Source organism: Paenibacillus sp. J22R3, assembly GCF_056269305.1.
In genome coordinates this window covers 1-57,671 of sequence record NZ_JBWDNS010000015.1, presented here as the reverse complement: position 1 = coordinate 57,671, position 57,671 = coordinate 1, and the positions used below count along the sequence as shown (strand labels likewise).

Genomic DNA, 57,671 nt, shown 5'->3' with positions numbered 1-57,671 from the left:
GGTAAAGAAGGACATGCCTCGTTTGAACGCCGTCATGCCATACAGCATGGAGCTCCAATCGATCACCGTTACCTTCTCCGGATACCAGCGCTCTGCTCCTTCAAGATGCCACCAGGAGAAACGATGCACCCCGTATTTGTAGGCAGCTTTGAATTTGGCCTCATCTACCGGGTCTTGTGGATTTGTATACACGTCATATGGAATATGCAACTGATACATCGCATACATATCGTGAATGCCCGCAGGGTACACCGGCAAGAAGCCGGCTACGATATAAGCGGAAGCGACATTTCCCGGCGAATCATTGATTTTATCGGCGTGATACGTGTTATAGAGGCCGTCATTGGCTCCCGCTCCATACCCCCACACGTAGGAAGGCACATCGCTAAGCTCTTTCCACTTCAACCGGTCTGCCAGACAAGCATTCTCATAGAACTTATTGTAGGTTTCGCTCTTCGCATAGTCCGGCACTAAATAGTAAGGGAACTGATGCACGAATGAAGACAGAAACGCCAGATGGTTGTCGGTTGTGTTCGTGTCGGTGATGACCGGAATATCCCGGTAAAGCTTCTGCGGATAATGGTTGATTTTATCAACCGCAAACGTGTTATCCCATAGCTCGGCGATATCGGGGTGATCCGGCTCGGCGAGCTTGGCCAAATAAGCAACCATTACATATTCGTTAAAAGCGGGCAGCGGTGCGATTCCTTTACCGTCTTTGACAATCATGTTGATGATGCCTTTATCCTTATCGGCGATGACGACACTCCAATCGATCTGATCCAGCAAATCATGGGCCATCACGTCGATCTCCGGCGCATTTTCTTTAAAATGCTGTCCAGCGAAGAGCGCTCCGGTTACGAGCAACGTCGTATCAATCGTCGATATTTCAGAACCCACGTCGTTATTGCCCGAGTCCATATCTATGAAATGCGCGAAGAAGCCGGTCGATTCATCTCTAGTAGGACGGCAGCCATCTACGTTGCCCAGTGCGGCGTTTAAAGTAAGCTTCACCTTCTCCGCCGCTTGATCATCCCAACCTTCATGATCCGCGACACATAGGCTGATTAAGCCGACTCCGGTAGCAGCCACAGAGCACATTTGCTCTGGATTACTACCAAAGCTGAAATAGGCGTCGCCATACAGACCGGTACGCGGATTGCGGCAAGCGTCAATCAAGCGGTACGAATCCATATGCTGGCGATCAGCGAACGCTTTGACCTTCTCCGAAAGCTGTTCGTATACTTCCATCGTTTGCTTCATAACACTCTCTCCTTCACTACCAAATTCTATTGAAACGTTTCAATACACAATCCATCATAATTTGGAAACTAAAGCGCGTCAAATATTAATGTAATCGCTATCATTAATTCACGATATTAATAGCAACAACCCACATCCTCATACGGATGTGGGTTTGTACCGTTCTTCCTATCAGTTCTACTCCTTCACGGCGCCGAGCATAATACCGGATACGAAGTATCTTTGCAGGAAAGGGTATACGATTAGCATCGGCACCATGGCGATAAACACCTTTGCCGAGTTCAGCGTCCGGTTAGACAGCTCCGAAAGCTTCTTATATTGTTCCGGCGTCAGGCTGGTGCCAACCGGAATGTTGACGACCAACTGCTGGATATAAGTTTGAAGCGGATATTTCGCAGCCGTATTCATCAGCACCAAGCCGTTAAAGAACTCGTTCCAATGATAAACGGCAAGGAACAACGCAACCGCAGCAAGCACAGGAATCGAGCATGGGATATATACCCGAAACAGAACGGACCACGGACCGGCTCCGTCGACTACGGCTGCCTCATTCAGCTCCTTCGGCAGATTCTTGAAGAAGTTCATGATCAGAATGACGTCGAAGACCGGCACACCTCCGCCCAACACCAACGCCCAGATCGTATCGATCATGTGATAGTTTTGAATCGTGAGATACCAGGGGATTAATCCTCCGTTAAACAGCATACAGAAGACAAGGACCCACATGAAAGTATTGCGCATTTTAAAATCTCTCTTAGGCCGAGCCAGCGGGTATGCCATTAATACGGTCATCAGCAAGGAGAACGATGTACCTAGCACGGTGCGCTGGATGGAAATCCAGAACGCGTTAAAGAACAGGCTGTCGTTGATAATTTCCTTATACGGGGCCAAGGAGAAGCCGATCGGATAAATGGTAACCAAGCCTGCATTAGCGGCCGACTTGATGGAGATGGATACACAGAACGTATACCACAGCGGGTATACGCAGCTAATAAGCAGAATACCGAGGACGATAATATTGGCAATTTCAAACGTCCGCGAGCCTAACGTTGTATTTCTGACCAATGCAGCGTCCTCCTTCAGAATACCGTGTAATCGGCATAGCGATACGCCAGACGATAGGATATGAAAATCAGTACAAAGCTAATGACCGACTTGAACAACCCGGCAGCCGTCGCCAGCGAGAACTGAAGATTTTGCAAGCCCAGCCGGTATACCCATGTGTCCAAAATATCTCCGGTTGAAAATACAAGCGGGTTATACAGGTTATACACTTGATCGAAGCCGGCGTTCAGTACGTTACCTAAACTTAAGACGCCCAGCAGAACAACCGTGGTCGTCAGCGCGGGAAGCGTGACATGCCGGATCATCTGCCAGCGATTAGCGCCGTCAATAGCAGCCGCCTCGTACAGATTGAGATTAATGCCTGTCAGTGCCGCAAGATAGATAATCGCGTTATAGCCGAACTCTTTCCACACATCACTTCCAATGACGATCTGCCGGAAAATGCCCGCATCCGCCATAAACAGTTTTGGATCATGGCCAAACATGCCGATAACCGTATTGATAACGCCATAATAGCCGAAAATCCCAATGACAATCGTGGACATGATCACCCATGACAGAAAGTGCGGCAGGTAAACAAAGGTCTGAACCAGCTTCTTGTAACGCAAGCTGCGAAGCTCATTTAGCAGAATGGCGAAGATAAGCGGCACAATCAGATTAAGCACGATTTTGCCGACAGCGATGATTAAGGTATTGACGATAACCGTCTTGCTGTCATTAAGCTGAAACATATACTTGAAGTTCTCCAGCCCGACCCACTCGGATTTGAACAGTCCCGCTCCCGGATTATAATTCTGAAATGCCATCAGAATGCCGAACATCGGCACAATGCTGAACATCACAAGCCAGACCATACCCGGCAGCAGCATCAAATAATAGTGCTTCTGATGGCCCAATTTTCTCATTCCGTCTAACCTCCCTCTCCCTTTCCCTATTCTTATTCCTATCCCTGTCTCTCGCCGGATAGTAAAGCTTGCGAGAGGCACCCGAACCGGCAGTGCCTTCCGCAAGCTTCTGCATCATTACTTCTTCAAGAGTTGTGCAACTTCCGCCGTGATCTCATCTCCGCCTTGAGACTTCCAATCACTCACAAACTTGTCGAAGGAGTCGATGGACGCTTGGCCCAGGATGATTTTCATAACCGTCTCATCTTCCATCTTCTTCAGATTCGCCCATTTGGTTTCCATGGTTAGCGTCTGGTTGTAGGTTACGCTGAAGACCTTCTTATCAATTGGAACCGTTGTGAACGGACGATCGCCAATCAAGAGGGAATACAAACGCTGGAAGTCGCCGAAGTTCGCCGTGCTGAAGTTGCTGACATTGAGATCATCGTATGGAGGCTTAACGACGTCCTTGACCTTCTTGGCATCCGCATACATCAGTTTGTACAAGCTGTTAGGCTTGTTGTAATCCTCAGCGTTCGTCTCGCCCTTCAGTACTTTCAGCAGCTCGGTATACTCGTATTCCGTCTCGTTGGCCGCAGCCATAACGTTGCGGAGCGGATACCAGCCCACATTAACCGATAAATCGAAGGTCGATTCATCGCGCACAAGTGCGTTATTCATGATCATGATGGCTTTAACGACATCCGGCTTGGCGTTCTTACTGATAACGGTGTACGTGCTGCCGGTCGTCTTCATATGTGTATTCCACTTGTTGTCGTCTGTATAAACCGGATAGGCCTGCCAGTTCGCAGTCGGATCGTTCTTGAAGGAGTCCCCGTTGCCATAGCCGCCATTCCACCAAGGACCGAAGAAAATCCCCGTCTGATTGGCATTGATCGGATCGCCCACGTTGTCACGTGTGCCCACCTCGGGATCAATAAGCCCTTTTTTGTACCAGTCAGCCAGCAAAGCCAACGTTTTCTTCGTATTGTCGGAAGTCGTTCCGTACGATACCGATCCGTCGCCATTGTCGAGCCAGTAGCCCGGATAAGCATCATTCGCACCAAAAATCGGATCGAAGCCGCCCATGTTATTGGAGGAAACGAGGAAGGTTGAATAAGGGAACGAGTTTTTGGAAGGACCGGCGATACCGATCGTTTTGTCCCCGCCAAGCTTGTTATCAATAAACGCTTTCGCCGTTTTCTCGATATCAGACAAAGTCTTCGGCACCGGCAGACTCAGCTTATCCAGCCAATCCTTGCGAATCCAGAGAACGTGAACGCCATCGGTATCCACCGTGATGTTCGGAAGCGCTACCATTTTACCGTCATAGCTGGCATTCTCGAGTGCACGGCCCTCGGTGCTCGCCATGATTTCCTTCACCTGCGAAGATTGATATTGATTGAAAATATCGGTGATATTATACAGCAATCCTGAGCTGGCTGCTTTGGTCATAAAGGAACGGTCGTCGACAACCATACCGTCGGGCAACTTACCCGAAGCGATAGTCAAGCTGACCTTCTGCTTAAAGTCGTTACCGGTAGCCGCGGTCCAATCGACAATAATGTTGATGTTGTACTTGTCCTTCAGATAACGTGTGTACGGGTTGTTGCTTACACTGTCGCCTTCCGGCAGCGTCTTGTCCGTCGGATCCACCACCATGCCGATGTGAACATCAACAGGCTTCGGGAATTTAGAGAAAGCCAGATCATCTCCCGTTAATGCCGGGGTTGCGGAGTTCGAGTCTGAATTTGAAGACGCTTTCAAATCATTGTTCGATGAATCATTGGAACTACATGCCGTCACAGTTAAACCAAGTAATGCAGTGGAAAGCAACAATGCCATTTTCCTTTTCATCTTAACCCTCCCCTTTGTTTCTTGCCTTTTCATTGTACATGGGAAGCGAAGAAAAAAAGTCAGACGGATGTGCCGCGTTTTGCGGCGAATACAGGACTGAGGTGGATATTTGTTCGATCGATTGCAATCAATCGTCCCCCTTGTGGAATTGCGCTCGAAATTCGGAGGGCAATAGACGCGTCTGCTCATAGAAGAGCTGAGAGAAATACTTGGAATCATTGTAGCCTACGGCATGAGCCACCCATGCGATGGACTGATTGGTTTCGCACAGCAGCCGCTCGGCAGCTCTCATCCGCTCTTGCCTTAAGTAATCATTGAACGTCGAACCCGTCAGCTTCTTAAAGCATTGGCTAAAATAACTCCGGCTCATATGCACATGATCCGCGACTTCCTCGGCATGCAGCGTGTTGGAAGCCTGCTCGCGAATGAACCATACCGCCTTGAGAATACTGGTCGTCGTGTTCGCAAAGTCCGCTGAGGCCCTAACCTGTGCGTACACACGTTTCCTGTAATCGCGCAGCCATTCAACCGCCGAGCGAACGTCATTGGCCTCCGAGCGGAGTTCGATATCCAGTGCCGTAATCGTCTCGAGTTGGGAAAGGACACGCATGAACAGGCCTTCTACTCGGCGAAAAGAAACCTTGGCTTCAATTGTCTGCTTGCATAAGCGCTGAAAAACCGATTCATTATACAGCCAGTAGTGTGAGCGCCACTCTTGCTCCAGCGCGGACCAAACTTCTTCCTCTTGTGAGCGAATGTTGGACTCTGGGTCAGGAGAAGCAAGCGATATCGCAGGCGACTTAGCTTCGGTCTGACGCGACTTTTCGCCGGTCATTTGCTGCTGGATTCGTTTCAATATTTGCTCGTCGTCCTCGGATTCCAATCGGACCTTCGATAGGTAATCGAGTGCCCCCATGCGATAAGCCGTTTGCACATTCTCGAACTCTTCGTGGAAGGATAAGATCACGGAGCGCAGCCCCGGGAATCGTTGCTTTGTCACCTGAAGCAGCTCCATGCCCGACATGACAGGCATCGAGAGATCCACGAACATGAGATCCACCTCATGCCTTTCCATAAACTCCAGCGCCTTCGCGCCGTTGGCCGCTTCCCCGACAACAACCATATCGTGACTTGACCAAGGCATGATCGAAATCAATCCTTTGCGCGCCAGTTTGTCATCATCAACGACTAATACTCGGATCAAATCGCTTTCTCCTCTCTATGCTGAAGATAAGGTAGATCTAACGTTACCGTTGTGCCTTGGTTCGGCGTGCTCTCTATACCCATACGAGCGTTATGGCCATAAAATGATTCCAGCATGGATCGCACATAACGAAGCCCGATCCCCCATCCCGTCTGCTGCTGATCCGGCGTATCGCGCTGCAGCAGTGCCAGCGTCTCATGACTTAACCCTTTGCCATCATCGCGGATGATAATGTGCACCATCTGCGCCGTTTCATCAGGAGAGATGGAGATTTCCAGCATGCCGTGATCATCAAGGCCGTGACAGACGGCATTCTCTACGATGGGCTGCAAGATAAACCTAGCTACGGGGCTATCCAGATAGCTCCCTTCCTCGATCTCCAGCTTTACTTCAAAATCATGCCGCATCTGCTGAAGCGCCAGGTAAGTTCGCATGACCTCTGTTTCCGATCGGAAGGTCGCGGTTTCCTTTGATTTACCTAAGTTATAATTCAACAGATTAATTAGCGAAGAAACAAATTTCTCAATCTTCGCCTGCTTATGCATCACTGCCAGCCAGCGCACCGAATTGAGCGTATTCATCAGAAAATGGGGATTAATCTGGTAAGCCAGCTTCTCGATCTCCAGCTGATGCCGCCGTTTCTCCTTCTGCTCCACGTCTATAATGAGCTGCTGAATTTGCCGTTTCATAATATTGAACTGATCGAATATCCGGTCAAATTCATCGATCCCCGTACGATACTGGCTGGTCCCCATGTAGCCCTTGCCAAACGTCCTCATTTCCCTCTCAATGAGTTGAAACGGACCGTTAATGAGCCGCCGCAACAGCAGCGTAAGCAGAAACATCATCAGCAGGGCAATAGCGAGAATCCAATACATATGATTCTTCCATGTATAGAGCTCATGATTGTAATAAGAGACGGGAAGAAGCAGCGTAATGCCGTAGCCGTAATCGCCAGTCATTCGGTTCCATACATAACCGTCTGTTGAACCCGATTGTCCCGTTAGCATGAGCCGTTGGCCGGCCGCAAAAGCCGTTGAATCGCTGCTATTATAGGTCACCAAACCCGCAGAATCCGTGAATACAAGCGAATAGGGCATGTTTACGCTTTCTGAAAGCGAATTCATATCTGTCGAAATGTCGGTCTTGGCTTCTACATAAACGACTAACTGCGTTCCGTCTGAGAATTTCACTTCCCGTGTGACGGACACCACCTGATCATCGCTGAATCGACACAACGATTTATGCGGGGACTGGTATTTCAGCTGCCCCATACCAGAGACATCAGGTAAGGATTGCAGCGTAAAGTCTCCCCGCAGAGGCAAATTCGATAAAGTAGGCTGTCCGGTTTCGGTATGAAAATACATCACCAGCTCCATGGCCGGATTAGAAAATGTGATTAATCCAATATTGTAGGAGATATCACGAGAGAGAATACGCTGACTATAAGAGTCCTTGGCAGAGAGATAAGACTCCATCAGATTGCCCACCGTGCCTTCCGGCGTCATCTGCTGCGTAACCTGAAGCAAGTTATTGTACATTTGGTTCAGCTTCGTTGTTTGCTGGTATAGATCGAAAGCCATGGAGGTCTTGATTTTATCGTGCTGCATGGTATAGATCGCATTGTAAGAGACCAGTGCCATTAAGCTGGCGAAGCCGACTAAGCCAACAGTCAGCAAGATCATAATTCGTTTGCGCAGCGAGGAGAAACCAAACCGATTAAGCAGCACATGCAAGAAACTTATTTTCCTGGGAATCGTTCTGGTCGTCTTTATCGAGCGAATGCCCCGCACCTCCGCCACCTCACTTTAAGTATGGAACAATATTCGCCGTTTGGGTGGTTTATCCTTCTTGCAGCAAAACTGACCATTCTCTTGTCATCTTAATTGGCAGGATTCGACTTTGCCTCTCTAAGAAGCCGGCCCGCTCCACTTGATACAGATCATAGACTTGCTGCGTCGAATTGATCGATTCATAGAGCTGCGGGTTGCGATCATTCGCGAGCTGAACATACGGCAGCTTCTCTACCGCCTTTTTGGAACGAATATTGTGGCTGCGAATCTTCAAATACACCGTCTCGATGCGATGTTCAAGAAACAGCTCTGTCATGAAGCGTTCTTTTGCCCGCGCATTGTACCCTTGTCCAAAATAAGGAGCTCCTATCCATGTCGCCAAAAAGCCTGTTCTATTCCCAATATCGTATAACTGAATCGTACCAATCGGATGTCCAAGCTCATTCATAATCGTTCTCGAAATCAAGGTTCCCTGTGATTCCTGTGCGATCCACTGTTTAGTGGTGAACAAATATTCTTCATAGGACCGGCACTTATTACGGACGTAAGGAAAAACGGCAGGATCGACCATCAAATGATGCAGCGAATGGCATTCATGCAAATCATGTTTTTTTAGTATTGTGAACGACCACCCTACTCCTTCTGATTCGTCTCTTGGACCATTCCAGTTTATATAAGGAGGTAGGGGTTTATATGAATTCCAGTTATAGGTTTTGTAAACTTCTGCTTCGCGTTGAAGGCACCAGCTGGCTGTAGACAATGGATTAAGTGCCTTCCGCGAGTCCGCTTCTTACCTTCAATTTCTTATGCAAGTACGACAGAACCATCCATGTGAGCAAGGCCGGAACTACCGCAAAAATGACCAATATCAGCGCATCCTGCCGCACAAGCGCGTAGTCGCCTGTTGAAAGCAGTGCGCGGAATCCTTCCACCGAATACGTCATCGGTAATCCCCCGTGAAGCGCCTGCATAATGCCCGGCGTCAACTCCGCAGGGAACACGCCTCCGGTAGCCGTCAGTTGCAGGACGAGAACGATAATGCCCAGCAGCTTCCCGAAATCGTCAAACGCCGTAATCAGCACTTGAACGACGGACATATATACAAGGCTGGATAAAAAGGCGAAAGCGAAAAATTCGAACGGGAAAGACGGACTTAAGCCGACCCCGGGGATCAGAATTAAGCTGGCGACGGCGCTCTGAACGAACGCGATGAGGGCGAGCACGCCGAATTTCGAGAAGAACCATAACAATCCCGACGGGGGAGGCGCACTCGTCGCTCGGAAGGCAAAGACGTTGCCAAATAAGAGCGCACCGATATAAAGACTGAGCGAAACGAAAAACGGCGCGACCCCCGTTCCGTAGTTTGGCAATGGATGAAGGGCCTGCTCCTTCAAATGGACGGGATTGGCGAGCATCGCGAATAAATGATCCGACGCGTGAATATTTGCCGCTTTCGCCGCCCCTTCCGATAACCCCCGGCTCAGCTCTGCGCCTCCTTGCGCGAGCGCTTGCTGGCCGTCCGACAATTTACCAACGTTGGTCGTAAGACTGCTCCACCCGCCGGCCACTTTATGGATACCATCCGCAGCAGCAGTTACGCCGTCGCGCAGCTTGGATGCGCCAGCTCCAAGTGCCGCCAGCTGGCTCGCGAAGAGTCCGGCTCCGTTCGATAGCTGTGCCGCACTGCTGCCGGCTTCCGCAACGCCTTTGGACAGCGCGTTTACACCGCCGCTTACTCGATCGATCGCATCGGACATCTGCTTGCTTTGTTTTCCGATGAGCGTCAGCTCTGCATCTTTGGCCTCATCAGGGTGAGCTGCCAGCCATTTCGACAACGCATCACTCAGTTGCTTTGCCGAAGCCGACGCTTTATCCGCCCCTTGAGCAGCGTCCGTACTTCCGGCTTTGAGCTGATCCATCGCGCTGCTCAGACTTCCCAAGCCGCCGGAAAGCTTAGTGGCGCCTTGTCCTAACTGCTCGGCGCCTCCGGATAAGCGCCCCGAAGCAGACGCCAGCTCGGCAGCACCTTGTTCCAGCCTCGATATAGGAGCTTGTCCATTACGTAATCCTTCGAGAAGCGCTTTCGTGCCGTCAGCCGACTGCATAAGGCCGGTATCGAGCCGTGATGCTGCATCGCTCGCCTTCTGGAAGCCCGTGCCGAGCGGGGTCAGCTGTTCGTAAATGGCTTTCGCGTAGCTTGCCGATAACTCTTCTGATAGACGTTGCCTGATCGTTTCGACTGCCGATTTGCCAATTTTGCTCACGATATAATTAAGGCCTTCATTCAGCTTCAGGGTCAGCTCAAGCGGCGTTGGCTGATCTGTCCCCAAGGTTGTCGCCCGATGCGAAAAGTCGGAAGGAATGAATATTTCGAAATAAAAATTTCGGTTCCGCAGCCCCTCATCCGCTTCCTCCGCATTAATAAACCGCCATTCTAAGGAACGGTCCTTCTTGAGCTCGTTCACGAGATCATTGCCAATCGCAAACGTTTTACCTTGAGAATCAACCGGCTGGTCCTCGTTCACGACAGCGACCGGCAGCCTTTCCAAGTGCGCGTAAGGATCCCAATAGGTCCATAAATAAGTACCGCTGTAAAGTGAGGGTATTAAGCACATTGCGATTATCGGTACGAGCCTTTTCCGCGATCCAAAGAGCGTGCGCCATTCATTCCATAACCAGTTCAAGACATTCGCCTCCCGAAAATTCAACCGATTCGACCTCGTACCACCATTTCCTTAGTATCTATCAAACGAGAGAAATCATTCCGAAGATGCCAGCTTATTCATGCACAACAATTACCCTTCCAATTAGGTAAAAGAAAACCCGGAAAGCCTAAAAACCCCATCCGCAATGGCAGATGGGGTTTACATTTAGTGGAGGCTAACCGCGCCTATGTTAAGCCACTAAGACTAGCCATTAATCAAATCGATTCGCTTCCGGATCGTCCACATCGTAGCCGAAGGCATCAAGCGCCGGCCATAATTCAGGGGCAATCGGGTAATTCGCGAGTTCCACCGTCTGAGCGACACGTTCCGGCTTGCTCATGCCAACGACCGTGCTGGTGACGCGCGGGTCGCGAAGCGAGAACTGAAGGGCTGCGGCGGCCAGCGGCACATTAAATTCCTGGCACACTTTGACGAAAGAGCGCGCTCTTTCCAGTATGATCGGCGAAGCTTCGCTATAGGCATAACGGGCGTATGCATCCGGACCTTTGGCCAAGATGCCGCTGCCATAAGGAGCACCGTTGATGACGGCGACGCCCATGCGACTCGCGACATCAAGCAGAGGTTCGGCAGCTCGATTAAGCAGCGTATAGCGATTGTGAGTTTCCACCGCGCTAAACGCTCCCGTTTCTACGTATTGAATGAGCAAATCGATCGGTCCGCCGGATATGCCGATGTGATCGATGACTCCCTCACTCTGAAGCTTCTGCAGTACTTCGAGCGGACCTCCGGATCCCATGACATTTTGGAAAGTGGTATGTTCAGGATCGTGGATATAAACGTATTGCAGATGATCAAGTCCCAGACGCTCAAGGCTTTCTTCGACGGAACGTTTGATTTGTTCGCCGCTGAAATCGCCGGTCGCGAAGTCGCGGTCGGCTTTGGTGGCGAGCACGTAACCCGCCGGAAGCCCGCCATTGGCTTGAATGGCCTTGCCGATCCGCCGCTCGCTCTCGCCAAAGCCATAGGATGCAGCTGTATCTATAAAGTTGATGGGACTTTCAAATGCGGTGCGCAGCGTTACCAAGGCTTGTTCTTCCGGCGTGCCATATTGAAAGGTTTCCGGCATATCCCCGAGCGGGGCGGCTCCAAGACATAGCGACGTTACGTACAGGCCGGTATTGCCGAGCGGCCGTTTGGATAATAGTGTGTTCGACATTGCGTGATCCTCACTTTCATAGATGGCTGCGTTATAGTGATACGCCTAAAAAGCCCCGCGTCAATTGGAAATCGATATTACCTTGCTGATAGAGACGCGGCGAATAAGTATGTTCCAGCACTTGCTTGCTGAGCTCGAGAATTTGGTTCGCCCATACATCGGGGCTGCCCGAGAGCACCAAATCGACATCTTGCTGATGCTTCTGCAGCACGGCCTGCTCGGATGCGATTTGCAGCATCGGGACGAAAGGATGCGTCTGCATCGGTCGATTGCCGATCAACGCGATCACGATTTCCACACCGGTAGCTACAAGTCCCGTGACCGTCTCGACCCAATGTGTCGTTGGCGTCTCCATAATGTGGAATCCATTGCGGCGAACATGTTCCCCATAGGCGATGGATGGCTTAGCTTGAGGTGCAGTAAATAGATGTTGGCCGAACGCATCCGCCGCAAGCAATCCGCTATTCTCAGGAACGACGACCAAACCTCCTGCACCGACAACCATCTTGGCAAGCGCTGCCAGCTGCTCGCCGGCATCGTCGCTTATGGCGCCGTCGCTAACGATCCCGATGCGCAGTCCTTCCAGTCCGACCGTCACCTTCTCCGCAGGCGCAGCCGCGACCAATCGTTCGGCGAACCAAGCTTCGACCTTCTCGCTCACCTTGGCGATTCCGCCGTCAAGCTGGATGCTCGCATAGCCGAGACGGCTCGCATCAACGCCATTGACTTCCATCTGATGGCGCATATAATCGTTGTGCGTTTTCTCGCAGCCATGTTCGAGCAGCAAACAATGCTCTACCATCGGGTGCGTGATGTAGCCGATCATCGTGCGGGCAAACAGCGATTCGGCCGGTCCCCCGGAAGCGCCGCAGCCCTCCGTGTGTGCTAACGCGACGAAGCCCGAGAGATCGGACTGCCCCGCTCCTTGCTCGTTCAGTCGCTTGGTGATCATGCCCGCTACCTGACCGGCACAGAGGCTGGTCGGCACAATCAAGCCGATATTCCCGCTGGACTGCCGATCACGCTGCCGAGTCAAAGTAAATTGAATCGGGTTGGCCAACGCTGCAGCATCCTCTTGAATGGCGATCGGAGCTCCTGTCGGTGTGGGTGCGTGCAGCAGCGTCTGCAGCTGGCTCGCATCGTTCTGCTGCCAGTTGCGCCAAATTTGCACCTGGGCATGGCCCGCTTTCTCGCCGACGCTTTGCTGGCCGGAGGCAATTTGAATCGCCAATTCGAATACCTCTTGTCCCAGCTCATCCATCGACTTGCCTTCCAGATACTGACCTGCGTTCACATCCATATCGTTCGACAGCAGCTGGAAGCGGCGAGTTGTCGTGACCACCTTGATCGTCGGCACATACGGGAAATTGGTTATCGAACCATTTCCCGTCGTAAAGAAGATCATGTTGCAGCCTGCGGCCACCTGCCCGGCGATGCTCTCCAGATCATTTCCGGGGCTGTCCATGAAATAGTAGCCGCCATCCTTCATGAGCTCTCCGTACTCGGTTGCATAATCAATCCGCGTTGCAGGGTCTTTCTTCATCGCGGCGCCTATGGATTTGAGATAGATGTTGTACAAGCCGCGATACATGTTACCGCCGGACGGGTTACCTTCCGCGCTTGTTCCATGCCAAGACGTGCGCTCCTTAAAGCGGTCCAGCAGCTCCAGAAATTTACGCGCGGTTTCCACATTGCGTACCTTTGACAGGACATAGGGCTCTGCGCCAATTAATTCATCGGTTTCGGCCAGGCTGGCCGCGCCGCCGTAACGAACCAATTGTTCCGAAACCCAGCCAAGAAGGGGATTCGCGGATACGCCGGAAAAAGCGTCCGAACCGCCGCACTGCAACCCGATTCGCAAGTGGCTTATGGATTCAGGCGTCCGCTGCATCGCATTGACCGTCGGCAGCCACTCCCGTACTAATGCTTCACCTATAACCAGTTCCTCTTCGAAGCTGCCCGTGAGCGATACGAACTTATGAAGGACTTCATCAATGGGGTAGCTATGCTCGCGTGCATAAGCCTCCACCATCTGGTTCGTGACCGATTCATTGCCGTAATCGACAAGCAATACCGCACCGACATTCGGGTTGACCATAAAGCCGGCGAGCGTCCTAAGCAGTAAGTCCACGTTATTCGGCTTCTCCGTGCCGCCCTCCGTGTGCGCAGCGGGGACAATTCCATCGATATTCGAATAGTTATCGCATTCGCCTTGCAGACGAGCGGCTAGCATCTTCACATAACTGCCCGTGTGCGACGTGGTGCCAAGCAGTACGACGTAGTTGCGCGTGCCGACCCCGCGATCTTCATGCCGGCGATACCCCATAAAGTTGCGCATATCCGTATAAGCCGGCGATGCCGGAGCAGGCTGGAAGTTCTCCTCATCCAGGATATAAGGATGAGCTTGATCCGCGAAATTGGGCACAGGCGGCAGCACGAATGCCAACTTGCGCACACTGAGCGCTGCCAGAACGGTTTCGTTGATTACATAGTGACCGGGATCAATCGGCATAAGCGCCACGCCGAAAGGCAATTGCCACGAAAGCAGCTCATCGCCGGGAGCGATCGCTCGTACCGCGAACCGATGGCCTTCCATAACGGTGTAATCCAAGACGAAGGATTGGTTTTCATACTGAATGACAGTGCCGGCGTTCAATTGGCGAATCGCAACGGCGCAGTTATCCCCGGGCAAAGGAAGTCTGGCTACTTCTTCAAATTGGTAAACGACGTCCATCGATAATCGGCTCCCTTAACATCAAAATTCCCGCGACATCCAACTCTATCGTTGGGTGCGCTTACATATCATCCATTCCTATAAGGCCAACTGGCATGTTTAGTAAGATTATATCACGAGATTAAGGTTGCGTGGCGTAGATCCTTCTTCATCTAATTCATAGGAACACGTAGTGGAAAACAGAGGAGCAGTCACCTTTTAACAACAATAATACATCTTTATATAGTAAAAATTTATTGTAAAACAATAATTATTGAATTAGAATCATATTAAAACATTGAAGTGCTCGCTCACACGCTTCAGCCATTACCATATAGAAGGAGATCGATCATGAGCAATGAACCCGTCCTCAGCTTGCGTCAAGTAACCAAACGAATCGGCCGTTCCACGATCATTGATAATCTAACATTCGATGTTCCGCAGGGAGAAATTTTCGGATTCTTAGGGCCCAACGGGGCCGGCAAGACGACCACCATTCGCATGATGGTTGGCTTAATGTCCATTACCGAAGGCGAAATCTTCATCAAAGGGAAAAATATAAAAACCGAGTTCGAGCAAGCGATCCGTCATGTCGGAGCCATCGTGGAAAATCCGGAAATGTACAAGTATTTGAGCGGCTATCACAATCTCGTTCATTATGCGCGAATGGTGCCGGGCGTGACCAAGGCACGCATCGATGAGGTAGTCAGCCTCGTTAAGCTGGACAATCGGATCCGTGACAAGGTGAAGAAGTATTCTCTGGGAATGCGTCAGCGATTAGGAGTAGCGCAGGCACTCCTGCATCGTCCGTCCCTGCTCATTCTGGATGAGCCGACCAATGGGCTTGATCCGGCGGGCATTCGCGAGCTTCGCGATTATTTGCGCCTGTTGACCCGCACGGAAGGAATTACCGTCATTGTCTCCAGCCATTTATTGTCCGAGATGGAGCTGATGTGCGATCGCGTTGCCATCCTCCAACAAGGCAAGCTGGTCGATGTGAAACCGATTCAGGAGTTTGTTCAGTCGGCAAACCAAACGCAAACCTTCGTCATAGAGGCGAAACCGGTCGATCGCGCACTGGATGCCATGAAGGCGATTGCGTATGTGAAGGAAGTGAAGGCTCTTCCTGAAGGGCTCGCGTTTGTGGCTGAGAAGGAGCGGATTCCGGATATCCTGATGGATCTGATGAGAGTGGATGTCAGAATTTACGGTGTTCAAGCACAACGTCAATCCTTGGAGGATCGATTCTTAGAAATAACGGGAGGCGGACAAATTGGGTAGTCTGTTGCTAAACGAAAATATGAAGCTGTATCGCCGAATCCGAACGTGGATCATGATCGGAGTCATGATCGTTATTCTTGGCTTTGTGAACTTCGCGGCATGGAACGACTACAGTAATGACCCGAAGAGCGGTACTTGGCAGGAGCATGTCGCCGCGGAGAAACAATCCCGACTGCAAGCTTTGCAAAAGCCGGATCTGAGCAAGGAAAGTCAAAGCAACTATGAAGAGCTGGTAGCCCTATACGATTATCAGCTTAAGCACGATATCCGGCCGGTCGATGGCACGCTTTGGATGGGTATTCATATATCGACGAACTTCGTGATTCTGGTTACGTTATTTACCGTTATTGTCGCAGGGGACAGCATGGCCGGCGAATTCTCCTCCGGCACGATCAAGCTGCTGTTGATCCGACCGAGCAGCCGGCTCAAAATCCTTCTGTCTAAATATGTATCCATGATTCTATTCGGGATCACGCTCCTGATCATCCTGTTTATCGTATCGATCTTGATTAACGGAATGTTGTATGGATTCGGGCACATCGACTTGCCCTTGCTAAGCGTTAATGCTGACGGAGATGTTGTGGAACAGAACATGGTCGCGAACCTGCTGCAAACATACTTGCTTAAAGGGATATCGACGATTATGTTCGTTACCATTGCCTTCATGATTTCGACAGCGTTTCGCAGCAGTGCGATGGCCATCGGAATCTCCCTCTTTTCCATGTTTGCGGGTCAGATCGCTACCGAGTTCCTCCGTCCCTATGCCTGGAGCAAGTACATTTTGTTTGCGAATATCGATCTGTCCCCCTATTTATCAGGCCACCCTTATCAAGAAGGGATGACCCTTGCTTTTTCAGTTGCTGTACTGATCGTTTACTTCATCGTGTTCAATCTGGTCTCTTGGCTCGTATTTACGAAGAGGGATGTTGCTGCGTGATTGTGAAGTGGTGAACGAAAGGCATCAGTAGCGACGAATTATTTGCAGCTCTACAAAAGCAAAAACCACATCCTCATGCGGATGTGGTTCTACATTTGGTGGAGGCGAGGGGATTTGAACCCCTGTCCGAAGACAACGCCACACAGGCTTCTACGGGTGTAGTCACAGTTTTGATGTCACCCGAGCAGCGCCCCGTAACCGGCTCTGCGTTGGGTCAGCCTGATTATCTTCTTCCGTCGACCCCAGGCGGAGACCGAAGCGGCGTATCCCACTATATGTGAGCCCCTATCCCAGTCACATGGGCGATGCTGAGGAGGAGCACGCTAACAGGTTATTAAGCTGCTAAAGCGTAGTTGTTTTGTGATTTGCCGTTTAATAGGCTTTAGCGTTGATGAAGTGGACGCGTCCCCACTACCCGCAACCCATGCTCGAACTATCCCCGTCGAATCCATAAACGCCCCCAATATCGCATAAACGGCTCCATACGTTCCGTTTAGCAGGTAAGACGCTCTGTCGACTGGTACCGCCTAACGTTCAGGCAGTCTCAACGTACTTGAGCATGTAAAACGATACTTCGTCGTTCGTTGCTTACTTAGTATAACACAGGTGCCGCCTTCGTGAAGGCATGTCTTTCTGGAAGCGATGGCGACGTTCACCATTACAACCAGCAGCCGAACAATCCCGACTATCTGGCAACCTTCTGCTTCTCACGCAATGCACGTTGAATATCGCGCTGCGCATCCTTCTTCGCCGCCGATTCTCGTTTATCGTACTGCTTCTTCCCTTTACCAAGGCCGAGCAGCAGCTTCGCGTAACCGTTGCGAACATAAATCTTAAGCGGCACGATTGCATAGCCATCTTGCTTGGACAACCCAAGCAGCTTATGAATCTGAACCTTGTGCATCAATAACTTGCGCGTCCGAGTCGGATCATCCGGATTGCTTCGGTTACCTTGCTCGAAAGGACTGATGTGCAAATTGTGAATGAAAATCTCACCGTTCCGAATCGTGGCAAACGCATCACCAATGTTGGCCCGTCCCATCCGAAGCGACTTAATTTCACTTCCCATCAGCACCATGCCCGCTTCAAAGGTATCCTCGATGAAATAGTCATGGGAAGCCTTCTTATTCTGTGCCAGCTGTTTCCCGTCACTCTTCTTCGCCACTTCTATCCCACCTCTCCAGTAATAAACGGACTCCTAACCATTGCAGTCAGGAGTCCATTGTAACAACTTTACAGATTGAAATCAAGATTTGGTAAAAGCAAGCTTCAACCGCGTATTACAAGCGTTTCTTCCGCACAAAAGCTGCGGTCGAGTTGCCGTCTTTCTTCTTCTTACGCGGCTTCGAGCCAGTGCCGCCAGTACCGGCTGTGCTAGTGCTCCCTGCATCAGGTGCAGGCGTTACAGGCGTAGACTCACCGCCAGCCGGTTTCTTACGGCGAGAGCCGGTTCCACCGGCAGCACTGCCGCTTCCGCCACCATTGCCGCCGCCGCTTCGGGAAGATCCTCCGCGACCTGAGCCGGAAGAACGACCGCCAAATCCGCGGTCACCGCCGCCGCTGCGTGAGCCTCGGCCACCGCCACCATCACGACCGCGCGAACGGTAAGCATCCGGATCTTCACCGTTATCCTTAAGCGACCCTGCATTCAGAATCGGCAAGCCCCACATATCCGTGCGGACTGCTTTACGCTTAGCTTCACCGGACTCGCCGCCACTACGCGCTGCACCATCCGTACCGAGAAGCCGATCGAGGTTGAAATCATCCTCCGGCTTCCATGCACGCGTATCGCCTTCGCGACGCACCGGCACGACTCCCGCGCCTTGCGTCGCCGCTCCGCCGCTGCGCGCCGCTTCGCCGCCGCGGCCCTTGCGCCTGCGTCCGCCGCGCTCGCTGCCGCCGCGCTCCGCCTGCGGCGCTCCCGCTCCGCTGCTGCGCGTCGCGCCTGGCTCCGCCGCAGCTGCGCCGCCGCGCCGCTGGCCGCGTCCGCGCGGCCCAACGGCCGCTTCGCGCGCCACCGCCGGCGCGCTGCCGCCTCCGCGGCCCTCGCGCGCGCCTGCGCCTCCGCGCCCGCTGCGCTGCGCGGCTGCGCCGCCACGCTCGCGGCCTCCGCCGCCGCTGCGCGAACCGCGGCCGGCTCCGCTGCGGCCGCCGCCAAGCCCATACTCGCGCGCACGGTCGGCGCCGTCAGCGCTCTTATTCTCGAGCATCCCAAAATCAATGGTATGCTCATCCATATTCACCCGCTCCACGCGGATGCGCACCTCATCGCCGATGCGGTACGTCTTCGACGTACGCTCGCCGATCAGCAGCATGTGTTGCTCGTGGAAGTGATAATAATCGTCCGAGAGCTCGCTCAATCGAATGAGCCCCTCGACCGTATTAGGCAGCTCCACGAAGATGCCGAAGCTCGTCACGCTGCTAATGATGCCGTCGAAATCTTCGCCGACTTTATCGAGCATGTACTCGCATTTCTTCAGCTTCTCCGTGTCGCGCTCCGCTTCAACCGCGAGGCGCTCCCGCTCCGACGACTGCTGCGCGATATCGGGCATACGCGCTGTCAGCGCTTCCTGACGAGCATCCGTCAGCGTGCCGCCATTCTCGAATACTTCGCGCATGACGCGGTGGATGACAAGATCGGGATAACGCCGAATCGGCGACGTGAAGTGCGAGTAGAACTCGGCGGCAAGGCCGAAGTGGCCGAGACTCTCCGCATCGTACTTCGCCTGCTTCATCGAACGCAGCATCACCGTCGATATAACGGTCTGCTCCTTCGACCCGCGCACATCCTCAAGCAGCGTCTGCAGCGCACGCGGATGAATGACGCTTCCGCCTTTGCCTTTAATCGTATACCCGAAGTTAGCCGCAAACTGCACGAAATGCAGCAGCTTCTCTTGATCCGGATTATCATGCGTCCGGTACAGGAACGGTACCTTCAGCCAGTGGAAATGCTCCGCCACCGTTTCGTTCGCTGCTAACATAAACTCTTCGATAATCGATTCCGCAATGGAACGCTCACGCTTCACGATGTCGATCGCTTTGCCATCGCTGTCCACAATGACCTTGGACTCGATGAAGTCAAAATCAATCGCGCCACGCTTCATCCGCATATTGCGCAAACGCATCGCAAGCTCTTCCATCAGCTTGAACGTCGGTACCAGCTCGGCATAGCGCTCCATAACTTCGGGATCCTCATCCGCGACGATTTTGCGAACATTCGTATAGGTCATACGCTCTTTCGTCCGAATGACGCTCGTAAACACTTCATGGCGCACGCGCTTAAGCGTAGCTGCATCAAACTCCATCTCGCAGGATAGCGTCAATCGATCCACCTGCGGATTTAAGGAACAGATCCCGTTCGACAAGCGGTGAGGCAGCATCGGAATAACACGGTCCACCAAGTACACGCTGCATCCGCGGCGGTAAGCTTCTTGATCCAGTGCCGAATTTTCTTTTACATAGTAACCGACGTCTGCTATATGCACGCCCAGCACGAAGTTGCCGTTCTCGAGGCGTTCCACATTAACTGCATCATCCAGGTCTTTAGCGTCCTCGCCATCGATCGTTACAATGACCTTATCGCGCAGGTCACGGCGGCCTTGACGCACAATCTCATCCTCCGTGATGGAATCCGGAGCTGCCTCGGCTTCTGCCATCACATCATCAGGGAAGCTCTCAGGCAGCTGATGCTTCCGAATAATGGAGAGAATATCAATGCCCGGGTCATCCTTATGACCGAGCACTTCAATGATTTCACCTTCAGCCGCCGAACGGCCTTCCGGATAGGACACGATGCGCACGACAACCTTTTGGCCGGTTACCGCGCCTTTAAATTGACCCTGTGGAATAAAAATATCCCGATTAATCCTTTTATCATCCGGCAGCACGAAACCATACGACTCATGATGATCAAATGTTCCGACAATTTGCGTCACAGCGCGATCGATGATCTTCACGACTTCGCCTTCCATGCGACCGCCGGATGCGCTCTTCGAAGTGACGCGCAGGAGCACGATATCGCCGTTCATCGCACTCTTCAGATCGTTGGCGTTGATGTACACATCGCCATGTCCCTTGTCCTCAGGGATTAAGAAAGCAAAACCTTTCGCATGACCCTGTACCCGCCCGCGCACCAAATTCATCCGCTCCGGAAGCCCGTAGCGGTCGCTGGAATTCCGTACGACTTTGCCCTCATTCTCCAGCTCGTTTAAGACTACAAGGAAATTGCGGAACGATGCCGCATCTCCCTCTCCGCCCAGCTGCTTATCTAGCTCTTGGTAGGTCATCGGCTTGTACGCCTGCTCACGCATAAACTCCAGCAGCTGCTGCTCTGTTACCATAACTTCTCACCTCATGTACCACTTCGGTTGATAGATTTGCCATATACTATATAGTATACACGAAAGGTATGGCCACCATCCGCACCAGCCTGGCAAAAATAACAATTTTCGCCGGCGGTATATACTCAGTCAACTTTTTCCAGTTCCAACAAGCAACAAAAAAAGCGAGCCCTAAGCCCGCTTTCTGTACATCTTATTTCATTTACGCCTTAACTAGGTACGCAACAACCAGAGCAGTAATAAAGAAGCCTGCTGCCACTGCAATTGTCATACGCTGTAAGAACAGGTCCAAGCCGCGTGCTTTAGTCTTACCGAACAAGTGCTCAGCACCGCCGGAAATTGCACCCGACAACCCAGCGCTCTTCCCTTTTTGCAAAAGTACAACTGAGATCAGAGCCAAGGAGAAAATAATAAGCAAAATTTTAAAAGTGATTTCCATAGTTCCACCTCCTGCGCACAAGGAGCAAATTTAAAGTTTGCCGTGCCTTGCCTAAGGAGACAAGACCTAGAAACAGCAATATTATTGTACCATAGCAAGGTGGCTAATACAAGCTAACAGATTTTGTCCTTCTGCCAGCGGATCTCCTCGTTGAACGGCAGGAACGTGAACTGCTCCTTCTTCCAATAGTACTGCAGCTCCTCGCGTGTCCAGCCCTCGTACAGTTCATCCCACTCGAATGGCCCGTGCGGCAGCAAGGAGGCGTTCTCGATTGGTTGGCTGGCAGGCTGAAACCGCAAATCGAGCGACAAGCGCACCCGTCCGGGAATCGTGTTGGCAAGCGCCTTATGCACCGTCAAGCTGTGGAAAATCAAGATGTCTCCCGCTTCATAGTCGGTCTCCGCCCATTCATAACCAAGCCCGCAAAGAATCGACTCCAATCCCCCGGCACCGGGATTAGCCGTCACCGTAAGCAGCCCCGTATCATGACTGCCTTCAAGTACCGATAAACCGCCGAGCGCCTTAGGCACATCGCCGATTGGTGCCCAGCAGGTCCATGTGGTGTAGCTGCCCTGGATATGGAGAAAATCTTGATGCGGCGGCGTCACGTTCAGCTTGTCGCTTGGCAGCATAATACGAGCAATATTGCGAGGATGCGGGAAGGTGCGTTCACCGAACAACGTATCGAACAAACCAAGCAGCTTGGGATGATGAGCCACAGCATGGAAGGATTCCAGCTTCTGAACCTTATGATAAACCTGCTGCGTCGTTCCGATTCCATTCCAGTTCAGCTCTTCGACCGTCATGTTGTCAATAAGCGGCTGATTGCCAATCCCATCAAGCAGCGGCGCTTCATCGTCCAGAAGCCCTTCTTCCTGCAGGACATTCAACATCTGCCCCCGAAGCTCTATCACTTCTTCCCGAGTGAAGAAATGCTTAAAGAACAGATACCCCTTCTTCTCCGCTTCGCGTCTTAGTTCCTCAGGTGCCGCCAATAAAGGTGTCGCATCTTCAAAAGACCGCGTTGCCGGTTTAATTGCCGGATCCATCGCCATCCCACCCTTTCATCCCATTAGGAATTTGTCGATTGTCGACTTTATAAATCCATTATATGCTTAGATGAAAGCGGTGTATTTATTTGCATCCGACGGATTTTTAACTCTGAGCGACATTCTGATTCACAAGAGGGGGCACTCAACTTGTCCAACGGTCCCGCGCCAACCATTAGCTGGCAATCGCTGCAGCCTGCCGTTTGGTATGCCAATAAACTGCAGTGTCTGCCGGGCTTCTCGTTCGGTCCAAGGGTTATCGATGAGCATCAGTTTATTTTCGTTGCCGCCGGTCACGGAACGGCTTTCATTCAAGGCGAGTCTTACAGCGCTCTCCCCGGCTGCTTGTTCTACTACGGCCCCGATACGGTGCATCACTTCATCGCCGATGAGGCAGCTCCGTTTCTCTTATACGGCTTGCACTTCAGCTGGGAAGAACATAACCCCTTAGAGAGAAGCTCAGGGATTAAGATTCGCGATACCGCCAAATTCGACCCGGCGCAAGACACTACGCAAGATAATAGAATGCTGGTCGGAAGCGCAGATCTTCCGGATGATTGTCTCCAATTCCAAGATATGCGGCAGCTGTCTGTGGATCGGTTCGAGCCTCGCTTTGCACGTCTGGCCGAATGCTACAGTGCCGAATCGCGAGCCTATACAGCTCCGCTCCTTCGCGGACTTCTGCTAGAACTGCTTGCTGCCATTAAGCAAGATGAGCTTCGCAAGTCCAGCAAGCAGCAGCCCCTAACTCCTATCATTAGCGCGATCGCAGCCAAATGCGACGAGCACGCTCGCGAACGTTATGACCATAACTGGCTTGGACAGTGGAGCTCCTACCACCCTGATCATATGGCAAGACTCTTCCGCGCACAGATGGGAACGACCCCCTATGATTATTTCATGAGTCGCAAATTGCTGCTAGCCAAGGAGCTGCTAGCCCATTCCGAGCACTCGATCCTCGCCATCGCCGATGAGCTTCAGGTCGGTTCCATTCACAACTTTACCAAATGGTTTAAACAACAGACCGGCGTACCTCCAGGTCAATTCCGCAAGCATTCTCGCTTTATCTAGCACTGGCAGCATGCAGCATGCAAAAAAGGCTCCGCAATCCCAAGCCGGGAACGCAGAGCCTTTCTATACTTAACGATTATAGGTAGTCGTTCTCGCGGAAGAAATCAAGGCTAATCTTCGCGCTCTCCAGCGACGAAGAAACGAACTGCTCTTGTTCCACGAAGATGTATTGAATTCCGGATTGCTCCGCTACGTCCAAGACGCCTTTCAAATTCACGATTCCTTTGCCCACCTCGGTGTCGCTGCGACCTTGGCCAAAATCTTTAAAGTGCGCCAAAGGCAAACGGCCCGCATAACGGTTTGCATACTCAACCGGGTTTTGTCCGCCCATGTGTACCCAGCCGAAATCAAATTCGGCAATGAGGTATTCTGCAGGCACTTTCTCCAGAAGCAGATCGATAACCGGTTTACCGTCAACCAGCTTGAATTCAAAATCATGATTATGATAGCCGTAGATAAGTCCCGCTTCCGATACTTGCTTACCGGCTGCAGCCAGAATGTCTGCCAGTTTGTTCACATCTTCCACCGTCGGGTTCTCAGGCAGCGGAGCCCATGGTGTCACGATATATTGAAGACCGATTTCTTTAGCATATTCAATTTGCTTTGCCAGGTCGGCTTCGATTTTCTCAGGCTCACCGAAGTTTAGACCGACATGCGCCGATGGAGCTTGCAAGCCAAGCTCGTCCAACAAGGCTTTCAATTCCTTCGCAGGCGTATTGAAGTAACCTGCAAATTCTACTGCTTTGTAGCCCATTTCAGCTACCTTGCGAATCGTTCCGATGAAATCCTTCTCCGTTTGATCACGAAGCGTATACAACTGTAAGCCTACAACCGGTTTAGCCAATGCTTCCACCTCATAGCTCTATAGTTTTTTGTTCTGCCCTTCCTGCTCTTTCCATGCAAAAAGGGAGAGCAACAAGTCTTGCGCCTTGTTATCTCTCCCTAATTATAGCGAATGCCTAGGCTTAAACTACCTCACCTTTTGGGACACTCTTATGCCATTTTGGCTTCAACCGTTTTTCCCTCGAAACTTATTTAAAGTTTTTCAGGTTGTAAAACGCGCTTTTGCCTGCGTATTGAGCTGTGGAACCCAATTGATCTTCGATGCGAAGCAATTGGTTGTATTTTGCAACGCGGTCCGTACGGGACGGAGCGCCTGTTTTGATTTGGCCTGCGTTTGTCGCCACTGCGATGTCTGCAATTGTGCTGTCTTCGGACTCGCCGGAACGGTGGGAAATTACAGCTGTGTAGCCGGCGCGTTTTGCCATTTCGATCGCATCGAATGTTTCAGTCAGGGAACCGATTTGGTTTACTTTAACCAAGATGGAGTTACCTACACCTTTGTCGATACCGTCGGACAAACGCTCTGTGTTGGTTACGAACAGGTCATCACCAACGAGTTGGACTTTACCGCCCAATTTGTCAGTGAGCAATTTCCAACCTTCCCAGTCGTCTTCGGAGCAGCCGTCTTCGATTGTGATGATCGGGTACTTCTCAACCCACGAAGCAAGCAGGTCCACGAACTCAGCGGAAGTGAACGAACGGCCTTCGCCTTCAAGGTGGTATTTGCCATCTTTGTAGAACTCAGTGGAAGCCACGTCCATACCGAGGAATACGTCAACGCCCGGCTTGTAGCCTGCGCGCTCGATAGCGGAGATGATTGTAGTGATGGCTTCTTCGTTGGAACCAAGGTTCGGTGCGAAACCGCCTTCGTCGCCTACAGCTGTGTTCAGGCCTTTATCTTTCAGAACCGATTTCAGGTTGTGGAAGATTTCAGTACCGATGCGAAGAGCTTCTTTGAAGCTTTCTGCGCCAACCGGCAGAACCATAAACTCTTGAACGTCGATGTTGTTATCAGCGTGCTCGCCGCCGTTAACGATGTTCATCATTGGAACCGGAAGTGTTTTCGCGTTGAATCCACCTAGGTATGTGTAAAGAGGTACATCAAGCGCGTCAGCTGCTGCACGTGCACAAGCCATGGATACGGCAAGAATTGCATTTGCACCCAATTTGCCTTTGTTGTGCGTGCCATCAAGCTGGATCATTTTACGGTCGATCAGCACTTGATCAAGCGAATCCAAACCGATGATTTCAGGAGCGATGATTGTGTTTACGTTCTCGACAGCCGTCAGAACACCTTTACCCAGGTAACGGGATTTGTCGCCGTCACGAAGCTCAACAGCCTCGTAAGCGCCTGTGGAAGCACCGGATGGAACGATTGCGCGGCCTTTGCCGCCGGACTCCAGCATAACCTCAACTTCAACAGTAGGGTTACCGCGGGAATCAAGTACTTCGCGTGCATAAACGTCAGTAATGATAGACATGTTCGTAAACACTCCTTTAATTTTGATTGATTCTTTACCTAGATTATCGTCATTAATCATTAAACGCATGAATGAATATAGTAAACCTGCCTAGGCAATTTACCATTGTCGTTCTTAGCCTTGCACCAGAGGTGTTCCTGTCATCTCTTCCGGCTTCGAGAGACCTGCAAGAGATAGAATCGTCGGTGCGATATCCGCGAGGACGCCGCCTTCACGAAGAGGTCCAACCTGTTTGGTGACGATGAATGGAACCGGATTTGTCGTATGGGCCGTGAACGGACGACCATTCTCATCGATCACCATATCAGCATTGCCGTGGTCAGCCGTAATCAGACATACGCCGCCTTTAGCCAGCACCGCTTCCACGACTTGCCCCAGACACTCATCCGTTGCTTCAACCGCTTTGATCGTCGGCTCCAGCATACCGGAGTGACCCACCATATCCGGATTCGCGAAGTTCAAGATGATGACATCTTGACGATCTGCTTCGATTTCTTTCACAGCTGCAGCTGCTACTTCGTACGCGCTCATTTCCGGCTGAAGATCGTAAGTGGCTACCTTCGGAGAAGGAATCAGAATACGTGTCTCGCCAGGAAGCTCTGCGTCGCGACCACCGCTGAAGAAGAACGTAACATGCGGGTATTTCTCCGTCTCGGCGATGCGAAGCTGACGCTTCCCATTCTGCACGAGCACTTCACCCAGCGTGTTGTCGAGGTTCTTCGGCTTATACGCAACGAAGCCGCCAACGGTTTCACTGAACAGTGTCAAGCAGACAAAGTACAGATTCTCCGGCGCTTTCGGTCCACGGTCGAAACCGCGGAAGTCGCTGTTTGTAAACACTTGCGACAGCTGAATGGCACGGTCAGGACGGAAGTTGAAGAAAATAACCGCATCTTCGGATTCCACCACACCTACCGGGCTGCCGTCTTCTTTGACGATAACAGTCGGCATGACGAACTCGTCATAAACCGATTTCTCGTAGGATTCCACAACAGCTTTAATTGGATCTGTATATTGCGGTCCATCTCCATAAACCATTGCACGGTACGATTTCTCGGTACGCTCCCAACGTTTGTCGCGATCCATCGCGTAGTAGCGGCCTTGAACAGTCGCAATTTTGCCTACTCCGATTTCTTCGATCTTAGCTGTAAGTTGCTCGAGGTATCCTTTTGCGCTGTCCGGCGACACGTCGCGGCCGTCCAAGAACGCATGAATGTACACTTCCTCGACTTCTTCCTTCTTCGCAAGCTCAAGCAGGGCGAACAAGTGCGCGATATGGCTGTGTACGCCGCCGTCAGACAGCAGGCCGTACAAATGCAGCTTCTTGCCACTCTCCTTCACGTGACGGATGGCACCCATCAACGTCTCGTTGTCGAAGAACTCACCGTCGCGGATCGACTTGCTGATGCGAGTCAGGTCTTGATAGACGACACGGCCTGCGCCGATGTTCAAATGGCCAACTTCGGAGTTGCCCATTTGACCTTCCGGCAAGCCTACTGCCTCTCCGCACGCCGTTAATGTCGTATGCGGGTAGGTATTCCAGTAGCGGTCGTAGTTCGGTTTGTTCGCTTGTGCAACCGCATTGCCGGTAACATCGTTGCGCAAACCGAATCCGTCCAAAATAATGAGTGCAACCGGAGCTGTCATCTTACTTCGCCCCCTCGACAAGTGCGATGAAGGATGCAGGCTCTAAGCTTGCACCGCCAACCAATGCGCCGTCGATATTGGATTGACCCAAATATTCGCTTACGTTGTTCGGTTTCACGCTGCCGCCGTATTGAATGCGAACTGCATCAGCCGTTGCTGCATCGTACAATCCCACGATAACATCGCGGATGAATGCAATCACGTCTTCTGCATCAGCGGAAGTCGAAGATTTGCCTGTGCCGATTGCCCAGATAGGCTCATAAGCAACGACAACTTCTGCCGCTTGTGCTGCGGACAAACCTTGGAAAGCTGCTTCGGTTTGCACTTTACAAACCGATTTGGTTTGCTCTGCTTCGCGTTCTTCCAGCTTCTCGCCAACACATACGATCGGCGTGAGACCGTGCTTGAATGCAGCATGGACTTTCTTATTTACAATCTCATCGGATTCCGCAAAATATGCGCGGCGCTCCGAGTGACCGATGATTACATATTGAACGCCAAGGTCTTTCAGCATAACGCCGCTGATTTCGCCCGTGAACGCACCGTTGTCCTCGAAGTGGACATTTTGCGCACCGATTGCGATCGCTGTGCCTTTAGCCGCTTCTACAAGCGCAGGCAGTGTTGTGAATGGCGCGCAGATGACTGTTTCAACACCGTCAACCTCTGCTTTGCCTTTAACGTCTGCGAAGAATGCAGTCGCTTCAGAAACCGTTTTGAACATTTTCCAGTTGCCTGCAATAATTGGTTTACGCATCGTTATTCGCCCCTTATCCCTTACTTATCGTTCAGTGCAACGACGCCCGGAAGCGCCTTGCCTTCCATGAATTCCAACGAAGCGCCGCCGCCAGTGGAGATGTGGTCCATCTTATCAGCAAGACCGAACTTCTCTGCAGCAGCCGCGGAATCGCCGCCGCCGATAATCGTGTAAGCATCTGTATCTGCACAAGCCGCTGCAACTGCACGAGTACCGTGCGAGAATGGCTCGATTTCAAATACGCCCATCGGTCCGTTCCATACAACCAGCTTGGAATTCTTGATTACATCTGCATACAGCTCACGTGTTTTCGGACCGATGTCGATGCCTTCCCATTCAGCAGGGATGCCGTCAACATCAACGATTTGCGTGTTTGCTTTCGCGCTGAACTCGTCCGTAATGACGATATCAACCGGCAGCAGGAACTGCTTGCCCATCGATTTGGCTTTCTCGATAAACTCAAGCGCCAGATCAAGCTTGGAGTTGTCGCAGAGCGATTGGCCGATTTCATGGCCTTGCGCTTTGAAGAACGTATAGGAAAGACCGCCGCCGATGATGATGTTATCTGCGATTTCGATCATTTTGTTGATAACGTCGATTTTATCTTTAACCTTGGATCCGCCGACAATCGCCGTGAATGGACGTTCTGGTTTCAGGAGCGCGCGACCAAGCACGTCAAGCTCTTTCTCCATCAGAAGACCGGATACAGCCGGCAAATAGTGTGCGATACCTTCAGTCGATGCATGAGCGCGGTGAGCAGCGCCGAAAGCATCATTGACGAACAGATCCGCCAGCTCGGCAAATTGCTTCGCCAATTCCGGATCATTCTTCTCTTCACCCTCGTAGAAACGAACGTTCTCAAGCAACAGCACGTCGCCTTCTTTAAGAGCAGCCACTTGCGCTTTAACAGATTCACCAACGGCTTCGTCTGTTTTGACAACCGGCTTGCCAAGCAATTGCGACAAACGAATGCCGGCTTCAGTTAAACGCATGCCTTCAACGACTTGACCTTTTGGACGTCCCAGGTGGCTCGCCAAAATCACTTTCGCACCGTTCTCGATCAGATACTTGATGGTAGGCAGCGTCTCGCGAATACGCGTATCATCCGTAATCGCACCGTTCTCCATTGGTACGTTAAAATCCACACGAACAAATACACGTTTACCGGCTACTTCAACGTCACGCACACTCTTCTTGTTCATTAGTGAAATCCTCCCGGGAACCCCATGATAAAGGTCTTAAGTATATTTAAATTCTCCACTTGCTATCCATCCCGCAGTCTGTGCGGGTTTATATCTATATGTTTCGCTCTAGTTTCCCGCAGGGAAACCGGCGTTGCAGGTTGCAACGGGCAACCGCTAATAAAAAGAAGCATCCGGATCCCCTGAAGGGAGCCGCAGATGCATTAAAAACTCTTGAACTCTGAACTAGGGAGCGCCGCATGAAAGCTTACGATCCCGTGATGCGCCATGCGGCGTATCACGAAGTTCGTATGGCGAGCATCCGCAAACTATCGCGAAGGAGCTGCCACAAGCAGCTCCTTCGACGGTTATTGGGTGTCCAGAGGGGAACCCTTGGAATCCCCCTTTTCAAGGGGGACTTAGGGGGATCGTCCTAGGAATTAAAGGGTTCTTACAGACCCTTAGAAGCGATGTAAGCAGCAAGGTCAACTACACGGTTGGAGTAGCCCCACTCGTTGTCGTACCAAGAAATGATTTTAACCATGTTACCTTCAACAACCATAGTCGACAAAGCGTCGATTGTGGAAGAAGCCGGGTCGCTGTTGTAGTCGCTCGATACAAGCGGCTCATCGGAGTAGTTCATGATGCCTTTAAGGGAAGTTTCAGCTGCATCTTTCAATGCTGCGTTTACTTCGTCAACAGTTACGTTAACTTTCAATTCAGCAACCAAGTCAGTTACGGAAACGTTAGGCGTAGGAACACGCATAGCCATACCGTTCAATTTGCCTTTCAACTCAGGCAGTACAAGGGATACTGCTTTAGCAGCGCCTGTGGAAGAAGGAATGATGTTTTCTGCAGCAGCGCGAGCACGGCGCAGGTCTTTATGTGGAACGTCCAATACGGATTGATCGTTAGTGTACGAGTGAATAGTAGTCATCATACCTTTTACGATACCGAACTTGTCGTTGATTACTTTAGCGAATGGTGCAAGGCAGTTCGTTGTGCAAGAAGCGTTGGAGATGATTGTGTGAGCGGAAGCATCGTATTTATCTTCGTTAACGCCCATTACGATAGTGATATCTTCGTTAGTAGCTGGAGCGGAGATGATTACTTTCTTCGCGCCGCCTTTCAAGTGAAGCTCAGCTTTGTCTTTCGCTGTGAAAATACCAGTGGATTCAACAACGATTTCTGCGCCTACAGAAGCCCATGGAAGGTTCTCAGGGTTACGTTCAGCAAAAACCTTGATTTCACGGCCATTTACGATCAGCGCGCCTTCTTTAGCTTCTACAGTAGCTTCCAGCTTACCATGAGTAGTGTCATATTTAAGCAAGTGAGCCAGTGTGTTTGTGTCTGTCAAATCGTTAACAGCCACCACTTGTACATTCGGGTTGTTCAATGCTGCGCGGAACACGTTACGGCCGATACGACCAAATCCGTTAATACCAACTTTTACCATTTTAGTTTCCTCCTAGGCATAATTTCATTTATCTCAAGACGAGGCGTTGGACACCGGTTTCCGGCAGTCCACTCGTCAAGATCACAACACTTACTGTTCCTGATCGATGATCGCTGCAATTTCAAGGGCAGCTGCCTCGTCGGTGACGAGTACATCATCATGTCCAAAGCGCATTACAGCTGCGATCGCTTCACCTTTACTGCGGCCGCCTGCAATCGCAATGACAACCTCAGTTTCCATAATGTCTTCGATTCGAAGACCTGCAGTGAGCATCTTATGAACGACAGAACCGCTCCGGTCAAAATAGTACCCGAATGATTCAGCAAGCGCTCCTTCAGCCTTGAGTGCATCGACGACTGCCGCATCCACGCGTCTGCGACGAGCCATTACCATAGCGTCCCCGATCCCATGAACGACGATGCGGGCTTTGCGAATAACTTCCACAATCTCCCTCACGTTCGGTTCCTGCATCAAGGAGGTGTACGCTTCTTCGCCCAAGTGGTCCGGTACATGAAGCATCCGGTATTGCGCACCTGTTCGCTTAGCCATTGTCGAAACAATCGTATTGGCTTGGTAGTCCAAGCTTTCGCCAAGTCCGCCACGCGCCGGTACGAACCAATTGCCTTTGAGCGGTGTCTGCACAGTCAGTTGATTGGCAACTTGAGCTAATGTCGATCCGCCTGTTACGGCAATGACATCGTCGTTCTTCATCGCTCTGCTCAGTACTGCGCATCCTGCTCGTCCCAACTCCCGCTTAGTATGAGGGGAAGCATCGGAATCACCGGAGACGATAACAACTTGCTTTAAACCAAAATGCTTGCGAATTCTCTCTTCCAGCTCCGACAATCCGAACATCGCTTTGTAGAAAGGCTCCATATCCTCAAGCAGCCGTTTACCGGCATCACTGATCCGCATCCCTGCAGCATCAATGAGGAGAAGCTCCTGTGCTTTGAGAAAATCCGTTTCTGCGCGCAGCACCCGCTCTGTCATATCGAGTGAAGCCGCTAACGTGCGCCGACCGATCATATCCGAGAGCATGACCTGACGGAGAATAAGATACCTTTTCCTCATGACGATTAGTAAGTCTGGCAGAAGCTGCTGCTGTATTTCGATGAGAGATTGCATCTTCCAACATCAACTCCTGTTGCAGAGAGAGGCTTTCATATCTCTTAGGACAATCACAGGGACGCGTTTCGTCCCATATGCTCTTTTTAAGTCCCACAGCTATTGTAACCCAAACTGAAGTCAGGGGCAAGATCAGTTTGCCTAATGAAACCGTTTACTGTCACGATTTGCACAAAATTAATTTCTCTAGCAGCCTTGCTTTTCTTTCCTCAATCACATATACTTATCTTCGCTGTCACTTTGCGCCCGTGGTCCAATGGATATGACGTAGGCCTCCGGAGCCTGAGATCGAGGTTCAATTCCTCGCGGGCGCGCCATAATAACTATAATGAATGTCTCATAATGAAGGACCTTCCGATTTATCGGAGGGTCCTTCTTCATGTTTCAGGCAGAAGCTCACCTCCAACAGCATCTCCATTTCTACTCGAATGTAACCTTCATTTCTGCCTGTTTAGCTTGTTTACAGACAATTTGACCATCTTTGACTTTTAATTCACAATCCGTTATGATGAATTTATTAGCAGTTCAATAATCAAGGGTGATCATACCACTCCGATTGCTGCATCTGCGTTTCACCACTATATGAATGTTCTAGAGGAGGGACTTACGATGAGTTTCGTACCAATGGTTATCGAATCGAACAACCGCGGCGAACGCGCATACGACATTTACTCCCGTTTGCTGAAGGATCGAATTGTATTCCTAGGCACGCCAGTCAACGATATGGTGGCTAACTCCATTATCGCGCAGCTATTGTTCCTTGCAGCCGACGATCCGGATAAGGACATCTCGCTTTACATTAACAGCCCTGGCGGTTCGGTCTCTGCAGGTCTCGCCATTTTCGATACGATGAATTTCATTAAACCGTCTGTTTCCACCATTTGCGTGGGTATGGCCGCTTCGATGGGCGCATTCTTGCTGTCAGCCGGCGCTAAAGGCAAACGTTACGCGCTTCCTAACAGTGAAGTCATGATTCATCAGCCGCTTGGCGGAGCACAAGGTCAAGCAAGCGATATCGAGATCCGTGCGAAGCACATCTTGAAAACGCGCGATACGCTGAACCGGATTCTAGTGGAGAATACCGGCCAAACGCTTGAGAAGATCGAGCGCGATACCGACCGCGATTACTTCATGTCCGCTGCAGAAGCAGCAGCTTACGGCCTCGTTGATAAGGTTATCGAGAAATTGTAAGCCAATAGCCATTGCGGATAAGAAACAGAAGAGAGCGTTAATCCTTTGCGGGATTAACGCTCTTTTTTATCTGCCTTCAATCGATTACCATAGTTAATTGATTATGTCAATGACAATTTGAAGCGCTGAATGGGAAGGGACTGCTCCATCAAATCATGATAAGATGTACTAAATGATTCCATATCCACCGTCACTTAGGACATGTTTCGGAAATCTAATATAAACGGAGTTGCACACGCATGAAACTTACGAACCCATTCGCAAGCGTGCGAAATTTCATTCGATCCAGTGATTCTGGCAGCGTCTTCACTTCCTACACGCCATCGTATGAACCTAACTTTCAGCATGCCACAACTGAAACAGATAATCAGAATCTCTTCTTGCCTATGCAGGACAAGTCTCTCCTGTTGCGTCCACTTAGCGATACTCATTTAATTGAAGTGTATCATGAAGCTAGAGCGATGCGTTTATCCGAAGAGTTTATTGCGCTGATTGAGCACGCTATTGAGCAACGTGGTTTGTCCACTGCTGATGAGCGGAAATCATTAGCCTAACTCATGTCGTCCAGATCATCATATAAGGCAGACCCTTCTCCATTATGGAGAGTGGTCTGCCTTATTTTTTCGCTAGTATACCGCCGTCGTATTATTGCATTTCATATACGACTGTAACATCCGCAGATACATTAATTACCCCGGTTTGCACACTCGTTTCCGCTTTATCAGCCATACCCGCTGCTTCCGGAGCCATTTGATCCCGGCCGTAGTAGATGGGTCCGCTGCTCATGCCATTCTGCGAGATGCTGATGACTTCCTTCACTTGTTTGCCAGCCGCCTTCGCAAGTGCAGTTGCTTTCACTTTGGCGTTAGCCATTGCTTTCTCAAGCGCTTGAATCTCATATTGCTCTTGCTTCTCGGTATTGAACTGAACACCGTCTACCCGGTTAGCGCCATTAGCCGACAGATCATCCAGCAATTTGCCGATGCCATCTAAATCACGTGTTGTAATTTGGATGTTGTGCACGGACAGATAGCCTTTGATTTTGCTTGTGCCGTCTTTGCTGTTGTATTCATATTCCGCCTGCACGTAGAATCCTACCGTCTTGACATCCTTCGCATTCATCTTGTACGTGTCGAACAACACTTTCTTCAAGCCTGCGAACTGTGTCGCATTCTTCGACTGTGCTTCCTTCGCCGTAGCCGCGCGCGCTTCTACCGCTACGCTAAGATATGCCACATCCGGTGCCGCCTCCAGCTTACCAGTGCCCGCTACTGTAATCGTGCTCTTCTGTACCATGACCCCATTATCCACCGCATACACCTCATTGCTGCCATGACCGCTTGCCCCAAACATTGCCCCTACGCCTACCGCAAGTGCCAGTACTGGTACCATCAGCCATTTGGATTGCAACTTCACCATCACGTTCAGCCCCCTTCAATCTCCATATTTGGTTCTATCTACTCAGACGCTGTTCTCCAATCGTTTGTTGCGGCAATGCAGCCAATAATTGCCCATTAAATAGAAAAAACCCCCAATAGGGAGCTTCTTCGATGCGTTTATGTCTGATTATTGGTTTTCAAGCTCTTCCTTGCTAACCAGGTTGACTAAAGCGGTTACAGCTTGATCGGCGTCGGAACCTTCCGCGCTTATTGTAACCTCAGTACCTGAGCTGATAGCAAGACTCATAATACCCATAATCGATTTAGCGTTCACTTTTTTATCGTCTTTCTCTACGAACACCTCGGAAGAAAACTTGTTCGCTTCCTGAACAAAAAGTGCGGCCGGTCTTGCATGAAGACCTGTCTTCAGTCGAACGACAACCGGATGCCTTGTCATGGAAACCTTACCCCCTATACGAAATTCAATCTTGCGATCATTTGCACCAAGTCATTTTATTCGCTATTATATCACTTTTCTAAAGTCTACACTAGCCTTCTGCCTAACCGTTCCTTAATTTTTCGGCTAACTCGTCGATTTTGCGCAAACGGTGGTTTACACCGGACTTGCTCACCTTGCCCTTGAGCATCTCGCCGACTTCCGTTAAATTCAAATCCGGATGCAACAGCCGTATATTGGCCACCTCGCGAAGCTTATCTGGCAGTGTATCCAGCCCCACCTCACGCTCGAGCAGCTTAATATTATCGATCTGCCTCACGGCCGCACCAATCGTTTTGTTCAAATTCGCCGTCTCGCAATTGACGATTCGGTTGACAGAGTTACGCATATCACGCATGATGCGTACATCCTCGAATTTGAAGAGCGCTTGATGGGCACCGATGATGCTGAGGAGCTCGATAATTTTCTCGCCCTCTTTCATGTAGAAGATGAATCCTTTCTTACGTTCAATGCAGCGGGCGTTCAGTTCAAACTTATTCGCCAGCTCCACGAGCGCTTGACAGTGCTCTTCATACATGGTGGCTATCTCCAGGTGGTAGGACGATCCTTCCGGGTTATTTACGGAACCCCCGGCCAGGAACGCGCCGCGTAAGTAGGAACGTTTGCAGCATGACTTGCGAATAATGTCCCTGTCGATGCCCTGGTTAAACATGAAGCCCTCGGAGACAATTTTGAGGTTACTCAATATCTCTTGCACGTTGGTCGGAATCCGCACGATATAGACGTTATTCTTCTTCAATCTCATCTTCTTGCGAACCAGCAGCTCCGTATGAACAGCGAACTGCTTCTTGATGAGGGAATAGATCCGTCTTGCAATCGCCGCGTTTTCCGTCGATATATCGAGTATTACCTTTCGACTCGACAACGAAACCGAGCCGTTCATTCGAATCAATGCAGAGAGCTCCGCCTTCTCACAGCACGGATCGGCTTCGATGAGCGTCAATTCTTTTTTGGTTTGTCCCGCAAAAGACAATGTAACTCACCTCTTTCGTTCCATCCAGTTTTCCACAAGCTGATAAATATGATGACTTAACCTAGCTGCATCATGACGCAAATACGTGCGAAACAGTACGAGCCGGTCTGCAATAACTTCATAGCCGCGCCGCTTCACTTCTTCGAGATCAAGATGTACAGCTTTTGCACCTCGTTCGGCGTACTTATTTTGCACCTGCTCAGGTATTTCACCGTCGTTAACGATGACATAATCGAACAGATGATGACCGATATGCGCATGTACAGCAGCCAAATGGTCGCTTACCGAATAATTATCCGTTTCTCCCGGCTGCGTCATTACGTTACATACAAACATCTTCACTGCATTGGAATCCACGATTGCTTGAGCCAGCTTAGGCACCAGCAAATTCGGGATAATGCTCGTATAGAGACTGCCCGGACCGATCAGGATTGCATCGGCTTCACGGATTGCCTCCACGGCTTCTTCCAGAGGCTCGACATCTGGCGGCTCAATAAAGACCCGCTTAATCGCTTTGCCTGCCTTCGGAATGTTCGACTCGCCTGTAATGATCGTGCCGTCCACCGTCTCCGCCTTCAGCACAATGGCTTCACCTGCAGCAGGCAGTACACGTCCGCGAACCGCAAGCACTTTACTGAGCATTCGAACGCCGGACACAAAATCACCGGAGATGTCGGTCATTGCCGCAAGCATCAAGTTGCCTAAGCTATGACCCGCAAGGCCGTTTCCGGAATTAAACCGATACTGCAGCAAATCGGAGAGAAGCGGCTCGACGTCGGCAAGGGCAATCAACACGTTGCGGATATCGCCCGGAGGCGGCATCTGCAGTTCATTTCGCAGAATACCGGAGCTTCCGCCATCATCGGCCACCGTTACGATGGCCGTTATATCAAGCGGCTTCTCTTTCAATCCACGCAGCATGACCGACAGCCCTGTACCTCCGCCGATAACAACAATTCGGGGCTTCTGTTCTTTTCTCCGTTCTGCCACGATTACCTCAGCTCCGATCACGATCTGAATCTCGATGACTGACTCGAACGAGCTCTGTGTCACTGCTGCCAAGCATTCGCCCTAGATATTCGGCAATGGCGACCGAACGGTGTTTACCGCCCGTACATCCAATCCCGATCACAACCTGGCTCTTGCCTTCTTTCCGATAAAGGGGAATAAGAAACTGCAGCATATCGAGCAGCTTCGTGAGGAATGCCTGTGTTTCCGGCCATTTCATCACATACTCGAACACTTCTGGATCTTGGCCCGTATTGGGGCGCAAATGATCGACATAATGCGGATTCGGGAGAAAACGAACATCGTATATGAGATCGGCGTCGATTGGGATTCCATATTTGAATCCAAATGAAGTGACATTAATAGAGATTGTATTGAGATCTGAGTTCGTGAAGCGAGACATGATTCGTTCTTTCAGCTGAGCCGGTTTCAAGTTACTTGTATCGATAACCTGTGTCGCCCAGCCTTTCAGATCCTCAAGAATACGTCTTTCCAGCTTAATGCCTTCCAGCGGCAATCCTTCCGAAGCCAGCGGATGAAGTCGGCGGCTTTCCTTATAACGCTGCACGAGCACGCCATCCGTTGCATCCAGGAAGAGAATCTCATACCCAATCGTGTAGTGCTCCTTCATATAGTTCAGTGATTCAGACAAAGCCGTGAAAAACTCGCGTCCTCGTAAATCAATTACGAGTGCGACCTTACCGATTTTGCCATTGGACTGTTCTATGAGCTCCGCAAACTTCGGAATGAGCACCGGCGGAAGATTATCTACGCAGAAAAATCCGAGATCCTCCAGGCTTTGTACCGCAATCGTTTTACCAGCACCGGACATGCCTGTAATGATGACTAGCTTTGCCATCGCTGTTCCCGCTTCCACACTCAATCCCCCCCACCGTCTACCATGACTTTCTACGCACGAATAATTAGACCAGCCGCACCGACAACGCCTGCATCGTTACCAAGAATAGCCGGTACGATTTCAACGCCTTCTTGCGCCATTTCAGGTGCAGACTTCTTGAATGCTTCACGAATTTGTTCAAACAGGAACTCGCCTGCTTTGGATACACCGCCGCCAATGATGAAACGCTGCGGATTAAGAACAACCGCTACGGTAGCCATCGACTTACCCAAGTAATGCGCTGCGCGAGCAACGATACGAGCCGCTACTTCATCTCCGGCTTTAGCTGCATCTACGACATCCTTCGCCATAATATTCGTTACGAACGAAAGCGAAGTGCGATCCCCGCGTTCGACAGCATCTTTCGCCATACGGATAATACCCGTAGCGGAAGAAACCGTCTCCAAGCAGCCCATTCTGCCGCAGCCGCATTGAATCGCTTCGAGATCCGGCACGATCGGAATATGACCCAGCTCGCCGGCCATGCCTGCGAAACCTTCTACGATTTTACCGTTTATAATTACACCGCCGCCAACGCCTGTTCCAAGCGTGTAGCATACGCAATCCGAAATATTACGGCCTGCTCCCGCCCATGCTTCGCCAAGTGCTGCAACGTTTGCGTCATTATTGACTAGTACTTTTTTACCAAGCTTCTCTTCAAGAATCGCTTTCAGAGGAACATGATCAAAGAACAGATTAACCGACTGCTTTACGATGCCGTTCGGGATATCGAGGAAACCGGCAATACCAATGCCTACGCCTTCTACTTGTTCCCACGTGAATGGGGACTGTTCGACGATCAGCTTGGCATAGTCAGCGATATTCGCGCAAACGACGTCAGAGCCTTTCTCAACTTCAGTTGCTCCTTCAAACGTATGCAACAATGCGCCTTCCATACTGCAAATACCAACTTTAATTGTTGTACCGCCAATATCTACTCCAACGACTATTTTCTCAGACATAATAGGCCACCTCTATAATATAAGGATCTGGGGTTACTTCTGTTCCAACTAAACTATAAGCGAACGCTTCCAACTGGTCAAGGTGAAACGGCTGCCGCCATCCCATTGGTGGCGCAGCGCGTTTCATTCCGTAGAAATACAAGGTGAGTGTAGAGTGAAACCTTTACTTTCTTGTATTTCAAGGCTCGCTCTATCAGGTGAAATTAACGGGTCTTAGGCTTAATAATATAAGGGATTAAACTGCCCCAGCCGCGCTAACATGAAGTGACGCCGTCCGTTGCTACGGACAGCGTCATCCATACGTCATTCACTTGTGCAGAGCCACTCTTGATGCAGTACGCAGCTTGCTATTATACCGATTGACTCCAGTCATGCACGGCGTGACCTTCAATGAATTTCTCACAATCAAGTGCAGCCATACAGCCGCTTCCCGCCGCTGTAATCGCTTGGCGGTACTTGTTGTCCTGTACATCGCCGCAAGCGAAGATACCGGGAATGTTCGTTTCCGATGTACCCGGCTTCACGATCAGATAGCCTGTCTCGTCTGTTTCCAGCTGGCCGCCGAGGAATTTCGTGTTCGGCGTGTGGCCGATCGCAACGAAGATTCCGTTAGTTTCGATAACTTCCTCTTCCCCTGTTTGGTTGTTGCGCACTTTAAGGCCGGTTACAGCCATGTCATTTGCGACAACCTCCAGCGGTGTGCGATCAAGCGCCCAAGTAATCTTGCTGTTCTCGCGTGCACGGTCCTGCATGATCTTGGAAGCGCGCATTTCTGGACGGCGGTGAACGAGTACGACCTCCGAAGCGAAACGCGTCAAGAAGTTCGCTTCTTCCATAGCGGAGTCGCCGCCGCCTACCACGATAATTTTCTTACCGCGGAAGAAGAATCCGTCACAAGTTGCACATGTGCTTACGCCGCGTCCAACATTCTCGCGTTCGTTAGCAATACCGAGGTATTTAGCCGAAGCACCCGTAGAGATAATGAGGGATTCTGCTTGCAGCTCGCCTTGCCCTTCCACTTGAATTGTGAACGGACGCTTCGAAGTATCTACCGAATTAACCCAGCCTGTACGGAATTCCGCACCGAAGCGCTCCGCTTGCTTACGCATGTTGGCCATCAGATCAGGACCCATAATGCCATCAGGGAAACCCGGGAAGTTCTCAACCTCTGTCGTTGTCGTCAATTGTCCGCCCGGCTCAGGACCTTCAATAATAAGCGGGTTCATGTTCGCACGAGCCAAGTAGATCGCGGCTGTCAGCCCTGCAGGGCCTGTTCCGATAATAATTGCTTTATGCACAGATGTTACCTCCTAAGCATGGACTCCCCTAGTCGCGATGTTCCGCAAGTCCCGGGAATGTCATTCTCATTTTTTCTTTAATACCGCATATTTCATCAATGCGTTTGGCGCATTTGCTAACCGTTGCAATCGACGTCCCATACCGCTGAGATACCTCGTGGTAGGAAATTTCTCTCCGGTGCATTTTGGCTGTCAAATACTCAAGCGCAGCAGCCCAGCCTTCCACTTTTCCAAGTTTCGGCACGTTGGGGTATATCCGCGAAAGAAACTCAATCCACAGCGTGAGCAAATCATGCTGCTGAACGAGGTCATAATGCTTGTTCATCCGCTGCAATGCTGCTTCAAGAACCGATTGCCATTTATCCTCCCAAACCGGAAGTCTCGAGGGCATCCGGCTATGTTCGATAACCGTTTCTTTGCCTTCAAGCACCGCTTTAAGCGATTCATGCACGCCGATGGAACGAAGCACGAAGATCGCAATTCGTTTCAAATAGTCATCTTCCTGCGGCTCTACGATAAAATCACGCAGCGCATCCTTCACTTCATTATCGGCAATCATACCAAGAGCTTGGATAACCTGCAGCTTCGTATGTCTGTCGCCATGTCGCAGCGCCCAGAAGAACGAAGAACGAACAAGCGGATCCCGCTTCATATGATCAGGCAGCGCTTCGGTCGACTTCTCCCACAGCTTGAACTGCTCTTCGAAGGGCAGGTGATAATGGTAGCTCGTAGGCGCCACATTCAAACCCTTCTCCATAAGCGAAAGCTGCTCCAGATAGTAGCCCGGTACATGCGATTCGCTGTCCAGCTTACTGACCTGATGCCACAGTTTCTTAGCCTCTTCGTAACGCCCCATATTGCAAGCCGCAACGGCCGCATAGTGGTAGAGACACGGATCAGACTTCAACGCATTGTCCTTGAGCAGACGAATGAAGTGACGGTACGCCTCGCCGTGTTCCCCTAGAATACCCATTGTTGTAGCTAACTTAAACACATGCTCCTGATGGAATGGCACGGTTTTGCAAAGCAGCTCCACTAACGGTTTCAGCTGTTCCTGATCACCGGCATGCTGATGGAAGATCGCCAGGTTACATAGCGCATGCAAATTGCCCGGTTCAATGTCCAGCACCTGATGAATCGTGACCATCGCTTTGTCGAAAATACCCATATAGTAGTAGGCTAACGCTAGGTTGTTGCGAGCCGCAAGAAATTCGCCGTTCTTCTCGACAATACTCTCCAGCAATCGCACCGCTTCAACAAACTTGCCTTCTTCGAGCATGGACCTTGCTCGGTCATGTTCGAAGAATCCTTCGCGCGCCTTGATATAAGCCAGCTTCATCGGACGCTCCAGCTCAAAGTGGAGCAGCTCCATCATTTCTTCGGCTTCATCGAGAAATTGCCCTTCGGGATCTTCCTCCAGGTATTTCACGAGTGAATCCTCAGCGGCTTCGTAATTCTCCATGTTGGCGAAATTGTTCGCCATATAGAAATGGCATTCCGTCATCTCCGGATCGAGCTCGTTCACAATCGACGACAAGATTCGGTTCGATTCCTCGTAATTGCCCATTTCTGACAAAATGCCGGCCATATTGCAATGATTCACCGGATTATCCGGTTCATACTCGGCCGCGCGGCGGAAATACTTCAGTGCCTTGTCATAATGATAACGATCCATCGACCGAACCGCTCGCTCGAAGAAGAAGGTTGCGTCCCATTGTATCGGAATGACTTTCGTGCTGTGGCTGGCTACCGCAATTTTCTTTTCTTTCATAACAAAAGGCACCTCCCCGGTACATCAAATATTCTACGATTATACCATAGCGCGGCCTATCCTTACACGAAAGAATATGTGGGAAATCGCGGGCATTCGCCCGCGATTTCGGAGTTTGGCCTTACGTACAGGCCGTATATTGCCTAGATTCCGGCATTTTTGAAGAGCGTGCTGATGGAGCCGCCTTCAATGATAATGCGCGTCGTTTCGGCTAAGATTGGCGCTACAGACAATACGGTGAAGCGGTCGGAACAGTTCTCCGGCAGCGCAATAGAGTCCGTTACTACGACTTCTTTAATATTCGGATGGTCTAATCGCTGCACTGCAGGGCCGGAGAAGAGCGGGTGCGTTGCACACACGTACACATCTTCAGCGCCGCGTTCTTTGAGACCTTCCACAACATTGACGATCGTCGTGCCCGTATCAATCAAGTCCTCGATAATTATTGGAGTCTGGCCTTCTACATCACCGATAACATGCGTTATGACGGATTCATTGTGTGCCGGACGTTTCTTAATCATAATCGCGAACGGTGCATCCAGATAGTTAGCCAGCTTCTCGGCAGTCGAGGCACGGCCCGCATCCGGAGATACTACAATCGGATTCTTAATGTTCTTCGATTTCAAGTAATCACTGATTAGATCTAGGCCAGTCAGATGATCAACAGGGATATTGAAGAAGCCCTGGATCGCCGGTGCGTGCAGATCAATCGTAATCACGCGGTTTGCACCAACGGTCGTCAGTACGTCCGCAAGCATTTTAGCCGAGATCGGTTCACGCGGAGCCGCTTTGCGCTCTTGGCGTGCGTAACCATAGTACGGCACGATGATGTTGACGGTACGCGCGGAAGCACGCTTCGCCGCATCGATCATGACGAGCAATTCGACAAAATGATCATTGATCGGATGTGAGAACGACTGTACAAGGAATACATCACAATTACGGATTGTTTCCTCGTAGTGAACATAAATTTCACCGCTTTTGAAACGAGACACTTTGATTTTACCGAGCTCCAGACCTAGATTCTCGCAGATCCGTTCCGCAAGTTTGGGATTCGAGGACCCCGAGAAAATACGCAGCTTGTCGCTAAACAACATAATACCCTCCTGAGCGATTAGACCACTTTTTATTTACATGCATCAAAAACACCGCTTGATTCGACACCCTTCATTATACATGGAAATCGTAATATTTCAAAAAACGATCAAATGCGCAAAAAGACCCATTATCCGCAACAATTGCACGTTCTCGGCATCTTTCAACAGCTAGCTCGGTTTGTCCCGATTTATGAACGTTTTATGGCAAAACGCCGTAGAACCGAGCACTGACAATCAGGCTCGGTTCCTTATACAGCCGCTTGACTTCAATTACTTCGGCTGTTTGGATTTGTTGTGACGACGACCAAGCTCAGTCATGACCTCGTCCAAGGACAAGCCGCGCTCGCGAAGCAGCACCATCAAGTGGAAGATCAGATCGCTCGTTTCACAGCGCAGCTCATCATTGTCTTTGTTCTTAGCTGCAATAATGACTTCTGCCGACTCTTCGCCGACCTTCTTCAAGATCTTGTCGACGCCTTTCTCGAACAGATACGTTGTATACGCACCTTCCGGACGCTCTGTATAACGCTGTGCGATTATGGCTTCGAGCTGATTCAGCATCGCGAATCGGTCGCTTGTCAGCGTTGTCGCATTCTCATCTACACCTTGAATGCCCGTCACTTCATTCGTGAAGCAGCTGTATGAGCCTGTGTGACAAGCCGGTCCGGTCTGCTCGACGCGAAGCAGCAGTGTGTCGCCATCGCAATCATAATGCATCGAGACGATTCGCTGCGTATGGCCGCTTGTCGCTCCCTTGTGCCACAATTCGCCGCGCGAACGACTCCAGAACCATGTCTCGCCTGTCGCGATCGAACGACCAAGCGACTCCTCATTCATATAAGCCATCATAAGAACTTCTTTGCTATTGGCATCCTGCACGATTGCCGGTACGAGTCCGGCCCCCTCATTCCATTTGATCGCTGCAGCAACCGTCTCTATTCCTTGTCCAGTACTCACCTGATCTCGACTCCTTTCAGCCGCAAGTCATCCTTCACATCGCGGATCGTCAATTCTTTATAATGAAAAATCGTTGCTGCAAGACCCGCATCTGCATGACCCTGCTGAAATACATCGTAGAAATGCTCCACCTTGCCGGCACCGCCGGACGCGATAACCGGAATGCCGATTGACTGCGATACCGCTTGAGTCAGCTTAATATCAAACCCGTCCTTCGTACCGTCCGCATCCATGCTTGTGAGCAAAATCTCGCCCGCTCCAAGCGACTCCACTTCTTTCACCCAAGCAAGCGCCTTAATCCCGGTCGCTGTACGTCCGCCGTGCGTGTACACTTCCCATTCGCCCCAAGCCGGGTTGAACTTGGCATCGATCGCAACTACAATACATTGGGAGCCGAACTTTCGAGCTCCGTCCTTCACTAGCGAAGGGTTCTTTACCGCTGCCGTATTGATGCCAATCTTGTCGGCTCCGGCGCGAAGCAGCCGCTTCATATCATCGACGTGAGAGATGCCACCGCCTACCGTAAAAGGTATCGTAATTTCGCCGGCCGTTCGTTTGACGACCTCGATCATCGTCGCTCTGCCTTCAACCGAAGCGGAGATATCAAGGAAAACAAGCTCGTCCGCGCCTTCCTTGTCGTAAATGGCTGCAAGCTCTACAGGATCGCCTGCATCGCGCAAGTTGACAAAGTTGACTCCTTTCACAACCCGGCCGTCCTTCACGTCCAGACATGGAATAATACGTTTGGCCAGCATCCGAATGCCGCCTCCCTTCTAGCTTGATATATAGAACACCACTCGCTGCTATCGAGCGGTTTCAAGTGATTCTGTCGTAAGTTCCAGAAAATTCCGCAGCAGGCTCATGCCGAGCTCGCCGCTTTTCTCCGGATGGAACTGCATGCCGTACACATTGCCTCTGCCGACAATCGCGGTAACCGGACCGTTATAGTCCGTAATCGCAAGCAGATCATCGCCGCGCTGCGGCTTCGCATGGAAGGAATGGACGAAGTACACATGTCCTTCCTCAAGCCCTTTAAACAGCGGACTCTCCTGCTTAAACGACAGCTTGTTCCAGCCCATATGCGGCACTTTGAAGTCTCCGCGGAAGCGGATGACGCTGCCGGGCAACAGCCCCAAGCCTTGATGCTGTCCGTACTCCTCGCTCTCGCTGAACAGCAGCTGCATGCCAAGACAAATGCCAAGCAGCGGCTTGCCGGATGCGGCATAGTAGCGAGTCACTTCTTCGAGGCCGGTATTCTGCAAATTCTGCATCGCATCACCGAAGGCGCCAACACCCGGCAGAATCGCGCCGTCCGCCTCCATGATCTCCTGGGCATCCGCGGTTATGACCGCTTCATACCCGAGTCGCTCTACAGCCTTGCTGACGCTGTGCAGATTGCCCATGCCGTAATCGATGATCGCGATCATCCTACAGCACTCCTTTCGTCGAAGGCACTCCTTGCACGCGCGGGTCAATGGTAGTCGCTTCATCCAGCGCACGGCCAAGCGCCTTGAACACCGCCTCGATCATATGGTGCGTATTCACGCCGTAATGTACGATAACATGCAGGTTCATGCGCGCTTCAAGCGCCAGCTTCCACAGAAACTCGTGAACCAGCTCCACTTGGAAGCTGCCCACTTGCTGGGACGGATACTGCGCGCGATATTCGAAAGCCGGACGGTTGCTCAGATCAATGACCACCTGTGCCAGCGCATCGTCCATGGGTACGAACACGGAAGCGTAACGTTTAATGCCGCGTTTATCACCCACTGCTTCGCGAAGCGTTTGACCCAGGCAAATACCGATGTCTTCAACCGTGTGGTGATCGTCAATATCCACATCGCCGCGTGCTTCCACAGTGAGGTCGAATAAACCGTGCTTCGTGAATAGATCCAACATGTGGTTCAGGAAAGGAACATCGGTATCGATCTTGGAGATCCCTGTTCCGTCCACTCCGAATGCCAGCTTAATGTCCGTTTCATTCGTCTTACGCGCAACTTCGGCCGCGCGGATTGCGAGATTCTCTGCCATGTAACATCCATCCTTCTTTCCACTGTACCCTATATTTTTGACGATTGCTGCCCTAACGAATGACTGCTACTAAGCGTTACGCTCCCGCTCCAGCCGAATTTCGATCGCCCTGGCGTGCGCTTCAAGCCCTTCATGGCGAGCAAGCGTCATAATGTTATCGCCGTTCGCAAGCAGCGCATCCTTGCTATAGTAAATCAAGCTCGACTTCTTCACGAAGTCATCCACATTCACAGGAGACGAGAAGCGAGCCGTGCCGTTCGTTGGCAAAATATGATTCGGACCGGCATAATAATCGCCGACCGGTTCCGAGCTGTACGGTCCGACGAAGATCGCACCGGCGTTCTCGATTCGGCCGAGCAGCGCCATCGGCTCTGCCGTCATAATTTCCAAATGCTCCGGCGCCATGCGGTTCACTGCGTCAATCGCCTCGGTCATCGTTTCGGCGATCAGAATCGCGCCATAACCCTCAATGGATTGTCTCGCCGTGCCTTCGCGCGGAAGCAGCGCCAGCTGACGCTCGACCTCGATCGCGACAGCATCGCCAAGCGCTTCCGATGTCGTTACAAGAATCGCGGACGCCATCTCATCGTGCTCCGCTTGCGACAGCAAATCCGCGGCCACGTAAGCCGGGTCAGCCGTCTCGTCGGCCAATACAACGATCTCGCTCGGACCTGCGATACTGTCAATCGCGACAACCCCATAAACCGAGCGTTTCGCGAGGGCTACGTAGATGTTGCCCGGTCCGCAGATTTTATCCACCGGCGGAATCGTCGCCGTACCATAAGCCAGAGCCGCTACCGCCTGCGCACCGCCGACGCGGTACATTTCCTTCACGCCTGCTTCAGCAGCCGCTACAAGAATATAGGGATCGATTCCGGCTTTGCCGCCTGTAGAAGGCGGTGTCACCATTACGATTTCCGGAACACCCGCAACCTGTGCCGGAATGACATTCATCAGCACCGAAGACGGATAAGCGGCTTTCCCACCTGGGACATAGACCCCTACACGTTTGAGCGGTCTAAGCAGTTGTCCAAGCATCGTACCGTCCGGCTGTACATCCACCCAGGATTGACGCATCTGCTTCTCGTGAAATTTCCGAATGTTCGCTGCAGCTTCACGAATCGCCGTAAGAAAACCTTCATCGACATGATCATAAGCGGCTTGTATTTCACGCTCTGTGACACGCAGCTGCGACTCGTCCAGCTTTACGCGGTCATGCTGCTCGGTATAGCGCAGCAAGGCCGCGTCTCCTTCAGTACGTACCGCTTCAACGATTTGACGTACTGATTCATTTTGTTCCGGTGAGCCATAGTCCACCTTACGTGTTAATCCAAACTGCTCCGCACGCAGCTTCCGCATAACGCCACCCGCTCCTTTCACTTCTCCCACCGCATAAACTTGTTTACGCTTAGCGGTGACAGCTTTCTCTCGCTATCTATACGCCTGCTTTAGCTGCAATCGCAGTCTGCAGCTTGTCGCATAAGCTCTGAATCGCATCATTCTTCATCCGGTAGCTGACACGGTTGGCAATCAACCGGCTCGTAATCCCGAAGATCGTCTCCATCTCTACAAGTCCGTTCTCGCGAAGCGTTTGCCCGGTCTCCACCATATCGACAATACGATCAGCGAGCCCAATAAGCGGCGCCAGCTCAATAGAGCCATTCAGCTTAATGACTTCCACCTGCTGCCCCAACTCGCGAAAATATTGCGAAGCCACATTCGGATACTTCGTCGCCACGCGAGGATGAATGACCGGCTTCCAATCCGGCAGTCCGATGACGGACATGCGGCATTTGGCGATACCCAGATCAAGCAGCTCATAAACGTCTTTATTTTCTTCCATGAGTACATCTTTGCCTACGATGCCGATATCCGCCACGCCGTACTCGACATAGGTCGGTACATCGACGGGTTTCGCCATGATGAACGACATGCCTAGCTCCGGCAGTTCGATAATAAGCTTCCGTGTGTCGTCAAAATCACTGGGGATCGGCACGCCGGCTTCCCGAAACAGATTCGATGCCACCTTATAGATACGTCCCTTAGGCATCGCGACCTTGAGCAGCTCGCGTCCAGATATGTCGCCGGTATATAAACCGTTACTCACTATGCTCATCTTGAAGTCCCTCCCTGAACGCCGCCGAAGAACGTCAACAGCTTCGTAAACGTGACGCCTTTGTAGATCACTTGACCGTCGACTGAATCCGATGCAGCAAGCACAGCCTGCTGGGCGTCAGCGCCGTCCATTTTCCCCGTCACCACGATGATTGCCTCGTCGCAATTGGCGCCTCTAATCGTATCCGCCGCTTCACGAAGCTCACGCGCCTTATTGAGCGCCGCTGCACGACCGGCAGCATCGTATCCAATCAGCACGCGTTCCGTTCTCGTTTCGCTGGCATGGTCCCCAATAAGCTCCAGAATCCTCGTTGTCTTAAGCGCAAACCCTGTTGCAGGTGCCGGACGGCCAAACTGCTTCAATAAGTTATCATAGCGGCCGCCGCTTGCTACCGGGAATCCGAGATCCGCCGCATAGCCTTCGAACGTCATGCCGGTGTAGTATTTAAAATCGCCAATCATCGTCAAATCAATCAATACATGCTCGCACACCCCATACGCCTCAAGCACATCCCACATCTCGCAGAGATGCTGAATCGAAGCCTGCGCCGTCTGATCAAGGCTAAGCGCCAGCGCTTGACTGCAGATCTCTTGCCCGCCGCGTAGACGAGTAATCCCTTCCAGCTCGCTGCGCATCGCCTCAGGCAGTGTCAGCTTCCGCAAGCCTTCGCGGTACCCGACATAATCTCGTCCAAGCAAGTAGGCTTTCAGCTCTTCTTGAGCAACTGCCTGCCCCGGTAATGCTTCCTCGAACAGACCGTTCAAGAAGCCAACATGCCCGATTGCAATCTTGAAGCGGTTCACACCTGCTGCTTTAAGCGAGGCGATCGCAAGCGCAACCACTTCGGCATCCGCCTCAGGGGAAGCGTCTCCGACAAGCTCAACGCCGGTTTGGAAGAATTCCGCCTCACGGCCTGCTTCCTCTTCAATCGCCCGGAACACATTAGAATGATAAGAAAGACGAACAGGGAATTGCGCATCCTTCAATACGGAACTAACGACACGCGCAATCGGTGCCGTCATGTCGGAGCGAAGCACAAGCGTCGTCCCGCGATTGTTAAGCAGCTTGAATAGTTTCTGGTCGGAAGTCGAGCTGGCAACACCGACTGTATCGTAATACTCCATAGTAGGGGTCATGATTTGCTCATACCCCCATGAGCTCATGCATGCAAGCACTTGATTCTCAATTTGTCTCAGCTTCGTTACAGCATGAGGCAAATAATCTTTCACGCCAATCGGCTTCTCAAATACCTTCGGTTTAGACATTATATGCTCACCTACAATGCTTTAGTTAGTTAACGTGTTACCATATTACCATACTGCCAAAATAAAGGATTAGACGTAATAATAACACGCGTCCCTCTATTCGTCAATACATAAACAGCCAATTGTATCCAACTGTCAAAGCCTGTAGATATAGAAAAAACGGAGAGCATCGCTCTCCGTTTCTGACCCGCAAAGAGTGCCATTATGTACCTTGTTCCGTCCCGCTGCGTATAATCGCAATCGGGTTCCCTCCGACGAAAGCTCCGGGCGGCACGTCCTTATGAACAACCGATCCGGCCGCGACGACAGCACCATCCCCAATAACAACGCCGGGAAGGATCGTCGTGTTCGCGCCAATCATGACATTGGAGCCGATTCGAACCTCGCCAAGCCGGTATTCCTTAATCAAATACTCATGCGTCAATATTGTCGTATTATAGCCGATGATTGAGTTCTCCCCGATACTAATCTTCTCCGGGAAGAAGACGTCAACCATTACCATGAGTGCAAACGCGCAATGCCGCCCTACCTTCATGCCAAGCACATGCCGATAAATCCAGTTCTTTACTGGCAGAGAAGGACAATAGCGCGCTATCTGGATGAAGATAAAATTCCGTACGGCCTTCCATCTGCTGACCGTTCGGTATACTTGCCATAGGGCATTTGGCCCTTCGACCGGATAACGCTCAACGTTTCTCAAGTAGGGCTCTACTCCAATCCCGCGAATGCATACAGCTCGCGCATGTCATGGATTACATGACGAGCACCGCTTTCCTTCAGCTTCGCTTCACCTTTCAGTGACCACGCCACTCCGACCGAGATAACCCCAGCCTCTTCAGCAGCTTCGATGTCGACCACACTATCGCCAACCATCAATGTCGTCGCCGGATCTGCGCCTAATGCTTCTAATGCTTTCAGAACCGGCTCCGGGTGCGGCTTCGGATGCTCGACATCTTCAATTGTCACGATCGCGCCTGGCTCCACGTAATCGTACAGGCCTACATAACGCAAACCGCGTTCCGTCGTCAGACGCATTTTGGTCGTTACGATTCCGATCTTTATCCCGGCTTCATGCAGACGCGCGAACACTTCCACAACCTGTGGGAAAGCCGATACATAATCGTCATGCATCTTAAGATTGATTTCACGATAAGCCGCAACTAGGTCCGTAACATCTTCACGACCTGAGAATAGCTGCATTTGCATAGTAAGCGGCTGTCCCATGCTTGGAATAATATGTTCCCGATCAAACTCAGGAGGGACGATTCCTTGTAGCGAGTGCAGGAACGATTGAATGATCAGCTCATTCGTGTCCATAATCGTACCGTCTAAATCAAACAACATTGTTTTCACTATTGCTGCCATGCGATTATTTATTACTCCTTTAATGTCGATTCTCCGTGACCTTGACCGTCCGATTTCTTATCCGGCTCAGTGCGATCAACCTTCTTCTCAGGCGCTGCACCTGCTTCTAAACCGGTTTTGTAATTGATAACCGGATCGCTATAACGTGCATTCGCTTCACCAGTAGTACGACGTCCGATAATCATAGCGACCGCCGCGATAATCAGCAATACCGATACCAGCTGCGAAATCCGGATGTTCCCCTCTGCAGGGTTCAAGTAACCTTGATCGAAAACAATGCCCATCGGCGACCATAGTGCATTCATAACGGAAGCCGCCCACGAAGCGCCATGGAAAGCCAAGCTGTCTGTACGTAATGCTTCAATGAAGAATCGTCCGATGGAGTAACCGATGAAGTACGTCATCAGCAGTTCACCTGCACGCAGGAACGGACGACGACGAATAACAAGCAGCACGACCAGCACAAGCAGGTTCCACAGTGATTCGTATAGGAAGGTTGGATGGTGAAATATACCGTCAACATTCATATTGGTTACGATCCAATTCGGTAGATGAAGCGTGTCACGCAGGAAGCTCTCTTCAACAGGTCCGCCATAAGCTTCCTGATTGACGAAGTTCCCCCATCGACCGATCATTTGGCCGGCGATAAGCGATGGCGCACAGATATCCGCAATTCTCCAGAAGCTGTAGCCCTTATATCGGAAATATATAATACCGCATATGAACGCACCTATAAGCGCTCCGAATATCGCAATACCGCCATTCCAAATCTTAAAGAAATCGAGCAAATTGCCCTTATACTCGTCCCACTTGAACGCTACAAAATAGATTCGCGCGCCTAGGATAGCAGACGGAACACCAAGCAGCAGTAAATCCATGAAGAAATCCGGAGATAAACCGAATCGTTTTCCTTCGCGGACTGCAAGCAGCAATCCTACAAGCGCTGCCGTACCCAAGATAATACCGTACCAATGCACAGTAATAGGGCCCAGCGAAAAAGCAATCGGATCTAAACGTAATCCATACATGCGTCAACGGCTCCTTCTCTCTCCATAATCGATAGTCTGGCTACCTATTCATTCATTGTATCTACGACGACAATCAATCAAAATCATCCGCATCTTCAGCGATCGTTTCTGTCAACTTATTCGTAAACTGCAGAGCTGCATTATAGCCCATTCGTTTCAGCCTGAAGTTCATCGCAGCCACTTCGATAATAACCGCCAAGTTTCGGCCCGGACGGACAGGAACTGTAACGATCGGCACGTCCGTATCGATAATTCTCGTTGTTTCTTCATCCAAACCAAGCCGGTCATACTGCTTGTCCGCTTGCCAATTCTCAAGCTTGATAACCACACTGATCTTCTTCATGTTGCGAACTGCACCGGCGCCGAACAGCGTCATGACATTGATAATACCAAGACCGCGAATTTCAAGTAAATGGCGAATAAGTTCAGGTGCCGTACCATGCAATTGTCCATCTGAGGTCTGGCGAATTTCAACAGCATCATCCGCGACAAGGCGATGGCTTCGCTTTACCAGCTCAAGCGCAGTCTCACTCTTACCAATTCCGCTGCCGCCCGTTATGAGCATACCCACTCCATAGACATCGACAAGAACACCATGAATAGTAGCAGAAGGTGCCAGTTTCCGTTCAAGGAAGTTGGTAATTCGGCTTAAAAAGATTGTCGTAGCCGCATTGCTGCGAAGTACCGGAATTTGCTTCAGATTGGATTGCTCAAGCAGTTCAGCCGGCGCATCCATGCCACGGGTAATGATGAAACAAGGCGTTTCATCATCGCATAAACGTTCCATGCGATCTACACGTTCTTGTGTGCTAAGCGTATCCATGAAAGAAATTTCGGTTTTCCCCAGAATTTGTACGCGCTCCTTCGGATAGTAGTCGAAATAACCTGCTACCTCAAGTCCGGGGCGCGATAAATCGTCTAACGTAATGCTGCGGCGGAGTCCGTCTTCTCCACTTAGTATTTCAAGCTGAAATTGACTTACCAGATCGGACACTTTCACTTTCTTAGCCACTATTTCGGCCTCCTCAAAATCGCAGCCAGCTACGAGTTGTTAGATTAATTAACCAGATATCGTTATCGTATCGGAAATAACAAATAAAAACAACCGCCCGATAATTCGGGCGGTTGTCAGGGAAGGCTCAGCGCCTTATCTTATACTTCAAATACGTTCAGTTCGCTCTCTTTGTCGAAGACATGAACTTTGTTCATATCAAGAGCAAGCTTAACGTTTGTACCTTCTTTAACGCCGGAGCGGCCGTCAACACGAGCGATTACTGTGTCTTTGCCAAGACCGTTCAGGTACAAGAACATTTCGTGACCAAGGTTCTCAGCAACTTCAACGTGAGCGTTCACGATTGTTTGCGGGGAAGCTTCGTGGAATACAGGCTCTTCGTGCAAATCTTCCGGACGGATACCAAGAATGATCTCTTTGCCGATAAGGCCTTTTTCTTTCAATTGTTGTGCTTTACCTTCTGGAACAAGAACATCGATGTTAGTCGATTTGAAGCGAACAGTACCGCCACCTTCGCTAAGCGTACCCGTGATGAAGTTCATCGAAGGAGCGCCGATAAAGCCTGCTACGAAAATGTTAACTGGGTGGTTGTACAGCTCTTCCGGGGAAGCAGCTTGTTGAATGATACCGTCTTTCATAACGACGATACGGTCACCCATTGTCATTGCCTCGATTTGGTCATGCGTTACGTAGATAACAGTTGTTTCAAGACGTTTAGCCAGTTTGGAGATCTCCGCGCGCATTTGACCACGAAGTTTAGCATCCAAGTTAGAAAGCGGCTCATCCATCAAGAATACTTGTGGTTCACGAACGATTGCGCGGCCTAGGGCAACACGCTGACGTTGACCACCGGACAATGCTTTTGGTTTACGGTCAAGCAAATGCTCGATATCAAGAATTTTAGCAGCTTCACGAACGCGTTTGTCGATCTCTGCTTTTTTGAATTTACGAAGTTTAAGGCCAAACGCCATATTTTGGTATACGTTCATGTGTGGGTACAAAGCGTAGGATTGGAATACCATCGCGATGTCACGGTCTTTAGGGGCAACGTCATTAACAAGACGCTCGCCGATGAACAGTTTACCCTCGGAGATTTCTTCCAGACCTGCGATCATCCGAAGTGTTGTGGATTTACCGCAACCCGATGGACCGACAAGAACCAAAAATTCTTTGTCTTTAATGTCGAGGTTGAAATCTTTTACGGAAGCGAGATCAGTTCCCGCGTATTTTTTGTAAACGTGCTCTAAGCGTACACCAGCCATTGTATTTCCCCCTAAAAGAAATAGTGTAATTCAATAACCTTAGTTTATATCAGTGCTGTCCTAATGACTATGCACATACTTTACAAAAAAACTACGACCTTTTCGTCACTTTATACAATAGTAAAATAATTTTGACGAGTACAGCATCACGGAATTGCCGAACATCCAGTTCTGTCTCTTGTTTTAGCTTATCAAGTCTGTACAGAAGTGTATTCCGGTGAATATAGAGTTTCTTCGCCGTTTCACTCACATTGCAGTCCAGACTGAAGAACGTTTCCAGCGTTGTTAAGATCTCCGGGTCTAGAAAAGCATCTGTACGCTTCAGCGCTTGCTCTACAAACTTAAGACGATGTGTTTCAGGAATCGTGTTTAACAGCCGCTCTAAATGCAGCAGCCATGGCAAATGAATATTGGATCCGATATGAAACGTTCTTCCCAAATGCACCGTCTCACGCAGCAGCGCTGTCGTTCCAACCAGTGAATTTGCCGGTGAGATCGGCTGGGAAACGGCAAGATGGCATTCCCCCATCCATTCGCTGGTCAGCATATCGTTCAAGCCGTTGACGATGGACGCTAAGCTTTCCTCGACCGATTCCTCTTCTTCGTCATCGCGTTCCTCGGACTGCGCTTCATGAATAAGTGAAACTGGTCCTAATACAAGCCATTCCTGCTCCTTAAGAGGAATGATAATGACCTCTTCCGCAAGGAACGTACGCAGCAGCTTCTCCAATTCGCTATAGCTGGATCGACCGGATTCAGCCTGCTCACAGACGAGCATGAAAGGAATCATGGAGGAGAATAATCTTCCTCGTGCGATAAGTCGCTCCGGCAATGAGTGCTTCGGCTCCGTGGAATCAAGCTGCTCATCAATCCAGGCACCCAGCTCTCGCGCGTAACGTTCAGATTCCGTAACGCCTTCGTAGCTCTTGGAGCGTACAGCCAGCATTTCGGATAATGTCCAGCTAATGAGGCGCTGTTCCTTCTCGCTTAATTGACTCCGCTCAATTTCGAGCAGGTCGACAGTGTGCAAATTCACATTCATGACAAACCAAACGGTACCTTCGGTACCATGCACGTAATCCCCAATGCTAATCGTATTATTTTTAATTGATGATTGCTCTTCTGTGCTTGCACTTTCCTCGGCCAGCATTCTCCAATCTTGAATTGGCAATTGATGCTCTCGGACCGGGCAATCCAGAACAGCTTGCAATTGCGCCATCCATTTTGCTTCACTCATCGGCTTGCCCCTATCCTATCCACGCCTAAATGCGCTTTATTATATAAGGAAGTAACAATTCTAACCATACTTCGCTTATCTTCTAGGGAAGAACGTTATTCCACCACCATGTGCAGGCGGCAGCAGCTGTTTCTTCTTGGGACATTGTACCATAGATTGGGATCTATTTCAGCTTAAGGCAAGCAGCAGAACGATTGATAATAAGGAGAACAACGCCGCTACCAGGTAGATGAAGGAAACGGTTTGAATTTGGGTTAGCCCCCAGCGCATCAAGACATGGTGGGTATGCAGCTTGTCCGCCCGGTGCAGTCCCTTGCCCGATAGCAGTCTGCGAAGCATAACGACTGCAGTATCCAGAATCGGCACACCCAGCGCCAGAAGCGGCACTGCCACGGTAACAAGCGTAGCACTCTTGAAAGCACCATCCACCGCAGTTACAGCCAGGGCATAACCAAGGAAGGCAGCACCGGCATCTCCCATGAAGATTCTGGCCGGATAGAAATTATAGATAAGAAACGCCAGACATGCCCCGACGAGAATAACGGCAAGCATCGCAGTGGAAGGTTGGTGCTTCAGCAGCGCGGCAATAAATAGCGTTAATGAAGAGAAGGTCGAAACCCCTGAAGCGAGACCATCTACGCCATCAATGAAATTAATCATATTGATCAGTGCAAATACCCAAATAATCGAGCTTATGGTGCCGAGCCATGTCGGAAAATGGATCAATCCGCTCGGACTCGACAGCCCTTCGATTCGAATACCAAAGAATAGCGGCAGAATCGCCGCAGCCAAATAGATCAGCACCCGGGGCCATACCGGGAATTCCGCTCCGTTTGCCTTCGCCGCATCATCCGCTAAACCAATGACTACGAGCATCAGGCCGCCAATACTGATGACCATACTTAGCGGGGTTGCGCCTTGAAATATAAACAAGGTAATCACAATACCTGCATACAGCGCAGCTCCGCCCATCAGCGGAATGGGAGTGCGATGAATTTTACGCGAAGATGGTTTGTCTACAAAACCCATACGAATCGCATATTTCCTTAGTATCGGTACCAATACGACAACAATGGCAAAGCAAAGCATGGCAGCAAATACGTATTTCATCTCTATATGACCCCCTGAACAGCCCTTTGTGTTCAGTTTACCCGCAGTAGGGTGAAATACTCTGACCTCTCATGTAATATTTGCGCAGAAAACAACAAAAAACCTGTAGGTCAATGACCTACAGGTGAATGGTTTATGAAATGGTGAGTCATGTAGGATTCGAACCTACGACACCCTGATTAAAAGTCAGGTGCTCTACCAACTGAGCTAATGACTCTTACTGTAAAGGAATGGTGGAGGGCGATGGATTCGAACCACCGAACCGTGAGGAAGAGATTTACAGTCTCCCGCGTTTGGCCACTTCGCTAGCCCTCCACAAGATAATGGTGGCTCGGGACGGAATCGAACCGCCGACACGAGGATTTTCAGTCCTCTGCTCTACCGACTGAGCTACCGAGCCTTACTTTTAAAGTTAAATGGCGGAGCCGACGGGATTCGAACCCGCGGTCTCCTGCGTGACAGGCAGGCATGTTGGGCCACTACACCACGGCTCCGCATTTAAAAATTATGGTGGAGGCTGACGGGATCGAACCGCCGACCCTCTGCTTGTAAGGCAGATGCTCTCCCAGCTGAGCTAAGCCTCCATATAGGTGTGGTAGCGGCGAAGGGACTCGAACCCCCGACCCTCCGGGTATGAACCGAATGCTCTAGCCAGCTGAGCTACACCGCCACACAATTGCCTCATAGTACTGCTTGTCCATCACGACTGAGGCAGCCGTAATAACCAGGTTAACTTACGCCCTGAAAACTGGATACGAACCTTTGCGAAGGTTTTTCATTAGCTGATTATTGTCCGAAGTTGAACATCCGAGCAGATATTCGTAGGATAAGCCCTCGACCGATTAGTATTCGTCAGCTGCATGCATTGCTGCACTTCCACCTCGAACCTATCAACCTGGTCGTCTTCCAGGGGTCTTACATACTGGGAA

49 protein-coding genes, 7 tRNA genes, 1 rRNA gene and 1 other RNA gene (1 of these 58 running past the window's edge) are annotated in these 57,671 nt (G+C 50.8%); 6 read left to right on the top strand and 52 right to left on the bottom strand.

Annotated features, from left to right (window positions below; translation table 11 throughout):
• From AC0YN4_RS31290 to AC0YN4_RS31245, 10 genes are all read right to left on the bottom strand, one after another.
• Positions 1-1,263, bottom strand: partial view of a hypothetical protein gene (locus tag AC0YN4_RS31290; protein ID WP_475784720.1) — the 5' portion only. 15 nt of this gene lie to the left of the window's left edge; only the first 1,263 of its 1,278 coding nucleotides appear in the window; the start codon lies at positions 1,261-1,263; the stop codon falls past the left edge of the window.
• A 177-nt stretch (positions 1,264-1,440) separates the two neighbouring features.
• Complete coding sequence (locus AC0YN4_RS31285; protein WP_475784719.1) at positions 1,441-2,328, bottom strand: carbohydrate ABC transporter permease; 888 nt, start codon at positions 2,326-2,328, stop codon at positions 1,441-1,443.
• A gap of 14 nt (positions 2,329-2,342) precedes the next feature.
• On the bottom strand, positions 2,343-3,233 hold the full coding sequence (locus AC0YN4_RS31280; protein WP_475784718.1) for an ABC transporter permease: 891 nt from the start codon (positions 3,231-3,233) through the stop codon (positions 2,343-2,345).
• A gap of 117 nt (positions 3,234-3,350) precedes the next feature.
• On the bottom strand, positions 3,351-5,069 hold the full coding sequence (locus AC0YN4_RS31275; RefSeq protein ID WP_475784717.1) for a type 2 periplasmic-binding domain-containing protein: 1,719 nt from the start codon (positions 5,067-5,069) through the stop codon (positions 3,351-3,353).
• Positions 5,070-5,196: 127 nt separating this feature from the next.
• A complete protein-coding gene (locus tag AC0YN4_RS31270) occupies positions 5,197-6,273 on the bottom strand; it encodes a response regulator transcription factor (protein ID WP_475837583.1) in 1,077 nt (358 codons plus the stop codon).
• Positions 6,270-8,066, bottom strand: coding sequence for a sensor histidine kinase (locus tag AC0YN4_RS31265; protein WP_475837582.1), 1,797 nt, complete (start codon positions 8,064-8,066; stop codon positions 6,270-6,272). The genes AC0YN4_RS31270 and AC0YN4_RS31265 overlap by 4 nt, the downstream gene beginning before the upstream one ends.
• A 49-nt stretch (positions 8,067-8,115) precedes the next feature.
• Complete coding sequence (locus tag AC0YN4_RS31260; RefSeq protein WP_475837581.1) at positions 8,116-8,667, bottom strand: GNAT family N-acetyltransferase; 552 nt, start codon at positions 8,665-8,667, stop codon at positions 8,116-8,118.
• Positions 8,668-8,830: 163 nt separating this feature from the next.
• Entirely contained in the window at positions 8,831-10,750 is a 1,920-nt protein-coding gene (locus AC0YN4_RS31255) for a YhgE/Pip family protein (protein WP_475837580.1), read from the bottom strand.
• A gap of 232 nt (positions 10,751-10,982) precedes the next feature.
• On the bottom strand, positions 10,983-11,948 hold the full coding sequence (locus AC0YN4_RS31250; protein ID WP_475837579.1) for an aldo/keto reductase: 966 nt from the start codon (positions 11,946-11,948) through the stop codon (positions 10,983-10,985).
• A gap of 31 nt (positions 11,949-11,979) precedes the next feature.
• Positions 11,980-14,682 (bottom strand): UxaA family hydrolase, encoded by a 2,703-nt coding sequence (locus tag AC0YN4_RS31245; RefSeq protein WP_475837578.1) that lies wholly within the window; start codon positions 14,680-14,682, stop codon positions 11,980-11,982.
• Positions 14,683-15,012: 330 nt separating this feature from the next.
• Here AC0YN4_RS31245 and AC0YN4_RS31240 point away from each other — a divergent pair, with 330 nt between their 5' ends.
• Both AC0YN4_RS31240 and AC0YN4_RS31235 read left to right on the top strand, forming a co-directional pair.
• On the top strand, positions 15,013-15,942 hold the full coding sequence (locus AC0YN4_RS31240; RefSeq protein ID WP_475784710.1) for an ABC transporter ATP-binding protein: 930 nt from the start codon (positions 15,013-15,015) through the stop codon (positions 15,940-15,942).
• Positions 15,935-16,879: an ABC transporter permease gene (locus tag AC0YN4_RS31235; RefSeq protein WP_475837577.1), complete on the top strand. Its 945-nt coding sequence runs from the start codon at positions 15,935-15,937 to the stop codon at positions 16,877-16,879. Before AC0YN4_RS31240 ends, AC0YN4_RS31235 begins: the two co-directional genes overlap by 8 nt.
• A gap of 96 nt (positions 16,880-16,975) precedes the next feature.
• On the opposite strand, the gene ssrA is transcribed toward AC0YN4_RS31235, so the two are convergent.
• The 5 genes from ssrA to AC0YN4_RS31210 form a co-directional block, all read right to left on the bottom strand.
• Positions 16,976-17,341, bottom strand: a transfer-messenger RNA (tmRNA) gene (ssrA, locus tag AC0YN4_RS31230).
• A gap of 223 nt (positions 17,342-17,564) precedes the next feature.
• Positions 17,565-18,044, bottom strand: a complete 480-nt coding sequence (gene smpB / locus AC0YN4_RS31225) for an SsrA-binding protein SmpB (RefSeq protein WP_091225616.1) — start codon at positions 18,042-18,044, stop codon at positions 17,565-17,567.
• Between the two features lie 115 nt (positions 18,045-18,159).
• Positions 18,160-21,219, bottom strand: a complete 3,060-nt coding sequence (rnr, locus tag AC0YN4_RS31220) for a ribonuclease R (RefSeq protein ID WP_475784708.1) — start codon at positions 21,217-21,219, stop codon at positions 18,160-18,162.
• 202 nt (positions 21,220-21,421) lie between these two features.
• Positions 21,422-21,658, bottom strand: coding sequence for a preprotein translocase subunit SecG (gene secG / locus AC0YN4_RS31215; RefSeq protein ID WP_090986128.1), 237 nt, complete (start codon positions 21,656-21,658; stop codon positions 21,422-21,424).
• 113 nt (positions 21,659-21,771) lie between these two features.
• Positions 21,772-22,707, bottom strand: a complete 936-nt coding sequence (locus tag AC0YN4_RS31210; RefSeq protein ID WP_475784707.1) for a phytanoyl-CoA dioxygenase family protein — start codon at positions 22,705-22,707, stop codon at positions 21,772-21,774.
• A 150-nt stretch (positions 22,708-22,857) separates the two neighbouring features.
• On the opposite strand from AC0YN4_RS31210, the gene AC0YN4_RS31205 reads away from it, so the two are divergent.
• Positions 22,858-23,778: a helix-turn-helix domain-containing protein gene (locus AC0YN4_RS31205; protein WP_475784706.1), complete on the top strand. Its 921-nt coding sequence runs from the start codon at positions 22,858-22,860 to the stop codon at positions 23,776-23,778.
• A gap of 76 nt (positions 23,779-23,854) precedes the next feature.
• Here the strand turns inward: AC0YN4_RS31205 and AC0YN4_RS31200 are convergent, their stop codons facing one another.
• From AC0YN4_RS31200 to AC0YN4_RS31170, 7 genes are all read right to left on the bottom strand, one after another.
• Positions 23,855-24,631 (bottom strand): sugar phosphate isomerase/epimerase family protein, encoded by a 777-nt coding sequence (locus tag AC0YN4_RS31200; protein ID WP_475837576.1) that lies wholly within the window; start codon positions 24,629-24,631, stop codon positions 23,855-23,857.
• Between the two features lie 178 nt (positions 24,632-24,809).
• Complete coding sequence (eno, locus tag AC0YN4_RS31195; protein ID WP_091225610.1) at positions 24,810-26,102, bottom strand: phosphopyruvate hydratase; 1,293 nt, start codon at positions 26,100-26,102, stop codon at positions 24,810-24,812.
• Positions 26,103-26,216: 114 nt separating this feature from the next.
• Positions 26,217-27,749 (bottom strand): 2,3-bisphosphoglycerate-independent phosphoglycerate mutase, encoded by a 1,533-nt coding sequence (gene gpmI / locus AC0YN4_RS31190; protein WP_475784704.1) that lies wholly within the window; start codon positions 27,747-27,749, stop codon positions 26,217-26,219.
• A 1-nt stretch (position 27,750) separates the two neighbouring features.
• On the bottom strand, positions 27,751-28,503 hold the full coding sequence (tpiA, locus tag AC0YN4_RS31185; RefSeq protein ID WP_475784703.1) for a triose-phosphate isomerase: 753 nt from the start codon (positions 28,501-28,503) through the stop codon (positions 27,751-27,753).
• 20 nt (positions 28,504-28,523) lie between these two features.
• Entirely contained in the window at positions 28,524-29,705 is a 1,182-nt protein-coding gene (locus tag AC0YN4_RS31180) for a phosphoglycerate kinase (protein WP_475784702.1), read from the bottom strand.
• 430 nt (positions 29,706-30,135) lie between these two features.
• Positions 30,136-31,140: a type I glyceraldehyde-3-phosphate dehydrogenase gene (gap, locus tag AC0YN4_RS31175; RefSeq protein WP_475784701.1), complete on the bottom strand. Its 1,005-nt coding sequence runs from the start codon at positions 31,138-31,140 to the stop codon at positions 30,136-30,138.
• 90 nt (positions 31,141-31,230) lie between these two features.
• Positions 31,231-32,265: a sugar-binding transcriptional regulator gene (locus AC0YN4_RS31170; RefSeq protein ID WP_475784700.1), complete on the bottom strand. Its 1,035-nt coding sequence runs from the start codon at positions 32,263-32,265 to the stop codon at positions 31,231-31,233.
• A gap of 242 nt (positions 32,266-32,507) precedes the next feature.
• On the opposite strand from AC0YN4_RS31170, the gene AC0YN4_RS31165 reads away from it, so the two are divergent.
• The 3 genes from AC0YN4_RS31165 (at position 32,508) to sda (ending at position 34,010) form a co-directional block, all read left to right on the top strand.
• A tRNA-Arg gene (locus tag AC0YN4_RS31165) sits at positions 32,508-32,582 on the top strand.
• 292 nt (positions 32,583-32,874) lie between these two features.
• A complete protein-coding gene (gene clpP / locus AC0YN4_RS31160) occupies positions 32,875-33,456 on the top strand; it encodes an ATP-dependent Clp endopeptidase proteolytic subunit ClpP (protein WP_475784699.1) in 582 nt (193 codons plus the stop codon).
• A 239-nt stretch (positions 33,457-33,695) separates the two neighbouring features.
• Positions 33,696-34,010, top strand: coding sequence for a sporulation histidine kinase inhibitor Sda (gene sda, locus AC0YN4_RS31155; RefSeq protein WP_475784698.1), 315 nt, complete (start codon positions 33,696-33,698; stop codon positions 34,008-34,010).
• A 91-nt stretch (positions 34,011-34,101) separates the two neighbouring features.
• Here the strand turns inward: sda and AC0YN4_RS31150 are convergent, their stop codons facing one another.
• The 30 genes from AC0YN4_RS31150 to AC0YN4_RS31005 form a co-directional block, all read right to left on the bottom strand.
• Complete coding sequence (locus AC0YN4_RS31150; RefSeq protein WP_475784723.1) at positions 34,102-34,875, bottom strand: SIMPL domain-containing protein; 774 nt, start codon at positions 34,873-34,875, stop codon at positions 34,102-34,104.
• Between the two features lie 147 nt (positions 34,876-35,022).
• Positions 35,023-35,292: an HPr family phosphocarrier protein gene (locus AC0YN4_RS31145; RefSeq protein WP_090583454.1), complete on the bottom strand. Its 270-nt coding sequence runs from the start codon at positions 35,290-35,292 to the stop codon at positions 35,023-35,025.
• Between the two features lie 103 nt (positions 35,293-35,395).
• Positions 35,396-36,325, bottom strand: coding sequence for a DNA-binding protein WhiA (gene whiA / locus AC0YN4_RS31140; protein WP_475784697.1), 930 nt, complete (start codon positions 36,323-36,325; stop codon positions 35,396-35,398).
• Positions 36,326-36,331: 6 nt separating this feature from the next.
• Positions 36,332-37,318 (bottom strand): gluconeogenesis factor YvcK family protein, encoded by a 987-nt coding sequence (locus AC0YN4_RS31135; RefSeq protein ID WP_475784722.1) that lies wholly within the window; start codon positions 37,316-37,318, stop codon positions 36,332-36,334.
• A 4-nt stretch (positions 37,319-37,322) separates the two neighbouring features.
• Entirely contained in the window at positions 37,323-38,192 is an 870-nt protein-coding gene (rapZ, locus tag AC0YN4_RS31130; protein ID WP_090986174.1) for an RNase adapter RapZ, read from the bottom strand.
• Between the two features lie 50 nt (positions 38,193-38,242).
• Positions 38,243-39,193 carry an ROK family glucokinase gene (locus AC0YN4_RS31125; RefSeq protein WP_090986100.1) on the bottom strand — a complete coding sequence of 317 codons (951 nt, stop codon included), beginning with the start codon at positions 39,191-39,193 and terminating at the stop codon, positions 38,243-38,245.
• Positions 39,194-39,543: 350 nt separating this feature from the next.
• A complete protein-coding gene (gene trxB / locus AC0YN4_RS31120; protein WP_475784696.1) occupies positions 39,544-40,491 on the bottom strand; it encodes a thioredoxin-disulfide reductase in 948 nt (315 codons plus the stop codon).
• Positions 40,492-40,519: 28 nt separating this feature from the next.
• On the bottom strand, positions 40,520-42,262 hold the full coding sequence (locus AC0YN4_RS31115) for a tetratricopeptide repeat protein (protein WP_475784695.1): 1,743 nt from the start codon (positions 42,260-42,262) through the stop codon (positions 40,520-40,522).
• A gap of 143 nt (positions 42,263-42,405) precedes the next feature.
• Positions 42,406-43,356, bottom strand: a complete 951-nt coding sequence (locus AC0YN4_RS31110) for a ribose-phosphate diphosphokinase (protein ID WP_475784721.1) — start codon at positions 43,354-43,356, stop codon at positions 42,406-42,408.
• A gap of 273 nt (positions 43,357-43,629) precedes the next feature.
• On the bottom strand, positions 43,630-44,316 hold the full coding sequence (hisIE, locus tag AC0YN4_RS31105; protein ID WP_475837575.1) for a bifunctional phosphoribosyl-AMP cyclohydrolase/phosphoribosyl-ATP diphosphatase HisIE: 687 nt from the start codon (positions 44,314-44,316) through the stop codon (positions 43,630-43,632).
• On the bottom strand, positions 44,313-45,071 hold the full coding sequence (gene hisF / locus AC0YN4_RS31100; protein ID WP_090986093.1) for an imidazole glycerol phosphate synthase subunit HisF: 759 nt from the start codon (positions 45,069-45,071) through the stop codon (positions 44,313-44,315). Before hisF ends, hisIE begins: the two co-directional genes overlap by 4 nt.
• A gap of 48 nt (positions 45,072-45,119) precedes the next feature.
• Positions 45,120-45,743, bottom strand: a complete 624-nt coding sequence (gene hisH, locus AC0YN4_RS31095; RefSeq protein ID WP_475837574.1) for an imidazole glycerol phosphate synthase subunit HisH — start codon at positions 45,741-45,743, stop codon at positions 45,120-45,122.
• Between the two features lies 1 nt (position 45,744).
• On the bottom strand, positions 45,745-46,347 hold the full coding sequence (gene hisB, locus AC0YN4_RS31090) for an imidazoleglycerol-phosphate dehydratase HisB (RefSeq protein ID WP_090986089.1): 603 nt from the start codon (positions 46,345-46,347) through the stop codon (positions 45,745-45,747).
• Between the two features lie 69 nt (positions 46,348-46,416).
• Entirely contained in the window at positions 46,417-47,706 is a 1,290-nt protein-coding gene (gene hisD, locus AC0YN4_RS31085) for a histidinol dehydrogenase (protein WP_475784692.1), read from the bottom strand.
• 76 nt (positions 47,707-47,782) lie between these two features.
• Positions 47,783-48,463 (bottom strand): ATP phosphoribosyltransferase, encoded by a 681-nt coding sequence (gene hisG / locus AC0YN4_RS31080; RefSeq protein WP_475837573.1) that lies wholly within the window; start codon positions 48,461-48,463, stop codon positions 47,783-47,785.
• Positions 48,460-49,728 (bottom strand): ATP phosphoribosyltransferase regulatory subunit, encoded by a 1,269-nt coding sequence (locus tag AC0YN4_RS31075; RefSeq protein WP_475837572.1) that lies wholly within the window; start codon positions 49,726-49,728, stop codon positions 48,460-48,462. Before AC0YN4_RS31075 ends, hisG begins: the two co-directional genes overlap by 4 nt.
• Before the next feature lie 202 nt (positions 49,729-49,930).
• The gene (locus tag AC0YN4_RS31070; protein ID WP_475784689.1) at positions 49,931-50,428 is read right to left on the bottom strand and encodes an acyltransferase; all 498 of its coding nucleotides are present in this window, start codon (positions 50,426-50,428) and stop codon (positions 49,931-49,933) included.
• 8 nt (positions 50,429-50,436) lie between these two features.
• Entirely contained in the window at positions 50,437-51,093 is a 657-nt protein-coding gene (ppaX, locus tag AC0YN4_RS31065) for a pyrophosphatase PpaX (RefSeq protein WP_475837571.1), read from the bottom strand.
• 11 nt (positions 51,094-51,104) lie between these two features.
• Positions 51,105-52,121 carry a prolipoprotein diacylglyceryl transferase gene (lgt, locus tag AC0YN4_RS31060; RefSeq protein ID WP_475784687.1) on the bottom strand — a complete coding sequence of 339 codons (1,017 nt, stop codon included), beginning with the start codon at positions 52,119-52,121 and terminating at the stop codon, positions 51,105-51,107.
• 73 nt (positions 52,122-52,194) lie between these two features.
• A complete protein-coding gene (gene hprK, locus AC0YN4_RS31055) occupies positions 52,195-53,133 on the bottom strand; it encodes an HPr(Ser) kinase/phosphatase (protein WP_475784686.1) in 939 nt (312 codons plus the stop codon).
• A 140-nt stretch (positions 53,134-53,273) separates the two neighbouring features.
• The gene (locus AC0YN4_RS31050; protein ID WP_475784685.1) at positions 53,274-54,395 is read right to left on the bottom strand and encodes an ABC transporter ATP-binding protein; all 1,122 of its coding nucleotides are present in this window, start codon (positions 54,393-54,395) and stop codon (positions 53,274-53,276) included.
• A 91-nt stretch (positions 54,396-54,486) separates the two neighbouring features.
• Entirely contained in the window at positions 54,487-55,632 is a 1,146-nt protein-coding gene (locus AC0YN4_RS31045) for a PucR family transcriptional regulator (RefSeq protein WP_475837570.1), read from the bottom strand.
• Between the two features lie 168 nt (positions 55,633-55,800).
• Positions 55,801-56,742 (bottom strand): MraY family glycosyltransferase, encoded by a 942-nt coding sequence (locus tag AC0YN4_RS31040; RefSeq protein WP_475784683.1) that lies wholly within the window; start codon positions 56,740-56,742, stop codon positions 55,801-55,803.
• A gap of 141 nt (positions 56,743-56,883) precedes the next feature.
• Positions 56,884-56,959: transfer RNA gene (locus tag AC0YN4_RS31035), tRNA-Lys, on the bottom strand.
• Between the two features lie 14 nt (positions 56,960-56,973).
• A tRNA-Tyr gene (locus tag AC0YN4_RS31030) sits at positions 56,974-57,057 on the bottom strand.
• A gap of 9 nt (positions 57,058-57,066) precedes the next feature.
• A tRNA-Phe gene (locus AC0YN4_RS31025) sits at positions 57,067-57,142 on the bottom strand.
• Positions 57,143-57,159: 17 nt separating this feature from the next.
• Positions 57,160-57,236 (bottom strand) — tRNA-Asp (locus AC0YN4_RS31020).
• A 14-nt stretch (positions 57,237-57,250) separates the two neighbouring features.
• Positions 57,251-57,326: transfer RNA gene (locus tag AC0YN4_RS31015), tRNA-Val, on the bottom strand.
• Between the two features lie 9 nt (positions 57,327-57,335).
• Positions 57,336-57,412, bottom strand: a tRNA-Met gene (locus tag AC0YN4_RS31010).
• Between the two features lie 152 nt (positions 57,413-57,564).
• Positions 57,565-57,671: ribosomal RNA gene (locus AC0YN4_RS31005) — 23S ribosomal RNA — on the bottom strand; the annotation flags it as partial.

Coding starts and splice junctions, on each gene's coding strand:
- AC0YN4_RS31280 (WP_475784718.1), bottom strand. CDS start 3,233: ATGAGAAAATTGGGCCATCAGAAGCACTATTATTTGATGCTGCTGCCG.
- AC0YN4_RS31275 (WP_475784717.1), bottom strand. CDS start 5,069: ATGAAAAGGAAAATGGCATTGTTGCTTTCCACTGCATTACTTGGTTTA.
- AC0YN4_RS31250 (WP_475837579.1), bottom strand. CDS start 11,948: ATGTCGAACACACTATTATCCAAACGGCCGCTCGGCAATACCGGCCTG.
- AC0YN4_RS31245 (WP_475837578.1), bottom strand. CDS start 14,682: ATGGACGTCGTTTACCAATTTGAAGAAGTAGCCAGACTTCCTTTGCCC.
- AC0YN4_RS31240 (WP_475784710.1), top strand. CDS start 15,013: ATGAGCAATGAACCCGTCCTCAGCTTGCGTCAAGTAACCAAACGAATC.
- rnr (WP_475784708.1), bottom strand. CDS start 21,219: ATGGTAACAGAGCAGCAGCTGCTGGAGTTTATGCGTGAGCAGGCGTAC.
- secG (WP_090986128.1), bottom strand. CDS start 21,658: ATGGAAATCACTTTTAAAATTTTGCTTATTATTTTCTCCTTGGCTCTG.
- AC0YN4_RS31210 (WP_475784707.1), bottom strand. CDS start 22,707: ATGGATCCGGCAATTAAACCGGCAACGCGGTCTTTTGAAGATGCGACA.
- eno (WP_091225610.1), bottom strand. CDS start 26,102: ATGTCTATCATTACTGACGTTTATGCACGCGAAGTACTTGATTCCCGC.
- gpmI (WP_475784704.1), bottom strand. CDS start 27,749: ATGACAGCTCCGGTTGCACTCATTATTTTGGACGGATTCGGTTTGCGC.
- tpiA (WP_475784703.1), bottom strand. CDS start 28,503: ATGCGTAAACCAATTATTGCAGGCAACTGGAAAATGTTCAAAACGGTT.
- AC0YN4_RS31180 (WP_475784702.1), bottom strand. CDS start 29,705: ATGAACAAGAAGAGTGTGCGTGACGTTGAAGTAGCCGGTAAACGTGTA.
- gap (WP_475784701.1), bottom strand. CDS start 31,140: ATGGTAAAAGTTGGTATTAACGGATTTGGTCGTATCGGCCGTAACGTG.
- AC0YN4_RS31170 (WP_475784700.1), bottom strand. CDS start 32,265: ATGCAATCTCTCATCGAAATACAGCAGCAGCTTCTGCCAGACTTACTA.
- clpP (WP_475784699.1), top strand. CDS start 32,875: ATGAGTTTCGTACCAATGGTTATCGAATCGAACAACCGCGGCGAACGC.
- sda (WP_475784698.1), top strand. CDS start 33,696: ATGAAACTTACGAACCCATTCGCAAGCGTGCGAAATTTCATTCGATCC.
- AC0YN4_RS31150 (WP_475784723.1), bottom strand. CDS start 34,875: ATGGTGAAGTTGCAATCCAAATGGCTGATGGTACCAGTACTGGCACTT.
- AC0YN4_RS31145 (WP_090583454.1), bottom strand. CDS start 35,292: ATGACAAGGCATCCGGTTGTCGTTCGACTGAAGACAGGTCTTCATGCA.
- rapZ (WP_090986174.1), bottom strand. CDS start 38,192: ATGGCAAAGCTAGTCATCATTACAGGCATGTCCGGTGCTGGTAAAACG.
- AC0YN4_RS31125 (WP_090986100.1), bottom strand. CDS start 39,193: ATGTCTGAGAAAATAGTCGTTGGAGTAGATATTGGCGGTACAACAATT.
- AC0YN4_RS31115 (WP_475784695.1), bottom strand. CDS start 42,262: ATGAAAGAAAAGAAAATTGCGGTAGCCAGCCACAGCACGAAAGTCATT.
- hisF (WP_090986093.1), bottom strand. CDS start 45,071: ATGCTGGCCAAACGTATTATTCCATGTCTGGACGTGAAGGACGGCCGG.
- hisH (WP_475837574.1), bottom strand. CDS start 45,743: ATGATCGCGATCATCGATTACGGCATGGGCAATCTGCACAGCGTCAGC.
- hisB (WP_090986089.1), bottom strand. CDS start 46,347: ATGGCAGAGAATCTCGCAATCCGCGCGGCCGAAGTTGCGCGTAAGACG.
- hisD (WP_475784692.1), bottom strand. CDS start 47,706: ATGCGGAAGCTGCGTGCGGAGCAGTTTGGATTAACACGTAAGGTGGAC.
- hisG (WP_475837573.1), bottom strand. CDS start 48,463: ATGAGCATAGTGAGTAACGGTTTATATACCGGCGACATATCTGGACGC.
- AC0YN4_RS31075 (WP_475837572.1), bottom strand. CDS start 49,728: ATGTCTAAACCGAAGGTATTTGAGAAGCCGATTGGCGTGAAAGATTAT.
- ppaX (WP_475837571.1), bottom strand. CDS start 51,093: ATGGCAGCAATAGTGAAAACAATGTTGTTTGATTTAGACGGTACGATT.
- lgt (WP_475784687.1), bottom strand. CDS start 52,121: ATGTATGGATTACGTTTAGATCCGATTGCTTTTTCGCTGGGCCCTATT.
- AC0YN4_RS31050 (WP_475784685.1), bottom strand. CDS start 54,395: ATGGCTGGTGTACGCTTAGAGCACGTTTACAAAAAATACGCGGGAACT.
- AC0YN4_RS31045 (WP_475837570.1), bottom strand. CDS start 55,632: ATGAGTGAAGCAAAATGGATGGCGCAATTGCAAGCTGTTCTGGATTGC.
- AC0YN4_RS31040 (WP_475784683.1), bottom strand. CDS start 56,742: ATGAAATACGTATTTGCTGCCATGCTTTGCTTTGCCATTGTTGTCGTA.